Consider the following 54,360-nt stretch of genomic DNA (forward strand, 5'->3'; position numbering starts at 1 on the left):
CAATCGTGCCGATGTTGACGTGCGGTTTTGTACGCTCAAACTTTTCCTTTGCCATTCCTCAGGCGCCCTTTTGCGATTTGGGGGACCCTTGGTCCCGTGGTTACATCTGCGCGCGCGAGATATTTGGTTCGCAGGGGAAAATCAAGCACATCCTGCGTTAAAACCCGTTCATGATGCCGGATTTTGCGTCAGCTCGCCGGAATCGAGAGGTTGTATCAGGTCAGGGCGGCGCTGGAACCAGCCGTTCTCTTCATGTTCTTCGGCCAACCACTCTTCGACTCGGTCCGCAACCTTCAGGGCCAGACCGCTCATCTGTTCTTCTCTGGTGCGTGTATTTCCTGACCCGGTCAGGGCACTTTCACCGGTCGTATCTTCCAGAACCTGAAACTGTTTTCCCTTGGCCAGGAATTCCTTGTTCTTCACGTCGTAGACGTTGACCAAAACAATCGCCGTGCTTTTGGGGTTGTAGATGACCGGAATACCCGGCGGGGCCAGCATGTATCCTTCGAGACTGATACCGATGTCGTATTCCTGCGCGCCGTCATACCGGCCTAGGCGGACATCCACGGCGTTCTGAATCGCTGCTGTCCATTCATCCGGCGTGGCATCGCGGGAAACGGGACCCTGCACAGCCTTTTCAGCAAAGGCGTAGTTCACGCGAAGCTTGAATTCCCCCAGCGACTCGGGCTCTTCGTATAGCTGCGTTTGCGCACATGCGCCCAGCAGGGTCAATCCGATTATCAAGGTTAGAATGCGTAACATGATCTCGTCTCGATAGGCCTGTTTTTCTTTGACTTAGCGCATCAACCGGGCTTGTGCCAAGCTGCATCGACTGAATTTGACTGTCACGGCGGTGCGATCACGAGAATTTATAGTCCCTCGGGAAACCATATGGCGGCTTTTTCCCAACGCTGGCGCGTTTCGCAAGCCACTGGGACATATCGGCCTCATGCCGGGTTTTATCCCCTCCCATGGACCATTTGAGCCCCTCTGCCCAATCAAAGGTCGTGAGGTCCGACAGCCCCCCATCCAGTTCCAGCGTACCCTGCCGTCCGCGCGCCATATTGTATTTTTGCAAACGTACACCTTTGCCGCGCCCCATTTCGGGCAGCTCCTCGACGGGAAACACAAGAAACTTACCGTTCTGGGACACCACGGCCACATGGTCGCCCTCAACTGGCTTGCAGATCATCGCGGTTTCGTCTCCCTTGACGTTCAGCACCTGTTTGCCGTTGCGGGTCTGGGCCAAAACATCATCCTCTGGCACCATGAAACCGTTGCCAGCATCCGAGGCCACCAGCAGCTTGCGCCCCGGCTTATGGATCATGATGTCGATAATCTGCGCCTCGTTCGGCAGATCCACCATCAGGCGCAGCGGCTCGCCCATACCCCGCCCGCCGGGCAGGTTGGCCGCACTGACCGTGTAGAAACGCCCGTTCGACGCAAAAACCAGCAGACGGTCGGTGGTTTCGGCATGGAAGATAAAGCGCGGGCCGTCGCCATCCTTGAACTTGAGCTCACGCTTCAGGTCAATGTGACCCGTCATGGCGCGAATCCACCCCATCTGAGAGCACACAACCGTGATCGGTTCCTTGTCGATCATCGCCTCAAGCGGTACTTCTTCGACATTCCCGGCTTCGGCAAATTGGGTGCGGCGCGCACCACCTTCGTAGTCTTTGCCGAAGGTCTTCTTGGTCTCTTTCAACTGCTCGGCGATCTTGGCCCATTGCAGGGCGGGATCGGCCAGCAGGTCTTCGAGGTTGGCGCGTTCCAGCATCAGCTCATCGCGCTCGCGGACCAGCTCCATCTCTTCCAGACGGCGCAAGCTGCGCAAACGCATGTTGAGGATCGCGTCGACCTGAACCTCGGACAACTCGCCCTCGCCCGGTTTGGGCGAGACATAATCGGACTCATCGGTCGCGCGAACATGGTCGATGCCCCAATCCTCGCGCATCAGCGCGGCTTTGGGGTCGTCGTCGTAGCGGATGATGTCAATCACACGATCAAGGTTCAGGAAGGCAACGATAAAGCCCTCCAAGACCTCCAAACGGTGGTCGATCTTCGCCATGCGGTAACGCGAACGACGCAGCAGAACTTCTTGCCGGTGATCGAGGAAGGCGCGCAGCACCTCTTTCATCGAGCAGACCTTGGGCGTCACGCCGTCGATCAACACGTTCATGTTAAGGCTAAACCGCACCTCAAGGTCCGAATTGCGATAAAGCATTCCCATCAACACCTCGGGGTCCACGTTCTTGGAACGCGGCTCAAGGATCAGACGGATGTCATCGGCAGATTCGTCGCGTACATCGCCGAGGATCGGGATTTTCTTGGTCTGGATCAGTTCCGCGATCTTCTCGATCAGCTTGGATTTCTGAACCTGATAGGGAATCTCGGTGACAACGATCTGCCACTGGCCACGGCCCAGATCTTCAACCTCGAACTTACAGCGCAGGCGGAACGACCCGCGCCCGGTGCGATAGGCCTGCGCGATGTTCTCAGGTGGTTCGACGATCACGCCACCTGTCGGAAAGTCGGGGCCGGGCACGTAGTTCAACAATGTGTCGTCACGCGCATCCGGCGTTTTGATCAGATGCAGGCAGGCATCGCACAGCTCTGAGATATTGTGCGGAGGAATGTTCGTCGCCATCCCCACCGCAATACCGCTAGCGCCATTGGCCAGCAGGTTCGGGAACTGTGCGGGCAGCACGACGGGTTCAGTCAGCGTACCGTCATAGTTGTCGCGGAAATCGACAGCGTCTTCGTTCAGCCCCTCAAGCAGCGCCTCGGCCACGATAGTCATCCGCGCCTCGGTGTACCGCGAGGCGGCCGGGTTATCGCCGTCGATATTGCCGAAATTCCCCTGCCCGTCGACAAGTGGGTAGCGCACGTTGAAGTCCTGCGCCAGACGCGCCATCGCGTCATAAATCGCGGCATCGCCATGGGGGTGGTAGTTGCCCATCACGTCGCCGGAAATCTTGGCCGACTTACGGAATCCCCCCGTCGCGCTGAGTCGCAGCTCACGCATGGCATAAAGGATTCGCCGGTGAACCGGCTTCAGACCATCGCGCGCATCCGGTAAGGCCCGGTGCATGATGGTCGACAAAGCATAAGTCAGATAGCGTTCGCCAATCGCTCGGCGCAGCGGTTCAGCTACCTCGCCCCCGCCATCGGGGGCCTCCATGTTGGGGTCGTCGATCGTGTCGTTCATATATGATGTGATACGACGCAAGCGCGCCGCGGTAAAGCAACCAGCGCGCATTTTGCTGGGGACAAGTGGCGCTTTTTGCAACAGGGGGAGGCAAGCTTAGGATTTCCCCCAATCTTTCGACTCCGATCGTGAATTATGGTAGGCTCTCTTTAATTGAACTGCTGCCTATTTTACCTTTTTCGATTACCGGGGGATGCGCCATGTCGCGCCTTGTTCTTGTTACTTTTGCCGCGCTCGGATGGTGTTTTTACGTCATGAGCGGCGGCCCTGATTTTGAACCGCGCGGACTGCGCACCGCCCAACCCGAGCGCGTGGCCGTTGCGCCCGAACCTGTGCCATTGCAACACACCCGCGCCGAGCAATTGGTGACCAATGTCGCCCTGCGTACGCCAACCGTACGGGTGAAGCCGATCTTGGCGAAAGAAGAGATCGTGGAAATCCTGCCGGAACCTGCCAGCCTTGAGACATTCTCGGGCCTGTCGGCTTTTGCCGATCAAAGCGCCAACATCACCTTGGCGTCCCTCGAAGACGGCATAACCGGGTTGCGCCAGATCGCTGAAACCCAGCCCGAAGAGGTGTTGGAACCATCAGCTTACGAAGAACCACAAAAGGACATCCGCGAGATCTCGGGAACGCGGGTGAACATGCGCGACGGTCCGGGGACGATCTATCCTGTCATCGGCAAAGCATCCATCGGCCAAAAGGTTGAAGTCCTCAGCGATTCAGGCACCGGCTGGCTAAGGTTGCGCGTGTTGCCCGAGCAACAGGTCGGATGGATTTCCGCATCTCTGGTCAGAAAAACCGCAGATTGACGCGGCGCTGACATTGTCCTGCCCCCTGCCCCGCCATAGCTTTGGTGCAAGGCGAGAGGCAGGAAGACCATGCAGAAGACAATTCTTATCACCGGCTGCTCTTCGGGGATTGGGCTGGACGCGGCGCATGGTATGCGGGCGCGCGGCTGGCGTGTATTTGCCTCATGTCGGCAGCAACGTGACTGCGACCGTCTGAGGGCGCAGGGTTTCGAAAGCCCCCGTATCGACTATACCGACAGTGACAGCATCACGTCCGGCCTGCAGGATGTTCTGGATAAGACAGGCGGCACGCTCGACGCATTGTTCAATAATGGCGCGCATGGTCTTCCCGGTGCGGTGGAAGACCTGCCAACAGATGGCCTGCGCGCGATCTTTGAGGCCAATTTCTTTGGCTGGCACGACCTCACGCGGCAGGTCATCCCCGTCATGCGCGCGCAGGGGCACGGGCGAATCGTTCAAAACTCGTCTGTTCTCGGTCTGGTCGCATATCCTTGGCGGGGCGCTTATGTGGCAACCAAATATGCGGTCGAAGGATTGACCGACACATTGCGGTTGGAGCTAGCCGACACAGACATCAAGGTTATCCTGATCGAACCCGGCCCTATCACCTCCAAAATCCGCGAAAACTCGATCCCGGTTTTCGAGCGTTTCATCAATTGGCAAGACTCGGCCCTGCGCGACCGATACGAAGCCTCGTTGTTGAAAAGACTGTACGAATCCTCAGGGCCCGACCGGTTCGAGCTGCCGGCATCGGCGGTGACCGACAAGCTGGCACATGCCGTGGAATCCAAACGCCCGCGCGCCCGCTACTATGTCACCACGCCGACCTATATCGCCGGGTGGCTGCGACGGATCCTGCCCACGCGCACAATCGACCGCATCCTGTCGGACGTCTGAGGCGAAATTACCCGTTCGCTTTTTGCACGTCAGAGGCTAGATGATAGCCCAACGAAACAAGTAACGCGGACGGTGTACTCATGGACCTTCTGATGGTCGTTCTACTGTTGGCCATGGCTGCTGTTGTTGTGGTGCTGGCGATAGGCATCTCGAATTTCGGCAAAAGCGGCAAGGAAGCCGCAATGAAAAGCAACAAGATGATGCGACTTCGCATCCTGTTTCAATTCATTGCCGTGGTTTTGATCGTGCTCTACGTCTGGCTCCGTGGGCAGGGGGTTCAATAGATGGTCGTTCTCAACAAAATCTACACGCGCACCGGCGATGACGGAAAAACCGCGTTGGGTAATGGCGAACGCGTCGCGAAATATTCGGGCCGCGTGGCCGCCTATGGCACAGTGGATGAGCTGAATTCCTTTGTCGGCGTCGCCCGCACCGAGGCCGAAGGCGAAGTTGAGGCTGCGCTGTCGCGTATCCAGAACGACCTGTTCGATCTGGGCGCTGATTTCTGCCGCCCCGACATGGAAAAAGACGCCGAGGCGGATTATCCCCCCCTGCGAATCGTACCCGCTCAAATTGACCGCCTCGAGGCTGAAATTGACGTGATGAACGAAACACTTGAGCCGTTGCGCAGTTTCATCCTGCCGGGTGGCTCACGCCTGGCGGCTCATCTGCATGTCTGCCGCACCGTGTCCCGCAGGGCTGAACGACTGGCGGTTGAGCTGACGAATATGGAGCCCGTCAACGAGGTCGCAGTGAAATACCTCAACCGTCTCAGCGACTGGTTCTTCGTTGCTGCCCGCTGCGCCAATGAAAACGGCACGCGGGACGTGTTGTGGGTTCCGGGCGCGAACCGCTGAATGCGGCACAGTGTCTTGGTGACAATGGCCGGGCCAGAAGAGAGGGCCCAGCCACTGAACCCCTTAATGACGCAGCAATAATATTGCGCGCCGTAGCGTCAAAAAATACGAAACGCGACGTCCCAAGACCATGACGTGACGATTTTGCTCTGTTGCCATTCGAATTGAAACGCTATTCAGACCCCCGAGAGCATTGGTGGAGTCGCTTCGCGGCTTACCGGATTTGTAAGGAGAAAGCGCAAAATGAAGGTACTCGTGCCTGTCAAACGCGTGATTGACTATAATGTGAAGGTCCGCGTGAAAGCGGACGGTAGCGGTGTCGATCTCGCCAATGTCAAAATGTCGATGAACCCGTTCGACGAGATTGCCGTGGAAGAGGCGATCCGCCTGAAAGAAGCGGGCAAGGCCGACGAAGTCGTTGCCGTTTCGATCGGCGTCAAGCAGGCGCAGGAAACGCTGCGCACCGCTCTGGCCATGGGCGCTGACCGCGCCATTCTGGTTGTAGCAGCCGATGACGTTCATCAGGATATCGAGCCTCTGGCCGTTGCGAAAATCCTAGCCAAAGTGGTCGAGGAAGAGCAGCCCGGTCTGGTTCTGGCGGGCAAACAGTCGATCGACAACGACATGAACGCCACCGGTCAGATGCTGTCGGCCCTGCTGGGCTGGAGCCAAGGCACCTTCGCGTCCGAAGTAGACATCGAAGGCGACACCGCCAAGATCACCCGTGAGGTTGACGGCGGCCTGCAGACCATCAGCGTCAAGATGCCGACCATCGTGACCGTTGACCTGCGCCTGAACGAGCCGCGCTATGCGTCGCTGCCCAACATCATGAAGGCGAAGAAAAAGCCGCTGGACGAGAAAACTGCCGCCGATTACGGCGTCGACGTCTCGCCCCGTCTGGAAATCGTCAAAACCGAAGAGCCGCCGGCACGTGCCGCTGGTATCGTCGTAGGCTCGGTTGACGAGCTGGTTGCGAAACTCAAAGAAGCGGGGGCTGTGTAATGGCTGTTCTTCTTCTCGCCGAAGTCAACAATGGTGAACTGGCGCTGGACGCCACCGCCAAAGCCGTCAATGCCGCGAAGGCACTGGGCGACGTGACCGTTCTGGCCGCAGGTGGCTCTGCCGCTGCTGCAGGTGAAGCCGCTGCGAAGATCGACGGCGTTTCCAAGGTTCTGGTCGCTGAAGACGAGTCGCTGGGTCACCGCCTGGCGGAGTCGACTGCGGCCCTGATTGCTGGTCTGGCCGACGGATACGAGCATATCGTTGCCCCCGCCACCACCGATGCCAAGAACGTGATGCCGCGCATTGCGGCGCTGCTGGACGTGATGGTGATCTCGGATGCGTCCGGCGTGGTTGACGGCTCGACCTTCGAGCGTCCTATCTATGCGGGCAACGCGATCCAGACCGTCAAGTCGAACGACGCTAAGAAAGTCGTCACCTTCCGCACCGCGTCCTTTGACGCGGCGGGCGAAGGCGGTTCGGCTGCGGTTGAGACCATCTCGGTCGGTGCTGACGCTGGTCTGTCCTCGTGGGTTGAAGACAAGGTTGCCGAAAGCGATCGCCCCGAGCTGACCTCGGCTGGCGTTGTTGTTTCGGGCGGCCGTGGTGTCGGCTCGGAAGAAGACTTCAAACTGATCGAAACCCTGGCCGACAAGCTGGGCGCCGCTGTTGGCGCGTCGCGCGCCGCCGTGGACTCGGGCTATGCTCCGAACGACTGGCAGGTGGGTCAGACCGGTAAGGTTGTTGCACCGGACCTGTATGTCGCTGTCGGCATCTCGGGCGCGATCCAGCACTTGGCGGGCATGAAGGACTCAAAGGTCATCGTTGCGATCAACAAAGACGAAGAAGCGCCGATCTTCCAGGTTGCTGACTTTGGTCTGGTTGCCGACCTGTTCCAGGCGGTGCCGGAACTGACCGAGAAACTCGGCTAAGCCCACGCTTCGCTTTGAATAAAAGGCCCGCCAAACGGCGGGCCTTTTTTCATTGTAGGTCCCGAATACGACGCGAAAGGGTCTCGGCAATTTTCCTATGTGCAGCCGGGCCGATCATGTGCTCGGCCATCGGCTGCTGCAATGTTCCAAACAACATATCTTCCAATTCTTCAGATTGGCCAGAAACGTTAACGAACAGGTCCACAACATCAAGACAATAGGGGCGGACAGCCCCTAGCATTTCTGCAGAAACAGGAACCTGGGCATCTGTACCAAATTCACATTCATCGGACTGCCGCCGGACATCCAGGTTCAAGAGGATCACAGGTGCTTTCAGAGAGTTAAACAGTTCTCGCAGCAACCCGACCCAATTCTTACGCAAGTCTTCAGCAACCACCTCAAACCGCGCGTCCTGATGTCCCTTCAACAGCGACACAAGGTGATGCACGAAATGCACGTCCGTGAAGTCGATCTCAGGGTAAAGCGAAAACAAATCCTCGGTTGGTGCGAGGAACCGGTCATTTCGCCGGGGATGCACTTTGTAAAAACGGTTTGATTGCCCCAGAATGTCCGGAGCCTGCAGGACACACATCTCTGCACCGCTTAGCAAAGATCGCAGGCCAGTGTCCCGCAACAGCGCGTCCACGCCACAGAAAAGGCTGCCCAAGTTCAGGCACCTGCGGTCTAGTTTTCCCTCGAGAATCGAGGGAAAAGGACGTTCGACAAAGCGCCCAAAGGTTTCGGTCCCGCCGACACATGCCATGTAAGGCGTATCCAAAGATCGCTGCGGCCCACGAAACCATAACCGCGATCCATCATATTGGCACACGGCATCCTCGGGTCCCCCCGAGCCTGTTTGACGATAGCTCATACCACTCACCCATTTTTCACCCGGGTGCCATCATGCAGCCGGAAATCTTGAGAATTTCCTAATGTGCGCATTTGAAGCAAAATCCAGATGCTTGATCCTCTTGCCGCCTGCCCCAAACTGCCGATACTGTCGCCATAACCCGTGGCACAAAGGCACCTGAATATGGATGTAAAATCGGTCGGAGTGATTGGCGCAGGTCAGATGGGGAACGGCATTGCCCATGTTCTTGCCCTGGCCGATTACGACGTTTTGCTGAATGACGTCAGCGAAAACGCACTTAACAGCGCAATAACAACGATCGAAGGGAATATGGCGCGACAAGCATCGCGTGGAAAAATCTCGGACGACGCAATGCAGGCCGCGCTGAAGCGCATCAAGACCACGCTTGAATTGCCCGAGCTGGGCCAGACCGACCTTGTGATCGAGGCCGCCACAGAACGCGAGGCGATCAAACAGGCGATCTTCGAAGATCTTCAGCCGCATTTGCAGCCACATACGATCCTGACATCAAACACGTCGTCGATTTCCATTACGCGGCTGGCAAGCAGAACAGACCGACCCGAACGCTTTATGGGGTTCCACTTCATGAACCCGGTTCCGGTCATGCAGTTGGTTGAGTTGATTCGAGGAATTGCCACCGACGAAGAGACATTCAGCGCCTGCAAAACCGTCGTGGACCGGCTTGGTAAAACTGCAGCCAGCGCCGAGGACTTCCCGGCCTTTATCGTGAACCGCATTCTGATGCCGATGATAAACGAAGCTGTTTATACCCTGTATGAGGGCGTCGGGAATGTTCAATCCATCGACCAATCAATGAAACTGGGCGCAAACCATCCGATGGGTCCGCTTGAGCTGGCGGATTTCATCGGTTTGGACACGTGCCTGGCGATCATGAATGTCCTTCATGACGGATTGGCCGACACCAAATACCGCCCGTGCCCTTTGTTGACTAAATATGTCGAGGCCGGGTGGTTAGGACGCAAGACACAGCGCGGTTTTTATGACTATAGAGGCGAAGTGCCTGTCCCGACCCGGTAAAGGGGGCCAGCCCCCTCGCCCGGATTTCATCCGGCCTCACCCCCGGGATATTTTTGGCCAGATGAAGAGACGGATCAGGGTTTAAGCGACTCACCAAGTCCCAATGTGTGCTTGCGGAGCCAAGCCATGAAGCCGCGTGGGTCGCGCTCGAGCAGTTGCATGTCTTCTTCTGAGATCGGATCACCGATTACCGGTGACTGAGGTTTGTTGCAGGACCGAACGATCTCGTGCAGCAACAGGCCTTGGCGCAGAATCGCGGACATTTTGTTGGCGATCTGGTATGCCCGCGAGTTTCTGCCGGGAAAGAAGATAGGAACGACTTGCGCGCCCGATCGGCGAATCATCTTGGCCGTAAACACGTTCCACTCGCGCTCGATCGCGGGGCCGAACCAGTCATCAGACGACATCACCACGCCAGACGGAAACAAGGCGACCACTCCGCCATTTTTCAGGTGCTCCATCGCCTTGCCGCGCATTTCAAGCATTTTGGCCTGTGCTTCCGGATCATGTGGGAAGGGGACAGGGATCATGAACGACGTCGCGGCCTCGTCCAGACCAGTCAGAACAGAGCGGGTCAGGATACGATAGTCACTGCGCACCTGCCCGATCAGTTCGGCCAGAATCATGCCGTCGACCATTCCGTGGGGGTGATTGGCAACCACGACAACCGGGCCGGTTTTCGGGATGCGGGCAATCTGTTCCTGAGGCGTGGTCAGGTTGATACCCATAACCTCAAGCGCGCCGCCCCAGAACCGTTGGCCGCGATAGTATTCGTTCTTCTTCTCGAATTTGTTGACCATACGCAAAATGGTCAGCTTGCCCGTACACCATTCGATGGCGCGGATAGCTGTTGAAGTCCAGGCATCGTCGAAAGAGTTTGCGTAGGTCAGGGTTCTACGATCGTAGATTTCGCCCTGGTCCTCGGTCCCATCCACAACCGGGCCTGTCTTGGTCTCGTGCGTCGTTTCCGCCAATTCCTGGTCTTCCCGTTCTTGATGTCGCAGCAGGCGCCGTCAGAACCCTTCCCCGAACTTGTCGTTCACCAAGGTTTCCAGCGCATCAGCCAACGCCTCAGCATCCGGTCCGGACGTCTCGACGTCAATAGTCGTTCCGCGCGATGCTGCCAACATCAAAAGACCCATTATGCTGTCACCTGACGCAGAAAGCCCGTCTTTTGACACTTCGGCCTGGGCGTCGAAACCTTCGACCACCTCAACCAGCTTTGCCGAGGCACGGGCGTGCAAGCCCTTTTCATTGATTATTTTCAAGCTTCGGTTCGTCATTCTTAATCAATCCGGTCTTCGTCCAACGTCACATTTTGCGCATTGATATACTTGCGTCCAGCCTCCATCGCCTGCCGCACGGCGTCGCCGATTGGCAAGTGGCGGGATTTGGCCAGTTTAATCAACATAGGCAGATTTGCACCGTAAAGGATACGTCGATCCTGCGGGGCGCAGGCGCGCAAGCTTAGGTTCGATGGGCTGCCACCAAACAGATCGGTTACAACGACAACACCGTCACCCACATCTACACTGTCTGCGGCGACACAGATTTCATTCTGCTTGGCATCGCGATCGTGATCCGCTTCGATCGAGATCGCGGCCAAGCCGGGCTGTTTTCCGACCACATGCTGCATTGCGGCCAGGTACTCCTGAGCCAACCCACCATGTGCAACAAGTACGATCCCGATCAATCCGACCTCACATTCAACGATCGACGTTCCATTTCGCGGTGCCTAATTGCCACTTGCTGCCCCTGCTCTGCAAGGGCCTTTGCGACCGCCTCGGCGGTAGCAACGGATCTGTGCTGTCCTCCGGTGCACCCAAAGGCCACCGAAAGGTGCGCTTTGCCTTCGGCGCGATAGGCCGGCAACAGGAGTTCAAGCAAATCGACAACACGGTCAAAAAACGGTGCATAGTTCGCGTCAGACTGAACATAGCGCGCCACATCCGGGTTTCGACCATCTTCGGCGCGAAGTTCCGGGCGCCAGTACGGATTGGCGAGAAACCGGCAGTCAAACACCATATCCAATCCACGCGGCAAACCGCGCTTATACGAAAAGGACTCGATAGATACCGCCAGATGGCGTCCACCTTGCGGCGCGAACCAGCGCTCGACCTCTTCGCGCAACTGGTGAACGTTCAGCGGGCTGGTGTCGATCAACGTGTCCGCAATCTCACGGATCGGGGCGAGTAGTTCTTTTTCCTGCCTAACGCCGGTTTCGGGGCTTGAATCTGACGCGACAGGGTGGCGTCGTCGGGTTTCGGAAAAGCGGCGCACCAAGACTTCGTCGTCGCAGTCGAGATACAGGGTTGAAATGTCGACATGGTCCATGCGTTGAACTTTGGCGATCAGTTCAATGAACCCGATCGTCGAGAAATCGCGGTTCCGCGCGTCTATTCCCAACGCCATGGGACGGTCGGTTGCGGGTCCTTCAAGCAGGCGCAGCAAGAGCCCCATCGGAAGGTTGTCGATAGCCTCAAAACCAAGGTCTTCGAGAACGCGGATCGCCGTTGATCTGCCAGCGCCCGAAGGTCCCGTTACCAGAACGATGCGCCGCTGAGTTGTCATGTGCTGGGCCATTCAGGGTCTACACGCGCCATTTTAAGTAATTGCATCAAAGCTGATGCCAAATTGGGGACACCCGCGCCGCGTAGCAAGGGAACAGTTTGCCTCAGGGCACGGATTTCCGTTACGTCTGGCAAGCGGGCTGTCTCTGTTTGGTCCAGATCAACAACATAGCTCAGGTTTACTGGCCCGACCGATTGCGCACGCAACAAGCCGACGCCGCGCGCCTCAATCAATCCTTGGATCTCTGGGGGAGCATCGATCAGGACCTTTTCAGCTTCCATGGTCAAAACAACCCTGTCATCTGCAACCAACCCTGCCCCCAAAGCCATCATCTGCAGCGCAAGGGCCGATTTTCCTGCCCCAGCGGTACCAAGGATCAACAGACCCCGCCCGTCGAGGGCAACACATGTGGCATGTATAATGGCAGTGTTCTGATGCGCGACGTCTGCGAGGGCCCGACCGCTCATGACTACACGGGCAGACCCACGACAAAGCGCGCACCAAGTGGATCGGACGTGACGTCGGCCTCTGTCGGGCGAATGTTTTCGGCCCAGATCACACCGCCATGCGCCTCGACTATCTGTTTTGAGATCGCAAGCCCAAGGCCAGAGTTATTGCCGAAATGTTCCACCGGGCGCTGTGAATAGAAGCGTTTGAAAACCTTGGTCAGCGCCTGTTCCGGAATGCCGGGCCCGGTGTCTTCGACGACGATCAGAACGCGGTTTTCACGGCGACGCACCCAAACGCGAATGGCATCACCGCTTTCGCAGAACGAGATCGCATTTGTGATCAGGTTGACGAACACCTGCGCCAAGCGCGCCTCAAGCCCGTTTATTTCGATCGGCTGAGACGGCAGATCGGTGATGTAATCCACGCCTTTGCTCCGCGCCTCTTCTCCCAGATACTGGCTGATATTGCCTAGCAGTTTCAGCAGATCGAAGAGTTGTTCTTCTTCTTTGACCAGTTCCGCATCCAGGCGTGACGCGTTCGATATATCGCTGACCAGACGGTCCAACCGCCGGACATCATGTTCAATCACGCTCAACAGTTTTTCACGCTGATCTTCCCGTTTGACCATGCGCAGCGTACCAACGGCGGATTGCAGGCTGGCCAAGGGGTTCTTGATTTCATGCGAAACATCGGCGGCGAACTGTTCGTTCGAATCGATCCGGTTGTATAGCGCGTTCACCATGCCCCGCAGCGCCCGACTGAGGCGACCGATTTCATCGGGGCGTGCACTCAGGTCGGGAATGCGAATTCGTCCCGGATTTACCCCCGCGCCGCGGTCTTTGCCCGACTCGGCGGCGGCGGCCAAGTCCGCCAAAGGGTTCGCAATTGTCGACGCCAGAACAAGGCTCAGGCCGATTGAAACCAAAAGCGCAACCACGAACATCTGCAAAATGCGCTCTTGCTCGCGCCGGGCCAACGCGTCGATTTCACCGGCAGGTCCGGCCATCGCAACAGCGCCGACAGGCGACCCCTCTAATGAAATGGGCGAGGCGGCAACGATTACTGTTTCGCCTGCTGCATCTTTTACGGCCTGCACCTGCATCTGTCCTTGCAGCGCGGTCGGGATCAGGGACTGCACGCGCTGTGCAAGCGTCGGTGCCTCATCCGGGTTGGCGTTGGTGAATATCTTGGACAGGCCTTTCCAGACGGCGTTCAGCGCATCGCTGATCAGGGTGCTGCCGGTCTGAACTTCGGCTTCTGACCTTAGAAGAATGGGCATGGGAGCGCTTGTTGCCCCCCCCCGGGTCCAGCCGATCAGAGTTCCAGCCGCATCGTAAACAAAAACTTCGCCGCCGACCGGAAGGCTCAACCCGGCAAGAGTGTCCTTAACATCAAGCTCGGCCGTGCTAAGAGAATGAGCGGCAGAATTCTGGCGCAACTGCGCTTCGAACACGTTGCTGACCAACTGGGCGTCGCCCATCAGATTGCTCGCGGTCTGCTTTACCTGTTCGTCCCGTGAGTCATCCAGATAGAGCAGTCCGGTGACCAGAATAACCAGAGCAATCAGGTTAAAGGTGATGATTTTGCGGGCCAGCGGCGACCCGCGCAGCGAAAATAGGTTCCGACTGCGGCGCGATGCCCCCAGTTCGGCCGAGTCAGGATCCTGAGGGATGACCCAGTCATCGCCCAGAACCACATCGCCGTCCCGCAATTCGCTGGCTTGTTCCGTATCGCGCACGAGACCCAACTACCCTTTGTTAAGCGGTCAATCTTATTCTTCGTTGTACCGGTAGCCTATCCCGTACAGAGTTTCGATGGCCGAAAACTCTGAATCAGCGACGCGCATTTTCTTGCGCAGACGCTTGATATGGCTGTCAATCGTACGGTCGTCTACATACACCTGATCGTCGTAAGCGACGTCCATCAGTTGATCACGGCTTTTGACAAAACCGGGGCGTTGCGCAAGGGCTTGCAACAACAAGAATTCAGTCACCGTCAGGGATACGTCCGTACCTTTCCAACTGACCGCGTGACGCAGCGGGTCCATCCGCAGCTCACCCCGTTCCATGACCTTGGCATCGCCCGTGCTGGCCGTTGCAACATCACCCGAAGTCGCTTCCTGCCGCCGCAGCAGCGCGCGAATACGTTCGACCAACAGACGCTGCGAGAAGGGTTTCTTGACGTAGTCGTCAGCCCCCATGCGCAGGCCGAGCACTTCGTCGATTTCGTCATCTTTCGAGGTCAGAAAGATCACCGGCATCTGGGTTTTCTGCCGCAGGCGCTGCAACAAATCCATGCCGTCCATGCGCGGCATCTTGATATCCAGAACGGCCATGTCCGGCAGTTTCTTGTTAAATGCGTCCAACGCAGCCTGTCCGTCGTTGTACGTTTCGACCTCGAAGCCTTCGGCCTCAAGCGTCATGGACACGGACGTCAGAATGTTTCTGTCGTCGTCCACCAGTGCAATCTTTGACATCGGGTTTGCCCCTATTCCTGCTCACTCATGCTTTATATCGTTATTAGTAAGGCATTTCTGGCGTTTTTAAGGCCGCGAATCAATCCGTATCTGCGAATCGTGCGTTTGTTGTCACACAGTTGCGGCAAAAAAGCCGTTAATGTTGCCGGAAAAGCGCCATGATTTCCGACAGGAAATTTGTGATGGCGCTAAACCTGACCTTGGTTGCGCTAACTGCGCCAAACCGTCCTGTTCATGCCCCAAATGACCGTGATAAGACGCGCCTGTCCGCCGGAACGATCCGGCAATTTGCCCCAAGAGCGCACCCGGCCCAAAGCCTTCGCGCCGCCACAGGAGAAGACACACATGACATCTGGACGGGTTAACCCGCAATTCCGCCTCGAAGATCAGGGCATCGAGGGTCTGGGCAATGTCTATTATAACTTCATGGAACCGGCGCTGATCGAAGAGGCTCTGAAGCGTGAAGAAGGCACTTTGGGCAATGGCGGGGCCTTTCTGGTCACCACCGGCAAGTTCACCGGCCGGTCGCCCAAGGACAAGCATGTCGTCAAGACCGACAGCGTTGCCGATTCAATCTGGTGGGAAAACAACGCGGAAATGAGCCCCGAAGGGTTCGACGCACTGTACGAAGACATGCTGGCCCACATGAAAGGCCGCGACTATTTCGTGCAGGACCTCGTCGGCGGGGCAGACCCGGCCTATTCGATCAATGTGCGCATGGTCACCGAGTTGGCCTGGCACAACCTGTTCATCCGTCACCTGCTGCGCCGTCCCGATCGTGAGGATCTGGACGAGTTCACCGCAGATTTCACTGTCATCAACTGCCCCAGCTTCCAAGCCGACCCGACCAAGCATGGCTGCCGGTCCGAGACCGTGATCGCGATGAACTTCGACCGCAAGCTGATCCTGATCGGCGGCACTGAATATGCGGGCGAGAACAAGAAGTCTGTCTTTACCCTGTTGAACTATATGCTGCCGGAAAAAGGCGTCATGCCGATGCATTGCTCGGCCAACCATGCTGTTGGTAACCCGGTCGACACCGCGGTTTTCTTTGGCCTGTCGGGCACCGGTAAGACCACCCTGTCCGCTGACCCGGCCCGCACCCTGATCGGGGATGACGAACATGGCTGGTCGGATCGCGGCACCTTTAACTTCGAAGGTGGCTGCTATGCTAAGACGATCAGCCTGAACCCCGAGGCCGAGCCGGAAATCTACGCGACCACCAGCAAGTTCGGTACCGTGATCGAGAACATGGTATTCGACCCCGAAACCAAGGAACTGGACTTCGAGGATGACTCGCTGACCGCAAACATGCGCTGCGCCTATCCGTTGGAGTACATCTCGAACGCATCCAGCAGCGCGCTGGGTGGCCATCCCAAGAACATCATCATGCTGACCTGTGATGCGTTTGGCGTGCTGCCTCCGATTGCGCGGCTGACCCCGGCGCAGGCGATGTATCACTTCCTGTCTGGCTTCACGTCAAAGGTTGCCGGGACAGAGCGCGGCATCACCGAGCCTCAGCCGACCTTCTCGACCTGTTTCGGCGCACCGTTCATGCCGCGCCGCCCGGAAGAGTACGGCAACCTGTTGCGGGACAAGATCGCCCAGCACGGCGCGACCTGCTGGCTGGTCAACACCGGTTGGACCGGAGGCGCCTATGGCGTTGGCAGCCGGATGCCCATCCGTGCCACCCGTGCCTTGCTGACCGCTGCTCTGGACGGGTCGCTGCGCGATGCCGAGTTCCGTAAGGACGCCAATTTCGGCTTTGATGTGCCAGTTTCCGTTCCCGGTGTGGCCGAGGTTCTGCTGGATCCGCGCCGCACCTGGGACGATCAGGCCGCCTTTGACAAACAGGCCGAGAAACTGGTGCAAATGTTCGCCGAGAATTTTGAACAGTACTTACCGTTCATCGACGAGGACATAAAAGCTGTCGCAATCGGATAATCAGACAGGGGGCGATTTTCGCCCCCTTTTCTTATTGCGCGACTCACTAAATCGTCATCTCTTCAGGGTTGAATAACGCCAAAAGCGCATACAAATTCGTTGCCCGGATTCGAGGATTACGGTAACGCTAAGTGTCATTGTGACGAAAAAGCCCGGCGCTTTGGCACCGGGCGGAAAGTGAAAAAACCTAGCGGTGGCTTAAGCGTGCACTCACAACACGCGAACTGAGCAACCCAATCGAAAGTAAGTTTAGAAATTAGGGGATGAGTGTCAATACGAGACTTGCTGAATAATCGGCACGTTTCCACCCGCTGAAATTGCACGGCGGATGACACAGGCAAGGAACAGGTAAGACCATGACGGAAATCTCGAAACTGACCGAACTACGTAAGCTGATGCAAAGCATGGAGCGCACGCTGGGGCTTGAACAACTGTCTCCGGTGGAACGCGATATCTATTACGCTGCGGAAGAACTTTCGAAGGCCGATCAGGAAGTTCGCACATTTGGTCTGATCGAACATACACTGGTTCAAAGTGTTTCACGCCCCACATTTTTCCGCGCGCTGAAATCGCTGGTGCAGAAGGGCTATCTTTCGCAAAGTGGCAGCGCGAACCGGGGTCGGTATATCGTTCATGCACCCAGATGATGGCTTCTGCCTGCACGATGGTGGTTGATCGCCGTGCACAAATGGGCCTCTGACACTTTCTACGCTTCGCTGGCTTATGTGGTGGCATCTTTCCTTACGTTTGAGGTTCTGATGCCGCTGCAGAATGTTTTCTTTCCGGAATACCCCAGCCGCGCCAGCCTTTTGTTTCTGCCGCACGGTGTGCGCGTTCTGGCAGCGTGGTTGCTTGGCTGGCGTTCGATCTACGCCTTACTTCCGGGCGTCTTTATTGTGTTCGCGTTTCTTGGTGGCTCTGACGTATTCCTGCCCAGCCGCCTCATGGCTATCGCAATTGCCGTAACCACTGTTCCGGCAGTATTCTACCTTTTGAAATGGGTGGGCTGGGATTTGTTCCCGCGCGCCGACCGCAAACCCTGCTGGTCCTGCATCATGGGGGTCGGTGTCATTACCTCATTCCTTGTCGCCGGGCTGACCAACTTGGCCTTCGGCAGCACGCGCGTTGAATACGTCGCTTATCTTATCGGTGATATCTCGGGCCTGTTCTTCCTTATGCTGGGACTGTATTTCGCATTCCGCATTGCGGATAGCCGCCCCTAACCCAGAATGCCGCGCCGCAGCAGATTCAGTCCGGCAATCAGCAAGACCAGCAACGTGACCTTTCGGAACCGCGCCTGATCAATACGTGATTGCAACTGCAGCCCAACCCACATGCCGATCAGCGCAGGCAAAATCAAAACTGCCGAGAACGGAGCCGTCTGGGCATTGAAGATGCCCGAACCCAGATGCGCCACCAACAAAGCCACGGCACCCAGGCTATAGATCACGCCTTGAACCCGCATCTGTACAGCCTTCGGCGTGTTCAGCGCAGTCAGGTAGAGAACGGTGGGCGGCCCCCAGACCCCTGACAAACCGCCGACAAACCCGGCGATTGATCCGATACTGGCCTCGATCCGGGCTGAGGATTTTTCAAGCGTCAGCTTCAAGCCCAACATCTGAATCAAAGCGAAGAATGTCACCGGAATGCCGATAATCAACACAAACGTCTTTTCCGGGACAATGCTGACCAGTTGCGCGCCCAGAAGCAGGAACACCAATCCGACGCTTAGAAAAACCCGAAATTTCCGGATGGCGTCAATGGCTGCGGGTACCCCCTCTCGAAGCGCCTGAAAGCCATTCGTCACAATTGTCGGCAATATCAGACCGGCAATGGCAAGATTAGGCGACAGGATCATACTTAGCCCGGATACCAACACCATTGGCATCGCAAACCCAACCATGCCTTTGATCCAACCGGCCAAGAAAGCGACGCCGAAGGCAAGCAGCAACTCCTGCGAAGTGAAAGCGGAAAACAACGTCATGGCACTGTGATAGCATCCCTGAAATTCTCTGCATTGCAAAAATGATCAAGCAATTTTTGAACTTTTTCGCAGCGTAATTCGTATTTTTGTTGCGCTGCATGTGCAGCATGGTAAGACCATACGACCCAGAAAAGGACGTGATTCATGGCCCATGACGGACAGGATATGACCCAGATGACAACATCCGCGATTTTGCCCGACCTTCTGACTTTGACCCGCTTTGCGGTGCCCGCTGTCGAAGCAGTGTTTGAACGCGCGCGCGAGTCGGTCCGGGCAATGGTAACCAAGGACGGTCGTGTATCTGGTGCGTTGATCGAAGCCAACCAAACCGCAGCACATGGGCTGGCATGGCTTGCGACGTATCAGCAATCCCTGCAACAAATGCAACGCTGGGCCGAGGCGTTGGACGCCGATGGCAAATTTGGCGAAATCGAACAATTGCTGCACCAGATCGCCTTTGGCGAATATCTGCATCAGGTCGCCGGCGGCATTCCGATGAACCAGGGTGAGGTCGTGCGCCTGCAGGATATGGGCCTTGGCTGGGACGCGCTGTCGGGCTTCCAAAGCTCCGAAGTGCAGACGCTGATGGCGCAGGCGAACTCTCAGGCCGCCCGCACACGTCTGGTGGCCCTGATGGAAGATCAGGCCGGTGCGACCATGTTTGGCGCTTCGGGTTTGGAAGAAGAACTGGAAATGATCCGCGACCAGTTCCGCCGCTACGCACAGGAAAAAGTCGAACCGAACGCTCATGACTGGCATCTCAAGGATGAACTGATCCCGATCGAGATCATCGAGGAACTGGCCGAGATGGGCGTCTTTGGCCTGACCATCCCCGAAGAATTCGGCGGATTTGGCCTGTCCAAAGCCTCGATGTGCGTTGTGTCCGAGGAACTGTCGCGCGGTTATATTGGCGTCGGTTCACTGGGCACGCGGTCCGAGATTGCGGCTGAGTTGATCATCGCAGGCGGCACGGACGAGCAAAAGGCCCAATGGCTTCCCAAAATCGCCAGCGCCGAGATCCTGCCCACGGCTGTTTTCACCGAACCCAACACCGGCTCGGACCTTGGTAGCCTGCGCACACGGGCGACCAAGACCGGGGATGGCGATTACGAAGTCACCGGAAACAAGACATGGATCACCCATGCCGCACGCACCCATGTGATGACCCTGCTGGCCCGCACCAACCCTGACACCACCGACCACCGTGGCCTGTCGATGTTCCTGGCGGAAAAAACGCCGGGCACGGATGAGAACCCCTTCCCCACCGAAGGCATGACCGGCGGTGAGATCGAGGTTCTGGGTTATCGCGGCATGAAAGAATACGAGCTGGGTTTTGACGGCTTCAAAGTCAAAGGTGAAAACCTGCTTGGCGGCGAAGAGGGTAAAGGCTTCAAACAACTGATGGAGACTTTCGAATCCGCCCGCATCCAAACCGCCGCACGGGCCATTGGCGTGGCGCAAAGCGCGCTGGATATCGCCATGCAATACGCGCAGGAACGCAAGCAATTCGGCAAATCGCTGATCAATTTCCCGCGTGTCTCGGGCAAGCTGGCGATGATGGCGGTCGAAATCATGATCGCGCGTCAGTTGACCTATTTCAGCGCATGGGAAAAAGACCACGGCCAGCGCTGCGACCTTGAGGCTGGCATGGCCAAGCTGTTGGGGGCTCGTGTTGCTTGGGCCGCCGCTGATAACGGTTTGCAGATTCATGGCGGCAACGGTTTTGCACTGGAATACAAGATCAGTCGCGTTCTGTGTGACGCACGCATTCTAAACATTTTTGAGGGGGCTGCCGAAATTCAGGCACAAGTGATCGCTCGGCGTCTGCTGGGCTAACCTGATTACGGCAACCCCGTTTCCCCAACTTGACCCGGCGTTCGCGCCGGGTCTTTTTTGTCAGCAGGTGCGTGCGCTTTTGGCTGATCTGTCAGTTCGTTCTATGAATTCACTCAAAACGACGATAGAGCAGCCAAAACGTACAAACAGTTCCAAATGCGAAAATCAGAATGATCCGATCTTTATTGGTACTTTGCGCGACCGTCCTGACCCTTGCGCTTGGCGGCTGCACGACCACGCAACCCAGCGCTGGTCAAGACGACATTGACGCGCTTGCCGCGGCTATCACGGACCTCGACCCGCGTGTCGACCCTGCCGAGGCGCAAAGGGCTGCCCGCATTTCATACACATATTCGCAGCAATTAGCGCGGGACTGGAATGTTACGGACCCGGCGATCATTCACAATGCAAAAGTCATTAACGGGTTTCGGGAACGAGGGTTGTGCAATGACTGGGCCGAAGCCATGTCCACACGCCTGCGGCAGGAAGATTTTCGGACACTGGACGTGCATTGGGCCACGTCACCACCAACATCGTTTCGCATCATCCATCACTCGGCCCTGATCAGCGCTAAAGGTGCCTCGATGTATGACGGTGTCATTCTCGACCCTTGGCGGAACAGTGGGGCGCTTTTCTGGGCCCCTGTGCGCGAAGACACTCGGTATAACTGGCGGCCTCGTAGCGAGGTTCGGGAAGAACTGCTGAACGGCGCGATACCGTATTGATAAGGATACCAGCATGATACGCCTCGTCTTTGCTTTTCCTCTGCTGGCGCTACTGCAATGCGACAAGGACGAAACCGTGGCCGCCTATGGCGCGGCGGATCAGACCTGGGTACTGCAGGAAATCGATGGTGAACGCTTTCCGGCAAGCGCCCTGCTGAGTTTCCCCGAAGAAGGCAAGATCGCAGGCAATGCCCCCTGCAACAGCTACAGCGGTACGCTGAACGCGCCCTACCCTTGGTTCGAAATCGCCGACCTGACGGCCACACGCGCGGCCTGCGCCGGTCTTGAAGCCGAAGGGTTCTACTTTGCGGCGCTACTGGCCATGACCCAGTCCGAAGTATCCGGCGATGTCCTGATCCTGCGCAATGACGACGGGCATGAAATGCTGTTCAAAGCCGCCGAGTGAACTGATCAATGAAACGGGCTCGGGCCTCGGGCAGTGGGTTGTGACCAAGCGATGGGGCCAGATGATGCTCCAGAAAGTAGCCAGTGGTCCGCAGACCCTGCGCGATTTCTGAATCCGGGGCTGTGCCTTCGCCCTTCAGGCAGAGGGGCAAAGGCAACAGCCTGTCCGCCCATTCCCCCGCGCCCTGCTTGCTGACCGCTCGTCCGGTTTTCGGCGAGACAAAAACCAACCCCTCGGTCGCGCCGGTCACAGCACAGGCTGAAAAGTCGAGGCCAAAGCCCAATTCCTCAAGCAACGCCAGTTCCCAACGCAGATAAGCCAGTGGCCAAATCTCATCTTGGCCCAGCAGGTCCATCAACTGTTCGGTTTGCTTGTAAACCCCCGGATGCGGTTCACGCTCGGGCAGGCTGAAGGACAACAACGCCACCACAGCGTTCAGCCCGGACAGCGCCAACCGACCGGAAAACGCCGCCGCTGCGCGGGACCGCAACGGTTCAACCTGAAACGTGCCAAGATGCTCTTCCAGCCGAGCCCGCCAAAGCACATCCAACTGCGCACCCGGTTGCAGGATCGGAGAAATCTTGCGGCTGGCCCCACCCCGAACAACCCCTGCGTGACGGCCGTGGGCTTCGGTAAAGACCTCGATGATCGCCGAGGTCTCACCATGTCTGCGGGAGGTCAGAAGGATGCCATGATCGCGCCAGTCCAAGTTTTGATCCCGTGACAGATTGTACCGAGCGCAGCAAATCCCAAGCCAGCGCAGTGTGCAAGGGTATCAAATGCGAGGCGCCACAAAGTCTTGGCGTTTTGCGCCATGGTTTGGGCTCAAGTTGTTACGCGCCGAGCCGGACCATCACTCCAGCCCGTCCTCACCCAAAAGGTGCCGCCCTTGCCGGTCTTCAACCTCGATCACCCAAAGATCAGGGTCAAAACTGCGTTGGCGTTGAATGGCTTGGTCCACGTCTGCCTCCGCGCCACCGGACAGCTCCACCCATTTACGCTCACCGCTCATCAAGTCAAAGCTGCGTTGGTATGCCACCGCCTGACCATCCAGCGTGTTCATTTTGACCAAGACGGCACCGGCCGTATCGTCGCCATGCGACACGACAAATGCAGGGATATCCTGAAGCCGCAACCGCGCGATATAGGCGTGAACCCAGAAATCTGCGGTCAGACGGGTCATGCGTTTCCGTCTTTGAAATCCAGCCCCATTTCCGAATAGCGCTCGGACTCTTCCAGCCAGTTAGGTCGGACCTTTACCTGCAGGAACAGGTGGATTTTACGGTCCAGAAACTCTTCCAGTTCGGCGCGGGCCGCTTGGCTGACGGCTTTGATTGTTTCGCCGCGCTTGCCCAAAACGATCCCTTTGTGGCCATCGCGCATGACATAGATGACCTGATCTATCTTGGCCGAGCCATCCTTGCGCTCTTCCCAATTCTCGGTCTCGACCGTGAGCTGATAGGGCAATTCCTGATGCAGCCGTAGGGTCAGTTTCTCGCGCGTCATTTCGGCTGCGATCATCCGCAGCGGCAGATCGGCAATTTGGTCTTCGGGATAGAGCCACGGGCCCTCGGGCAATTCAACCGCCAACCATTTGCGAAGGTCATCGACACCGTGGCCTTTCTCGGCCGAAATCATGAAGGTATCAGCAAATGGATAGCGCGCGTTCAGGTCGCTGGTCAGCGCCAGCAGCTTTTCACTGGGCACCTTGTCGATCTTGTTGATCGCCAATGCGATGGTACGGCCCTGCCCGATCTCTTCCAGCCCTTCCAGGATACGTTCAACCCCTTCGGTGATGCCGCGATGCGCCTCGACCATCAGAACAACGACATCAGCATCCGCCGCCCCGCCCCACGCTGCGGCAACCATCGCGCGATCCAGTCGGCGACGTGGTTTGAACAGGCCGGGTGTGTCCACAAACACAAGCTGCGCATCCCCTTCCATCGCGACGCCACGAATACGGGCGCGCGTGGTCTGAACCTTATGCGTCACAATCGAAACCTTGGCCCCGACCATCCGGTTCAGAAGGGTGGATTTGCCTGCGTTAGGCTCTCCGATCAGAGCGATAAATCCGGCGCGTGTGGTCATGTGTGCTGCGATCCTGTTTGCAAGTGCGCACCCCTATATCAGAAAGAGCCGATGGGCCAGAGGCATTTGTTGCAAGACAGCCATGCGCAACCGTCCCGCAATCCCTTGCGATCTACATTCCCCGAAAAAAGGCCAGCGGCGTGTAAAATTCTCTGCTAGCCTAAAGTTGCATATTACAGGTGGACTACGTGTTTTCAGCTTTCGTCGGCATCAGGCATTGGACGGGCAGCATGTTTGCCGGAATGATCACTGTTCTGGTTTGCTCAGTATCTACGGCCGTTAGACCGGCACATGCCGAGACCGTGAAGTTTCGCATCGCCGAAACCGTGCAGGTCAAAGGCAAGGACCTTCCTTATACTCTTTTCGTGTCCCTCAAAGACGCTGGCGAAACCCGGTTGGGTATGGACGCGTTTTTAGATCTTCGTTCACTGCAGGACCTCGCGCCGTGGCTGTTTTCAAGCGTTCTGAAAGAAACCTGCCAGCAAAAATTCGCTTTGGCTGTGTCACAAGTGTCAGCCCAGGCAGATGCCTTGGTGGCGGATGGACAGGTTCAGGCCAAATTCTATGCCTGCGACACCGATGATCCCAAAACGCACTACCGAGGTGTTTTGCTGTTCGGGCAGAATGTGGATGTCATGATCAAAGCCTCTGCCGCAGCTGAACGGAACTGTCTTCACTTACGTCTGGAAGATGTGGAACTGGACTTGCAGGGGTTTCTCGGAACTGTCTCTGACATGATCGGGCTGACGGAAAAAGCCCGCCTCTTGATCCTTGAAAAAGGCGCCGAAGTATTGGCGGAAAACCCCGTTTGCCCAGAGCTTCCAAGTGAATTGAAAGGGTTGGAGCCGCGCTTTACCTCTGGCGGGATCAGAGAAATCGGCAGCGGCGGCGTGGGTGCCGCGCTTAGCGGTTCGGTTGATACCAGTGCAGGAACGCTGTTGGACCTAATCGCGGCGCTACAGAAAAAGCAAGGGTTCGGGGTGGTGGAATGAAGCGGTACTTTGCCCTTGCTGTTGGCTTCTGTCTGGGCTTCCAGCCAGCGGATGCCCGTGACGTGCAGCTCGAGTTTGAGCGGACCCTGGGATCGGATGGCACTGAAATTCCGTACCAGTTGAACCTGACGTTAAAAGAGGTTTCACCAACCCGTATCTCGGTGGATGCCATTCTGGATTTGCGGGATATCCAAGCCGCGTTGATACAGGGCCTAAGAAACACTGAATTGTCCGACTTGTGTAATGCCGACGTAACATTGGACAACCTTGATCTGTCTGCCCTCGGGCGCGATGTGAATGTAGAAGGCCGCGTCAAGATGGAGGCCTTCCGCTGCGATCATCAACTCGGGCAGCCTCCCAAACGGCAGGGCAGCATAGCGGCGAATACGATCACATTTACCGGAACCGCGTCTGCTCAGGTGCAAAACCAGTGCGTGTATTTTGATTTGACCGGTTTGGAATTGACCCTTGAAACCCCGATCCTTGATCCCAACACAAAGCAGGGGTTTTTGAACGATGCCCGCAGCATCATCGAAAAGGCCGCTGACGCCCTGCTAAAGCGCAACCCAATCTGTCCAACGCTTCCGCCAGAACTTTCATCCATTGACGCGCGCTATGACGCCGGTGGCACGGTGGAAATTGGCGACGGGGGGATTGGCGTTGCGCTGGATGGGTCTTTCGATGTCAGCCCAGATACAATCCTAAGCATATTGAAGGTGCTGCAAGAGCAGGGGAAACTGCCGCCCGCACCTTAGCAATCAGGTCAGCCTGTCCAACAGCGCTTTTGCGGCTGCCTGCTCTGCCTGACGCTTTGATCCAGCCGTTGACTGCGCCTCGGTTCCGTCCTGAAGGCGGGCTGCGATGGTGAAAACCGGCGCATGATCCGGGCCGCTGCGCTTGATTTCGACATAGGACGGGGGTTTCTGGCCCCGCGCCTGCGCCCATTCCTGCAAAGAGGTTTTCGCGTCGCGCGCATCCTCTTCGACATTGTGAATCCGGTCACCCCACAGCCTGAGGATAACCTCGGCCGCTGTTTCAAATCCGGCATCGCGGTAGACCGCGGCAATAACCGCTTCCATCGCATCCCCCAGCAGGGCCTGTTTGCGACGACCGCCGGACAGCATCTCGGACCGGCCAAGTTTCAACACCGCGCCCAGATCAATCTGCCGCGCCACGTCCGCACAGGCCTCTTTTCGGACAAGGGCGTTGAACCGCGGGGCAAGCTGCCCTTCGGACGCTTTCTTGTCGCTTTCCAGAAGCGCCGTTGCCATCACCAGACCCAAAACCCGGTCGCCCAGAAACTCCAACCGCTGATTATCTGGTCGTGTCGGCGACGAGACTGATCCATGGGTCAGCGCGCGTACCAGCAGTTCGGGGTTCGAGAACTCGTACCCCAACCGCTTTTGAAAAGCTTTTATTTCAGCCGATAGCTTCAATTGACCGCCTTGAAGAACCGGTCGCCCCGCCAAGTCCAGAAGAACAGCATAGACCGGCCAGCGGACGAGAACATGATACGGTCGGCCCGACCGATCAGGTCTTCGTAGGGGACATACCCAACACCCCCGGCCGATACCGGCAGGCGGCTGTCGCTGGAGTTGTCACGGTTGTCGCCCATAAAGAAATATTCACCCTCGGGCACGGTATAGATGCCGGTATTGTCCGATCCCTGATTGCCGATATTAAGCACATCGTAAGACACGCCATTGGGCAATGTCTCGATCACTCGGGATTTTTCGCAAAGACCGCCAAAGCCAACCGGACCGTTTTCGCAACGTGGTCTCAATCCCTGCGATCCCTGAGGTTCAGAGATTTCGGTGAATACCCCGTCGGGCTTCTGCGGGACCGGGGTGCCGTTCAGAATGATCTGCCCTTCACGGATTTGAATACGATCGCCCGGCAAACCGATCAGGCGCTTGATATAGTCGCGCCCGTTGACCGGATGGCGGAACACGATCACATCGCCGCGCTCTGGCTCAGTGCCCCAAATACGCGTGTTATCCTCGCCCTGCATCCATCCACAGATTTCTTCGGCGTCGATATTCAGGCCAACGCTGGGAATAATCAGGCTGGGGCAGGACGCATAAGAATACCCATAGGCCATCTTGTTGACGAACAGGAAGTCCCCGATCAACAGGGTCTGTTTCATCGAGCCGGACGGAATCCAGAAGGGCTGAAAGAACAGCGTGCGGAAAACACCTGCGATCAACAGCGCGTAGACGATGGTTTTGATCGTCTCCCACACGGGATTTCCGGTTTTGACGTCCTCGGCCATACTGCTCTCCGGTCCTTGGTTTGTTGGGGTGCTACATGCGTGGCGCGGCAAGGTTAGTCAAGGCTGAGCGCTGCGTTATTGAAGCGGGCGCGCCTCGATCACTACGAAGGCCTGGGCCCAGGGGTGATCATCGGTCAGCGTGACGTGGACGATTGCCTCATGGCCCTCGGGGGTCATCTCACGCAGCCGTTCTGCCGCCCAACCCGTCACATGCATGACCGGTTGACCGGTTTTCAGATTGGTGACTGACATATCCTTCCACGCGATCCCCATACGCAGACCGGTGCCCAGCGCCTTGGAGCACGCTTCTTTCGCTGCCCAGCGTTTGGCATAGGTTCCAGCTGTGTCGGCACGGTTCTCGGCCTTGCGCTGTTCAATCTCAGTGAAGACGCGGTTGCGGAACCGATCGCCGAACCGGTCAAGCGTGCCCTGGATACGTTCGATATTCGCGAGGTCTGTGCCGATGCCGAGGATCATTGGTTTCTCAATTTAGCAATGGCGACAATCAACGGTAATTTGACTGGCTTGGCAAGCAGATGGTGGGTCAGCGCTATTTTGTGATAAGCATTGACCAAATTGTCCCAGCAGAGGGCTTTGGAGATGTTCAACAGACTATTCTGGGGAATTGTGGCGACCATCTTACCGTTGGCCAGCATCGCCACGGCGCAAAATCAGGACTGCGGTGAAGAGGATAATCCATGTCAGGTTGGGCAGCTTACCTACAGGGTCGTCTTGCCAGAGGTACCGCAAAATGCCCCAAGCGTAATCTACCTGCACGGATATGCCGCCACCGCCGACTCGGCAGTCAAACGATCCAACCTCACAACCCCCTTTATTGAAAGGGGAATTGCGGTCATCGTTCCAAATGGACAAGCAGATGTCGGAAACCCCAAAGTTCTGGACTGGGGTGTTCACGATGGCCATCGCTGGCCCAGAGATGATTTGAAGGCACTGGAAGACATAAAAGCAGACGCCGTAAATCGTTTTGGCCTGGACGCTAATAGAATTTTACTTGCCGGGTATTCCCGTGGCGGTTCAATGGTCTGGGACAAGGCCTGTTATTCGCACGACTTTGCATCTGCCTACGCATCTGCATCCGGCGCGTTTTGGGAACCGATGTGGCGACGGTGCAGCGGCCCGGTGCACATGCATCACTCACATGGATTTGCGGATCGCACTGTACCGCTGGAAGGCAGGTTCGTGGTTTTCGGCGGGTATGAATTTGAACAAGGAAGTGTTCTCAAGTCTGTCGAACTGCTGACCCGCACCAACGAATGCGGCCAAATGGCAAATGCGGTGGATACAAATTCATCAACTTGGGAAAAAAGATGGACCAAGTGTAAAGGGGGGTCGGTCACGTTGGCGTTAGGGCCACACGGCCATGGTCGACAGACCGATTGGGCGGACCAAGTGGCGCAATGGTTCATCGAACTTCCCGCCACTCGGTAGAGGCACCGTTTCAGCTTGCCCTCCGCGCCTCATCCATCAACCTGCGCATCTCGGCTATGGCGGGGGTGAGGCCGCGAAAGATGGCTTCGCCGATCAGGAAATGACCGATGTTCAGCTCGCGCACCTCGGGGAAGGCGGCAATAGGTTGAACTGTGTCATAGGTCAGGCCGTGGCCTGCGTGGACCTCAAGGCCCAGCGAATGGGCGAAAGCCGACATCTCGCACAGGCCTTCCAGTTCACGGTTGGCCTCGCCCATGTGACCCTCGGCAAAGGCGTCGCAATATGCACCGGTGTGCAGTTCGATCACTTCGGCACCGATGCGATGGGCGGCCTCGATCTGGCGTTGGTCGGCGGCGATAAAGATGGACACACGGCAGCCGACGTCCCGTAGCGGAGCGATGAAATGCGCCAGCTTGTTTTCCTCGCGCGCAACCTCAAGTCCGCCCTCGGTGGTGCGTTCCTCTCGCTTTTCGGGGACGATACAAACAGCGTGCGGTTTGTGGCGCAGGGCGATCTTCTGCATCTCGGGCGTGGCGGCCATCTCAAAATTCAGCGGAACGGTCAGCGCATCCATCAACGCTTCAATATCGGCATCAACGATGTGCCGGCGATCCTCGCGCAGATGAGCGGTGATACCGTCTGCGCCAGCCTCTTCTGCCAGTTTTGCGGCGCGCATTGGATCGGGATAGGCCCCGCCCCGCGCATTTCTAATGGTCGCCACGTGGTCGATGTTCACGCCCAGACGCAAATGATTGTCAGACATCGCCTGATTCCTTTTCCGAACTTTTGGCCGAGCCTAGTGCGTTTGAAACTGGAACGGCAGTCTTGGTTTCGGCCAGCCGTTTGATTTCATCAAACTTTGCCTTGATCTTGTCGCGGCGGCGCTGCTGATAGGTGCGGATCAAAGGCAGGCTGAGGTAGTAACAAATCGCAGCGGCCAAAAGACCCGGAAGAATTCCGCCAATCAGATAGGGGTAGAACACCTCACGATAGAAGATGCCAAGCCCGTGCCAATCCGCGACCCGGTCGGTGAACATGGCGATCAGGTTGTCTTTCAGATCGCGCAGGGCATTAGCGAATTTTCCCATCAGCCCCTGCGTGTCGCCTTCCTGAAACTCGGTCCCGAGCAGGAAATGGCCCGTCTGCAGGCAAACCACTCCGATAGGTACATAAGTCAACGGGTTGCCAAAGAATGTCCCGCTGAGCGCAGCCAGAATGTTGCCGTTGATCAAACGCGCGCACACCGCGGCTACGACGAAGTGCAATCCATAAAAGGGGGTGAACGCTGCAAAGACCCCTGCCCCGATCCCACGCGCAATACGTTCAGGCGAATCCGGTAGGCGGCGGACCCGATGTTTGACGTAGTGAAAAGCGCGCGTCCATCCGCCTCGGGGATAGACGAATTCGGATGCGATCTGGACAGGCGAGCGTCGATCTCGGCGCTTGAAAACCACTCCTGATCACCCCTTCCTAGCCAGCCGCCACGGCGGTTTTGGTCCTGTCCCGGTAGCGTTCGACCGCGGCAACGTCGCTTTCGGCCTCCAGCATCAGCATCAGCGAATGCAATTGCTCCAGATCCCGAAGTTCGACATTGATCAACAAACGGTAAAAATCCGGTTTGCGGTCGACAAATTCCAAGTTTGAAATATTGGCCTTTTTCTCGCCGATCAATGTGCAAATACGCCCCAGCACCCCGGCGTCATTGCCAATGGTCAGGTCCAGGGTTGCACCATAAACAGCCGGGTGCGTTCCGGTATGCCAGTGCAGATCGACCCAACGGTCGGGCTCGCCCTCAAACTCGGTCAGGCGATCGCAATCAATGGCGTGGACCACAACGCCTTTCCCGCGATAGGTAATGCCCACGATCCGCTCACCCGGCAGAGGCTGACAGCAAGGCGCGCGGTCGAATTTCTGCCCCGGCTCCAGACCGATCACAGCACGGCGCAACGGGATCGCGTCGCCGTCATCCTGTGTCAGTTCCGGATAAACCGCACTGACCACATCATGGGCGGTCAGTTCCGCGCTGCCAAGCCGCGCCAGCAATTCGTGGCGGTCTTTCAAACGAAGATGCTTGGCGGCCGTATCCAAGGCTTTGTCGGTCGCTTTGCGTCCGACGTGATCAAAGCCGGACCGCGCCAACTCTTTGCCCAGCTTGATGAACCGTTCACGGTCCACTTCGCGCAGCGCACGGCGAATGGCGGTTCTCGCCTTCCCGGTCACCGCAATCTCAAGCCATGTGACCTGCGGGGTTTGCCCGTCGGCGGTGATAATATCCACCGATTGCCCATTCTTGATCCGTGTCCACAACGGAACCCTGATGCCGTCCACTTTGGCGCCAACACAGGCGGACCCGATCCGGGTGTGGATCGCATACGCAAAGTCAATCGGCGTGGCCCCGCGCGGCAGCTTGACCACGTCGCCCTTGGGCGTGAAGCAGAACACCTGGTCGGAATACATCTCCAACTTGACCGCTTCGAGGAAATCTTCGTGATCCTCTTCGCTGTCAAACTGTTCGGTCAGGTTGGCGATCCATTTCGCCGGATCGACCGCAAACGGGTTTTCCGAGCGGACACCATCGCGATAAGACCAATGCGCGGCCACACCTGTTTCGGCAACGTCATGCATCTGACGGGTACGAATCTGAACCTCGACCCGTTTACCGTCGCGTCCCGACACGGTTGTATGGATCGAGCGGTACCCGTTCGATTTCGGCTGGCTGATGTAGTCCTTGAACCGCCCCGGCACCGCACGCCAGCGTTGGTGGATTGCGCCCAGCGTCCGGTAACAATCTTCTTCGGTCTGAGTGATGATGCGGAATCCATAGATGTCAGACAGGCGCGAAAAGCCTTGATCCTTTTCCTGCATCTTGCGCCAAATCGAATAAGGTTTCTTGGCGCGGCCAAACACCTCAGCTTCGATCCCGGCCTTTTCCAACTCGCGCCGCATATCGCCCGTGATGCGATGAATCACATCACCGGTTTCACGCTGCAATGTGATGAAACGGCGAATGATCGACTGGCGGCCTTCGGGGTTCAGAACGCGAAAGGCGAGGTCTTCCAGCTCCTCGCGCATCCATTGCATCCCCATGCGGCCTGCAAGCGGCGCGTAGATATCCATCGTCTCGCGCGCCTTTTGCACCTGCTTTTCGGGGCGCATCGCCTTGATCGTGCGCATGTTGTGCAGGCGGTCGGCCAGCTTAACCAGAATAACCCGCAAGTCCTTGGACATCGCCATGAATAGTTTGCGAAAGTTCTCGGCCTGTTTGGTTTCACGACTGGAAAGCTGCAGGTTCGTCAGCTTGGTGACCCCATCAACCAGCTTAGCGACCTCATCCCCGAACAGATCGGACACTTTGCCGTAATTGGCCTTGGTGTCTTCGATCGTGTCATGCAAAAGGGCGGTGATGATCGTTGCATCATCCAGACGCTGTTCGGTCAGGATAGCGGCAACGGCAACGGGGTGGGTAAAATAAGGCTCTCCCGAGTGGCGGAACTGGCCTTCATGCATCTGCTTTCCGAACTCATAAGCCCGGGCGATGCGATCTGCATTTGTCTTAGGGTTGTAGTTGCGGACCAGCGCAATCAGATCGTCTGCAGAAATCATCCGGTCCGCACCTTCGTTCGAGGGGATTACCCCTGGCCTTGAGCCTCCATCAGAGCGCGCAGAAGCTTTTCTTCGGACATATCGTCGTCCGCAGGCTTATCGGTTTCCGCACCCATCAGCAGAGCCATCTGGTCTTCTTCCGGCTCGTCAACTTCAATCTGGGTCTGGTTGGCTTCGATCAGGCGCTCGCGCAGCTCATCCGCGCTTTGGGTTTCGTCCGCGATCTCGCGCAGCGAAACGACAGGGTTTTTGTCGTTGTCGCGGTCCACGGTGATCGGGCCACCAGCGGAAATCTCGCGCGCACGATGGGCGGCAAGCATCACAAGCTCGAACCGGTTTGGCACTTTGTCTACGCAGTCTTCAACCGTCACGCGGGCCATAGGGCGCTCTCCGTTACTGAATCCATGTCAGGAAGAGGTTTATCTAAGCGCGAATCCCCGCCTTGACAAGCAGGAAATGCTGCAAATGCACCGTTCACATTGGGGTGACTGCCGCGACATCGTCCGCAGGAAGGTCTGCCAGCATTTCCTGCACGGTTCGGCCCAGCACCGGATGACGCCAATCCGGGGCGATATCTGCCATGGGCACCAATACAAAAGGCCGATCCTGAAGACGGGGATGCGGCAGGATCAACTGATCCGGCGCCTGTTGTTTTTGGTCTTCCGCAGACAAGGTTCTCCACCGCTCATACCCATCGCGATCGGGCAGCACCTGATCGTCATAGCAAACCAGATCCAAATCCAGTGTGCGCATTCCCCAGCGCTGAACCCGTTGGCGGCCGTGGTCATGCTCGACCTCATGCAGCAGATGCAAAAGTTCTGCCGGGGTCTTGTCAGTCTCGATCAGCGCGGCCGCGTTGACATAATCCGGCCCCGCTCCGGCTGGGAAACACGGCGTCTCGAAAAACCGGCTGACCGCGCGAATCAGCACCCCCTGACGCGGTATCGCGTCAAGCGCCTTTTCCAGTGTCACCTTGGGTCCTTGATCCCTCAAATTGAGATTTGCACCTAGTGCGATCACCACTTTTGACAAAAAATTGCGCATTCTACTCCCTATATTCGGTGAATTGCATACTTGCGATACACATTAAATGCCCTAATTATAGGCGTATCAGCGCGCCGCCTATTTCCTAGACTCACTCACGTAACACCCGGCGTTCTGGTTTGTACCGGAAGGAACTATTTATGTTTTATAAAGACGAACGGCTAGCGCTGTTCATCGACGGCTCGAATCTTTATGCGGCCGCCAAAGCGCTTGGGTTTGATATCGACTACAAGCTGCTGCGTCAGGAATTCATGCGTCGCGGTAAGATGCTCAGAGCTTTCTACTACACAGCGCTCTTGGAAAACGACGAGTATTCGCCGATCCGTCCTTTGGTTGACTGGCTGCATTACAACGGCTTCACCATGGTGACAAAACCGGCAAAGGAATACACCGACAGCATGGGGCGTCGGAAAGTCAAAGGAAACATGGACATTGAACTGACCGTCGATGCCATGGAACTGGCACCACGCGTGGATCATATCGTGCTGTTTTCGGGCGATGGGGATTTCCGCCCGCTGATTGCCAGCCTGCAACGTCAGGGCGTGCGTGTATCGGTCGTCTCGACCATTCGCAGCCAGCCGCCGATGATCTCGGACGAACTGCGCCGCCAGGCGGACAACTTCATCGAGTTGGAGGACCTGCGCGACGTGATCGGCCGCCCTCCGCGTGAGATGCCCATGGAACCGCGCAGCGTTGCGGCCGGTGGGCAGTAACACCCGGTCACTCACAACCGAGTTGAAAACGGCGCGGTCAGGCTTAACACCTGACCGCGCTTCTTTAACTAAAGACAGGTGCTAAAACACCTCTTGGCTAGCACTGATTCATGTCAGATCAATGACGCAGTCCTGTCTGGACCAAGGCCGGGAAAAGACTTACCTGTGGCCTTAAGGAGACCGTGACATGAACAAGCCCCCGCTGACTTTGTACCTTGCCGCGCCGCGCGGGTTCTGCGCCGGTGTCGACCGGGCCATCAAGATCGTTGAAATGGCCCTGCAAAAATGGGGCGCACCGGTCTATGTGCGCCACGAGATCGTGCATAACAAATTTGTCGTCGACGGGCTGCGCGACAAAGGAGCGGTGTTTGTCGAGGAACTGGACGAATGCCCTGATGACCGGCCAGTGATCTTTTCCGCCCATGGCGTGCCGAAATCGGTCCCGGAAACGGCGACACGGCGCGAAATGATCTATGTGGACGCGACCTGTCCTTTGGTCTCCAAGGTCCATGTCGAAGCCCAGCGCCACTCGGACGCGGGTCTTCAGATGATCATGATCGGGCACAAGGGGCACCCGGAAACGGTTGGGACCATGGGCCAGCTGCCAGCGGGCGAAGTGCTGTTGGTCGAAACGGTCGAAGATGTTGCTACGGTTCAGGTTCGCAACCCCGAAAAGCTGGCCTTTGTGACCCAGACCACCCTGTCTGTCGACGACACAAAAGACATTATCGCGGCGCTTCAGGCCCGGTTCCCGGCGATTGTCGGACCGCATAAGGAAGACATCTGCTATGCGACGACCAACCGGCAGGAAGCGGTCAAGGCCGTTGCGCCAAAGTCCGACGCCCTGTTGGTGGTGGGGGCACCCAATTCGTCCAATTCACGGCGTCTGGTCGAAGTCGCCTCGCGCGCTGGGTGTGACTATGCCCAGCTCGTGCAGCGCGCGACCGATATCGACTGGCGCGCGCTGGAAGGGATCTCCAGCATTGCAATCACGGCGGGTGCATCGGCCCCCGAAGTGTTGGTGAACGAGGTGATAGATGCCTTCCGCGATCACTATGACGTGACGGTCGAGATGGTGGAAACGGCCGTCGAAAACGTTGAATTCAAAGTCCCGCGCGTGCTGCGGGAACCCGCATGAGCGGAATACCAAAAGCCCCCCTGCTCCTTGGACTAACCGGCCTTATCCCGTTCATCTGGGGTGCTCTGACCTACCTGAACGGTGATCTGAACGACTGGGGGAAACAGGCGCTGGGGCCTCGGTTTGTTGGGCCGTATATCCAGCTATTCTACGGTTCGGTCATCCTGAGCTTCATGTCAGGCGTTTTGTGGGGCTTCGCGACCAAAACGTCGGGCAGCAAAGCAGCAACCTGCTACACGCTCTCGGTCCTGCCTGCGCTATGGGCGTTCTTCAAGACAGGCGGCGGCCCAGTCAGTGCCGGAACAAACCTGATGTACGGATTTGCCGGGTTGCTTTTATTGGACGCCATGTTTTCATACTGGCGACTGACCCCGGTCTGGTGGATGCGGTTGCGCATGTTGCTGACGGCCGTTGTCTTGGCCTGCCTTGCCGTCGGAGTATACCTGTGACCGATAAAAGAACGATCGATGCTTACACAACCCGCGTTGCAGAATACCTGAGTATCCCCCTGCCCCCCGAACAGATCGAAGCGCGCATGGCCTTTGCCGAAGCCGTCGTGAATGGTGGCTATGTTCTGGACCTCGGCTCTGGTCCCGGTTCAGACAGTGCGTTCTTGCAGCGCGAAGGCTTGCGGGTTCGCGCGCTGGACGCAACACAGGCCTTTGTCGATCACGCCTTGGAAAATGGCATAGATGCGCATCTCGGCACGTTCGATGACGTGACCGAGGTTTCTAAGTATGATGGCATCTATGCCAGCTTTTCACTTTTGCACGCCCCGCGCGAAGATTTCCCACGTCATTTGACGGCGATCCACCGCGCTTTGAAACCTCAGGGCGTTTTCTTCCTTGGCCTGAAACTCGGCACGGGGGAACATCGCGACGACCTGGATCGGTTCTATACCTATTTCTCGCAGACCGAGATCGAAGAGGCCCTTGCAACCACCGGATTTACCATCGACCAGATCACCACTGGCGTCGGCGCGGGGCTGGCCGGGTCATACGACGGCTTCATTCTGGTGCTCGCCCATGCCTGAACTGTTCGCCTATACAGACGGGGCCTGTTCCGGCAATCCCGGCCCCGGCGGATGGGGTGTGTTGCTGCGCGCGATGGATGGCGACACCGTTCTGAAAGAACGCGAGCTGAACGGCGGAGAGGCCGAAACTACCAATAACCGCATGGAATTGCTGGCCGCGATCAGCGCGTTGGAAACACTGGAGCGGGCCTCGAAGATCACGGTCGTTACAGACAGCGCCTATGTAAAGAACGGAGTGACCGGCTGGATTTTCGGCTGGAAACGCAATGGCTGGAAGACCTCGAACAAAAAGCCCGTCAAGAATGTCGATCTGTGGCAACGACTGGACGAAGCGCAGACCCGCCACGACGTGACGTGGGAGTGGGTCAAAGGACATGCCGGACACCCCGAGAACGAAAAGGCCGACGAACTGGCCCGTGCGGGCATGGCTCCGTTCAAGCCAAAAAAGGAAAAGGCGTGAGCGGTCTGGCACTGCTGGACTATGCCTCGGTCTTTGTGTTCGCGTTGACGGGCGCCTTGGTCGCAAGCCGGGCGCAGTTGGATTTGGTGGGCTTTGCGTTCGTTGCCTGCCTGACTGCGGTTGGCGGCGGAACAGTGCGTGATCTCCTGCTGGACCGGCACCCTGTTTTCTGGGTTGGCCAGCCAAATTACATCCTGATCGCAACGGGTGCTGCAGCGCTGGTGTTTTTCACCGCACACCTGATGGAAAGCCGGTATAATTGGCTGGTTTGGCTGGACAGTTTTGCCCTGTCCATCGCCGTTGCCGCAGGAACGGCGGCTGCGTTGTCACTGGGTCATTCCGGCGTCATCGTTGTTCTGATGGGGATCATTACAGGTTGCCTCGGTGGACTGATGCGCGACGTGGTCTGCAATGAGGTCCCGCTGGTTCTGAAACAGGGCGAGCTTTATGTGTCTTGCGCCTTTGCTGGTGCTCTGACGGCCGTATTAGCAACCCGTTTAGGGCTGGACACCTTTGCCGCTCTTTCCGCCTGTGCCCTTGTCTGCTGGGCCCTCAGGGCTGGATCGCTGCTGTTTGGCTGGCGATTGCCAGTCTACAAAAGCAGACCACCGCGTCGTTAGCAACGAGGCTTGGGCCACATATTGTAGGTTAAGCGAACAGAGGACACGCAGATCAGCGGCGCAGATATTTTTGCCAGATCCAGATCACCAGCAATGCGCCCAAAACAGCTCCGACAAAACCGGACAGCCACCCTGCAACCGTTATCAATGCGCGCAGCAGAAACCCTCCGACCAGCGCGCCGACTATGCCAATGAGCATCGTTGTCGGAATGTCAGCCTCGATCCGCATCAGACGCGTGGCCAGAAACCCTGCGGCCGCGCCGATCACGATCAGAGCGATTACGGGCATGTCATTTCCTCCAATGCGTCGGCACGATGATCAGCGCGCCAATGGATGAGATCACGGCATTCAGACCGGGCGCGCCAAAGCTGATGCCGAACATGATACGGACAAAATAAAACAGAAACGCTCCACCAATGCATATGATGATCGAAGGCACATATCCGTTATGCGTGAAACCGGTCTTTTCGGACAGGTATCCAACGATCCCGGCGATCACAATTGTGCCCATCAGGATCATGAACATGCGGTGTTACTCCGATTGAAACAGCGTACCGGCCGGGATTGGCCAACCGCGCAGGAACGTTTCTGTATCCTGCGCGCCTTTGCCCGCCCTTTGCAAGCGCAGGAGCTTCACGGCCCCCTCTCCGCAAGCGACACACAACGCGTCGTCCAGAACCTGACCGGGGGTGCCCTGTCCCACAGTCAGACAGCAGGCCAGAAGTTTGATCCGCTCGCCTTCAACCAGGGTCCATGCACCGGGGAAGGGTGACAATCCGCGTATCTGGCGATCGACCTCAACCGCCGGGCGTGTCCAGTCGATGCGCGCTTCGGATTTGTCGATCTTGGCGGCGTAGGTCACACCGTCGTTGGGCTGGTTCACCGGCGTCAGGTCAGGCAAGGTGGCCAGCGCCTGAACGATCAGACCCGCGCCCATCTCAGAAAGCCGATCATGCAGTTGGTCGGTCGTTTCCTGATCTCGAATATCGGTGGCCTGCCGCAGCAGGACAGGGCCGGTGTCCAGCCCCGCCTCCATCTGCATGATGCAGATACCGGTCTGTGCATCACCCGCCATGATTGCACGGTGAATCGGCGCGGCCCCTCGCCAGCGGGGCAATAGGCTGGCATGGATGTTCAGGCAGCCAAGGTGCGGCGCATCCAGAATAGGCTGAGGCAACAGCAAGCCATATGCCACAACGACGGCGACGTCAGCTTGCAGCGCAGCGAAAGCGGATTGTTCTTCTTCGGACTTCAAAGAAACCGGATGGCGTACAGTCAGGCCCAACGCCTCGGCTCGCGCATGCACCGGGGTCGGGCGGTCTTTCTTACCTCGCCCCGCCGGGCGCGGTGGCTGGCAATACACGGCGGCAATCTCATGCCCGTCCTCAACCAGCGCATCCAGCACCGGCACCGAGAATTCGGGCGTTCCCATGAAGATGATGCGCATGACAGGGCTCCGAGGCTTGGGCGGTGCCGGGCTGAAGCCCGGCCTACGCGAGTTTCTTGGCTTTGCGCAGCAGCATGTCGCGTTTGACCTTGCTGAGCCGGTCGAAATACATGCGGCCGTTCAGATGGTCGATCTGGTGCTGCACACTTGTCGCCTCGATCCCGACAAAATCACGGCGGTCGATCATGCCTTGTTCATTCAGAAACTTGACGGTCACCGCACGAGGTCGTTTCACTTTGGCCGACACGCCGGGCAGGTTTGGGCTGGCCTCATCATGTTCACGCATCTCGATCGAGCTGTGCAGAATCTCGGGATTCGCCAGTCGCACGGCCCGGCCCCGCTCGGTCGAACCATCCACGACCGCCAACTGCAGCATCACACCGATCTGAGGCGCAGCAAGGCCCACGCCGGGCATCGCCTCCATCGTGTCGACCATGTCATCCCAGATCGCGCGGATATCGTCGGTGATTTCGCTCACAACCTCTGCCTTGGTACGCAGGCGCTTGTCGGGCCATGGCAGACAGGTACGAACGGTCATGCGCGCGCCTTTTCACGTTTCAGCTTTTGCATCTTGCGCGTGATCATCTGGCGTTTCAGCGGTTTTAGATAGTCGATGAACAGCTTGCCGTTCAGATGGTCAATCTCGTGCTGCACGCAGGTCGCCCAAAGGTCATCGAATGTTTCCTGCTGCGCATTGCCGTCGCGGTCAATCCACGCCACCTCGACGACTTTGGGTCGGGTCACCTCTGCAAATTGCTCGGGGATCGACAGGCAACCTTCCTCATAGACGTTGGTTTCGTCCGACGATGCGATGATCTCGGGGTTGAACATGATCAGCGGGCGCGGTTCCTCGCCCTCTTCCTTGACGCAGTCCATCACGATCAGCCGATCCAGCACGCCAATCTGCGGCGCGGCCAGCCCAATGCCGGGGGCGTCATACATGGTTTCCAGCATGTCATCGGCCAGTTGACGCAGCTCGTCCGACAGGTCGGTCACCGGGGCGCAGACCTTTTTCAGTCGGGGGTCGGGATGAATAAGAATTGAGCGTTTCATGGGGTTGATTTAGGCCATCACACGCCCCGCCGCAACGCCCCCCTTGCACCTGCCAAAATTGTAGCTAGCTTTCCAGCCGACAGATGGAGAAGACATGACGTTCAACGACCTGATCGACCGCCGGGGCACTTATAGCTCAAAATGGGACAAGCTGGAGAAGCTCTACGGTATTTCACCGCAGGACGGGCTGGCGATGTGGACGGCAGATTCCGATTATCCCAGCGCACCCTGCGTTATCGAAGCCGTTCGAAAGGCCGCGGATCACGGTGTTTTCGGGTATTCGTGGGCGCACCCTGACTATCTGACCTCGGTCCAGTGGTGGATGAAAAACCGTCATGCATGGGACATTGACACAGACTGGGTCCTGACTTCGCAAGGGCTGGGCAACGCGATCGCGTTGTGTCTGGATGTGTGGACCGAGCCCGGGGACGGCGTGGTCATATTCACGCCCGTCTATCATGAGTTCGCCCACAAGGTGAACAAATCCGGCCGCCGCGTGGTGGAATGCCCGCTGGCACGACAGGGCGACAGTTACACGATTGATCTGGACGACGCGCAGTCGCGCTTGGACGGGACAGAAAAGATGCTTCTGTGGTGTTCACCCCAGAACCCCTCCGGTCGGGTTTGGACTGCGGATGAGTTGCGCGCTGTGGCAGCCTTTGCTGAACGCAATGGCCTTGTGTTGGTCTCTGATGAGATTCACCATGACCTGGTCTACCCCGGCAGCACCTTTGTCCCCATGGACGTGGCCGCGCCCGATGCACGACCGTGGACGGTGACCCTGACGGCGGCCTCCAAGACGTTCAACATTGCGGGTCAACGCACCGGCAACATGATCATTCCCGACCCAAAACTGCGCGCGGCGATGGTCCATCGCCTCGGCACCCTTGACTATGCGCCCAGCGCTTTGGGCGTGGCGATGATCATGGCGGCCTATTCGCCCGAAGGCGCCGCATGGGTCGACGAACAGGTTGCGCATCTTGACGGTAACCGAAAGCTTTTTGACGCAGCCATCGCAGATATCCCCGGCCTGTGGTCCATGCCACTTCAGGCGACTTTTCTGGCTTGGGTCGATTTTTCAGGAACCGGAATGGATCACCCTGAATTTATCCGCCGCCTGCGTGAGGACGCCAAGATCGCGACCTCGCCCGGCCCCGGATTTGGTCCGGGCGGCGAGACGTTCGAGCGGTTCAATCTGGCAACCCAGCGCAGCCGCGTGGAAGAAGCTTGCAACAGGCTGAAACAGGCCTTTTCTGACTTGCAGTGAATCCAAGCCCAACGATTGATCCGTTGGGCTAAGGCTTAGTCCTTATGCCCCAGCAAGGCTATCGGAGCATCGGGATCGCGGTAGAAATCCAGCGGAGCCTTGTCCGAGGCAGCAGTGCTGCGCTTGAATTCATACCGCATTTCACCGGCTTCGTCCTGATCCGCGATGATCAGGCACTGGTAGAGGTGATTTGCGCCATCATAAATATCGACCAGACCACGAAGCTGAGGTGTCGTTTCAGCTTCGACGGTAAAGCCATCCTTCCACAATCGCAGGATTTTGAACGTATTGTCGCCAAATTGAACACGAAGTCGGCTTGTCTTTTTCAATCCTGCGATTCGTGCCGCATCCAATTCGGCACTCATTTCCTTTGAAACATAGGTCGTCATTGCAAATTTCCCCCGCAGCAGAGTCCTATTGTGAGGGTCGGAATGTAAAAATCCAGTAAAGCTGGTCACCAAGAGCGTTTGGATTTCAACCTGTTGCACGGAAATCCCAACCGGACTTGTGCGCAGGCGCAGGCAATATGCGCGTCGCCTCGCATAGGAACCTTTAAGGCGACCGCCTATGTTCTTTGACATCTCAATTCGGAGGATCAGAGCATGGGCCTGTTGGTCGACGGCAAGTGGCACGACACATGGTATGACACCAAGTCCACAGGCGGGGCGTTCAAACGCAGTGCAGCGCAGTTTCGCAATTGGATAACGGCAGACGGCAGCGCAGGTCCGTCCGGCAAGGGGGGCTTCAAGGCCGAACCGGATCGCTATCACCTCTATGTCAGCCTCGCCTGCCCGTGGGCACACCGCACGTTGATCTTTCGCGAATTGAAGGGGCTGACTGACCTTATCTCGGTTTCAGTGGTACATCCTGACATGATGGAAAAAGGCTGGACGTTTGAAACAGACGACCATGGCGCCACAGGGGACGGGCTCTTTGGGTTGGAGTTCGCCCATCAAGTCTATACCAAGGCCGATCCCGCCTATTCGGGCCGCGTTACGGTGCCAATTCTATGGGACAATACCCAGGAAACCATTGTTTCGAATGAAAGTTCCGAGATCATCCGCATGTTCAACTCGGCCTTCGACGGGATCACAGGAAACACCGACGATTACTGGCCCGAGGCTATGCGTGACGATATCGAAGAGGTCAACGCGCGTATCTATTCTGACGTCAACAACGGCGTGTACAAGTCAGGGTTCGCAACCAGTCAGCAAGCGTATGACGCGGCTGTTGGGCCGCTATTTGAAACACTGGGCTGGCTGGAAAACCGCCTGAGCACCCATCGCTATCTTATGGGAGATCGCGTTACAGAAGCTGATTGGAGGCTGTTCACAACCTTGATCAGGTTCGACCCCGTCTATCACCTGCATTTCAAGTGCAACCGAAACCGTCTGGTCGATTACCCGAACCTGTGGGCCTATACCCGCGAGCTTTATCAATGGCCCGGTGTCGCTAAGACCGTGAACATGAACCATATCGTGCGGCACTACCACTATAGTCACGACAGTATAAATCCGCACCGGATTATCCCGGTGAACCCCGTGCTGGACTACATGGAACCACACGGTCGCGGTCAGCGACCCGCCGCGTGATGTTCAACCATCGCCGCCAGATCCTCTGGCGGCGTTTCACTTTGGACATAGGCGCAGGCATTTGGGCTATGCGCGAAAATCGACCCATCCGAGAAAAACGTGGTGTTGGTGACAAATATCACCCGCGCTTCGGGGCGGCGATAGCTGGCGAAGTCGGCAACAGCCAGAGCGCTGCCGGTTTCCAGCACAAGGTCCAACACAATGATGTCAAACTCTGCGCCATAAAGCGCAAGGATCGCGGCCTCTTGCCCGGCCACAAGCGTGACCTCAGCGCCCTGACGCTCCAGATGCCTTTTCCAGACCCGACCAAGATCGGGGTTACTCTCTACAATCAAAACATTCATCAGCGACAACCTCGGGGCAAGGTAGAACAAACAGTGCTGGCCCCTGTAATTTGTGATCACGCGATTTCCTTAACAAACTGTTAACGGTATCTGCAGGGCTTCCGGATCGCGTGGATTTGCTTGTGCCGACGGCGAAAATCCGCTTGAAACGGACCGAAATCAAGGATTCCAACGAGCTTCACGATGACAACCCATAACGATATCTTGAACCCCCGTTCCAAACGGGATCATGGCGGCGGGCTAGACGGGGCAATCGAATCCTATGGTGGGGCACGCGGCGATTGGATGGATCTTTCGACCGGGATCAATCCGCATCCTTATGATGTCACGGGTTTGACGCCCTCGGATTGGAGCGCGCTTCCCGACCACGGCGCGTTTGAACGCCTGACCAGTGCCGCGCGGCGTTTTTGGTCCGTTCCTGACGAGGCTGATATTTTACCCGCACCTGGCGCTTCCGCCCTGATTGCACGCATACCCGATCTTGCACCGCGCGGGCGGGTTCACATCACTCCGCCCACCTACAATGAACACGCAGCCGCTTTTTCAGCGCATGGATGGTCAATTCAGCCCGACGGCCCGGCCGAAGCCCGCGTTATCGTGCATCCTAACAACCCTGATGGGCGGATATGGACCGAAGCCGACGCAAATGCCCCACTAACCGTGATTGACGAAAGCTTTTGCGATGTCAGCCCCGAAGCGTCTCTGATCCATTTGGCGACAAAACCGGGTGTGATCGTACTGAAAAGCTTTGGCAAGTTCTGGGGGTTGGCGGGATTACGCCTTGGCTTCGCAATCGGCGACCCGAACCTGATTGCCCGCCTGAACGACCTGACCGGACCTTGGGCCGTTTCCGGTCCCGCCCTGCGGATCGGAGAACGAGCCCTGAGCGATACAGCTTGGGCAGACGCCACACGCCAACGCCTGACCGAGGAAACAATCAGGCTGGATACCCTTCTGACGCGGAAGGGTGCGCGGCTTGTGGGGGGAACCACGCTGTTCCGTCTTTATGCGGTCGACAAGGCCGCCGATTGGCAAGACCGTCTGGCCCATGCGCATATCTGGAGCCGCATCTTCCCCTATTCGCAAACCTACCTGCGGCTGGGGCTTCCACCTGCAAATGGCTGGGCACGGCTGGAGGCCGCGCTGTGAGCACCGCTTTTCTGCTGGTCTGCGCCATGTGCCTGGACGCGGCACTGGGGGAGCCAGATTGGGTGTGGTCCCGGGTAAGGCACCCCGCGGTGATGATCGGTAACCTTATCGGCCTGCTGGACAAACGATTGAATAGTGGCGGGCACCGGCGCCTGAAAGGGGTCGCCGTGGTCGTCCTACTGGTCATCGGCGCAATGATACTCGGAGGCGCACTGGCCATGCTTGGCCCCCTGGTTGAGCTTGTGATCTGCGCCATTCTCTTGGCGCAGAAATCCCTTGTGACGCATGTGCGAGATGTGGCCGAGGGGCTGAACGCCTCGCTTGACCAAGGGCGCGCGAAAGTGGCCATGATTGTCTCACGGGACACACGCGACATGACCGAGGCACAGGTCGCGCGGTCAGCGATCGAAAGTGCCGCCGAAAACCTGAGCGACGGTGTCATTGCGCCCGCCTTCTGGTTTCTGGTTGCCGGGCTGCCGGGTCTGCTGATCTACAAGGCGGTCAACACGGCCGACAGCATGATCGGCTACCGCTCAGAAAAATATCTTGAGTTTGGTTGGGCCGCCGCCCGTCTGGATGATGTTCTGAACCTGATCCCTGCCCGCCTGACCAGCGTCATGATCGTCGTGCAATCTGGTCAATGGGCGCAGTGGCAAGGAATCACCTCAGACGCGCGGCGCCATATCTCGCCAAACGCAGGCTGGCCCGAGGCCGCCATGGCCCGTGCCCTGAACGTCGCACTTGCCGGGCCGCGCAGCTATGATGGAAAGCTTCGGGATTTGGCATGGGTCAACGGCGACGCCCCGCGTGAGATCGGTGCACCGGAGGTTTTCCGCGCATGTAACATGCTGTGGACCGTTTGGGGGCTTGCGCTGGGCCTCGTGTCGGTGTGGGCTGGGCTTAGTTTTATTCTCTGACGGTGCCACCCATGCGTTTTCTTTCTGGTCTTGTTGCAACCACCCTATTCATCACACCCGCCTTTGCCCAATGTGGTGGCGGGTTCAATTCCTTTGTGAATGGGCTAAAGACCGAGGCGGTCGACAACGGGTTTGATAAATCTACTATCGACGCTTTCTTTCAAGGTGTTCAGCAGGATGGCGCCGTTCTCAGAGCTGACCGCGCGCAAGGCGTCTTTCAGAAACCATTCATTGATTTCTCTCGCCGCCTGATCTCGCAAAACCGAATAGATCGCGGGCAGGCCATGTCACACAAATACGACGCTGTTTTTGACCGGATTGAGCGGGAATATGGGGTATCACGCGGCGTGTTGCTGGCATTCTGGGCGTTTGAAACCGACTACGGAGCGGTTCAGGGGGATTTCAACACCCGCAACGCACTGGTGACATTGGCCCATGATTGCCGCCGGCCCGAACTGTTCCGCCCTCAGATATTTGCGGCGCTGGAATTGTACAGTCAGGGCAATTTCGACCCCGCCCGAACGACCGGCGCGTGGGCGGGTGAGATCGGCATGGTTCAAATGCTACCGCAGGATATTCTGGACAATGGCGTGGACGGCGACGGAGACGGGACGGTTTCGCTGAAAACCTCGGCCCCGGATGCGCTAATGTCCGGCGCAAAAATGCTGTCGCATCTTGGGTGGCAACCAGGTCAGCCGTGGCTGCAGGAGGTCGCGGTTCCGGACCAAATGGATTGGTCCCTGTCCGGCCCGGGCAAGCCGCGCCCGGTCTCGGACTGGCAGGCGATGGGAGTACAGGCCCGAAACGGTTCGCTGGCCAATCTGCCTGCGTCACTGATCCTGCCGCAGGGACACAAGGGACCGGCGTTTCTGGCCTATCCCAATTTCGACGTCTATTTCGAATGGAACCAGAGCTTTGTCTACGTCCTGACCGCCGCCTATTTCGGCACCCGTCTGGAAGGTGCCCAAATCTATGACGCCGGGAATCCAACACAGGGTTTGACAGGCGCACAGATGAAGCAGCTACAAACCAAACTTCAGGCACGCGGCCATGATGTAGGCAAGATCGACGGCATTCTGGGGGCCGGGACACGGGCGGCCGTTCAGGCCGAGCAACAACGGCTGGGTCTGCCTGCGGATGCGTGGCCGACGGCAGAGTTGTTGGGGCGGTTGTGACGCGGTGTCTGGCTTGTGCCCTGATAAGACAAGGTCGTTACAAAATGATATGGTCCTAGAAGCTGAGGCGCTCGTGCATGCAGGAACCAAACTTTTCGGAGGATGGAAGAATGATCATGCGCATTTTTCAGGTCGTGACTCGGCCGGGCAAAGAAGAAGAGTTCAGCAAATTCTTCCATGAAACAGCGATCCCCTTGATGCGAAGCACCAAGGGCATGGTTCAAGTATTTCCTGGGGCTGCGCGCACCGACACACCCCGAGAATTCAGCTTTGTTATGGTGTGGGAAAATCTAGAGTCACTTAAGGCGTTTGTCGGCGAAGACTACCAGAGTCCGCACATCGATCCCGCAGAGACAGAGTTGGTCGAGTCGCGTTCGATCAAACACTATGAACTGGTCGAATAAAGACGATGGCACGAATGCAAACGACAACTTGGGGGAAACAATGATCAAGGGAAAATGCGGCTGCGGAGCCGTAACGTATCAGATGACGACACCACCTATGTTCGCCCATTGCTGTCACTGTAACGAATGCCAGCGACAAACCGGAGCGGCTTATGTCTTGAACGCCATTATTGAGGCTGACCGCGTGCAGCTTGAGGGGCCGATCACTGAACACGAACTTTCCACGCCAAGCGGTAAAGGCCAGATTATTACGCGTTGCAAGAATTGTGGCGTCGCCGTGTTCAGCAGCTACATGATCCGTCTTGGCAAGTTAAAGTACGTGCGTGTTGGGACATTGGACAACCCGGATCAATGTCCTCCGGATGCGCAGATTTTCACGAACAGCAAACAAGCTTGGGTACCACTCAGCGAGGAGATTCCCGCCTTCAAAGAATTTTACACATTCGATGAAGTGTGGCCTCAAAGTTCGCTAAAACGATTGGAGACAGCTTTTTCCTGATGGATCAGTCACTCCGGCCTAACCGGATACCGATCGCCTTTCTCATCAATCAGGATCAAGCGTTCTCCACTGCGCACGTACAGATCACAGCGACTGAATCCGTTTCGATAGGCGATGCAGACGCTGCCGTCTTCGGCGATGGAATAGGTGCCAAAGGCCGCGTCGCCGCTAGCGTATGTATAGGAGTAGGCACCCCCGGCCGAGAATGCAGCCTGACCGTCATCGTAGAAGGTGAACGTCTGACCCGCCAACGCGTTCAGTTCTTCGGGCGACAGGGGGGTGTCTCCGGGTTTGGTCGGCCAATCGGCGGAAAAAGCCGGGCTGGCGGCCAGCAAGGCAACGATCAGGAATCGGGTCATAACGCGACCCTATCGTGAAAGACCCGCAACAGGCGTCACGATGCAGTGAGCGGTCAGGCGACCATCTGTTCGGCCTTCTTCAGGTCGACCGAGACCAGTTGGCTGACACCTTGTTCCTGCATGGTCACGCCGAACAGCCGGTCCATCCTTGCCATCGTCACCGCGTGGTGGGTGATGATCAGGAACCGCGTGTCGGTCTGGCGGCACATCTCGTCCAGCAGGTCGCAGAAGCGTGTCACGTTGGCGTCGTCCAGCGGCGCGTCGACCTCATCCAACACGCAGATCGGGGCCGGATTGGCGAGGAATACGCCAAAGATCAGCGCGGTCGCCGTCAGAGTTTGCTCCCCACCCGACAACAGGCTGAGGGTCGAGAGCTTCTTGCCCGGCGGCTGGCACATGATCTCAAGCCCGGCATCCAGCGGATCATCGCTTTCGACCATGACCAGATTGGCCTCGCCGCCTCCAAACAGGTGCTTGAATAGCATGGCGAAGTTCGAATTCACCTGTTCAAACGCCGTCAGCAGACGCTCGCGCCCTTCGCGGTTGAGGCTGGCAATACCGCTGCGCAGCGCCTTGATCGCCTCTTCCAGATCAGCCTTTTCACCGTTCAGCGTGTCGAATTCCTCCTGAACCTCTTTGCTGTCTTCTTCGGCGCGCAGGTTCACCGCGCCCATCGCGTCGCGCTGACGTTTGTGGCGGTTGACCTCGGCCTCAAGCGCGTCGGCGGCGGGCATCTGGTCGGGGTTCACGTCCAACTGATTCAACAACTGGTTCGGGGTCAGTTGCTGATCTTCGGCAATGCGTTCAGCCGCCGCGGTCACCCCTTCTTTGGCGGCATCACACCGTGCCTCGGCAGCCGCTCGGGTCTCGCGGGCTTCGGACGCGACGCGCTCTGCATCCCGCTCGGCCATGACAACTTCGCGCTGCTGGGTTTCGGCCAGAGCCAGCTTATCCAAAGCCTCGGCCCGACGCGCTTCGGCCGTTTCAATCAACTCGTTGAGTTCTTCGCGCGCCTCGGCAATTTCACCGGGGGCGGCCATGGCTTCGGACAGCTCGTCTTCCGAGCTTTCCTTGCGCTCTGCCAGTTCCGAAATTCGCTTCTCGGCACTGTCCAGGCGGTGCCGCCACCCGCTCAGGTCTTTGGTCACCTCTTGCGTGCGCCGGGTTCGGGCCTCTCCTTCGCGGCGCAGCTCATCATGGGTCGAACGGTGGGTCAGCATCGTGATCCGCGCGGCCTCGACTGTCTGTTTGATGTCCTCAACCTGCGCGCGGGCGCTGTCCAGATCACCCAAACCGGTCAGCGCACCCTCGGCCTCGCGCAGTTGGGCGCGGGCAGACATGGCGTCTTCCTTGTGGCGGTCGACGGCAAGGGTCAAAGTCTCAAGCTTGCCCTGTGCCAGATTGCGGTCGGCCTCGGCCCGGCTGAGTTGCCGAGCAGTTTCCGCCATACGCTGATCAGCAGCACGGCGGGCTTCACGCGCTCGGCGGTCCGCTTCGGTGACATCGGCCAGTTGCTGCGACAGGGCCTCATGCGCCGCGCGTGCACCGTCGGCTTGCGCTTCGGTCCGGGCCAATTCCTGTTTCAGCGCTTCCAGCTTGTTCAGTTGCTCCAAACGAAGGGCAGCCGCGCTTGGCGCGTCCTCGGCCCAGGCCCGGAACCCGTCCCAGCGCCACAAATCGCCCGAGCGCGACACCAGACGTTGCCCTGGTTGCAGCGAGGCCTGCAACCGCGCACCTTGTTCTGCGTCGACCAACCCGATCTGAGCAATCCGGCGGCTCAGACGATCCGGCCCTGAGACATGCAGCGCCAGCGGCTCTGCGCCGTCTGGCAGGGGCTGATCGGCATCGTACCCGGCAACCTGAACCCAGCCGGACGGTCCGTCACCTTCGACCAGAGGCGCGCGCAGATCATCGGCCAGCGCCGCACCCAGCGCCTTTTCGTAACCCGGCGCCACGCGCAGCAGGTCAAGCACCTGCCCGCCTTCGGCCGTGTCACGTTCGACCAGTTTCGCAAGGGCCGCGGTTTCGGCGCGAATGGCGCCAAGCTCACCTTCAGCTTCGGACCGTTGGGCACGGGCCTCGGCCTCTCGGGCCTGTGTTTCGGTGCGCAACTCATCCGCAGCGGCCAGGGCTTCTTCGGCGGCCTCAGCAGATTCTCGGGCTTCTTCCTCACCCTCCTGAGCGGCCTCGAACGCGTCGGTTGCGCGGCTTAGTGCGTCACGGGCTTCGTCCACCGCAACACGGGCTTTTTCTTCTTCACCCTCAGACCGGGCCAGCGTCTTGCGGCTGTCCTCAACCAAACGCTGCGCCGACTGGTGCCGGGCGACAAGACGGGCCATATCCTCGGTTTCCTGCGAGAGGTGATCCTCGCGGTCCTGCAGGACAGACGCTGCCTCGCGCGCAATCTCGGCGGCTTCGGCGACTTTCTCGTCATGTCCTTCGGTGGCCTTGGCAAGCTCTCTCGCCTCCCATTCCAACCGTTCGATCATCTGACCTGCGTCGCGGTTCAGACCGGCCTCACGCTCAATATCGTTACCCAACTGCTGAATGCGGTTGGTCAAGGTTTCGATCGTCTGCCGCGCGCGTGTTTCCTGGTCGGCCAGTTGATCGCGCTGCACCTGCTGGCGTTGCAACACGGCAGCGGCAATCGCCTCTTCCTCGCGTAGAGGGGGCAGAGTTTCCTCGATCTCGGCGCGTTTGGCCGCCGCTTCACGCGCTTCGGCCTCGGCGCGGGACGCCTCGGTAATGCGTTCGCGCAGCTTTTCTTCGGCCTGCTGGCGGGCCATGTCGGCCTCTTTCCAGCGGCGATACAGCAGCATCCCCTCGGCCTGCCGCAATTGCTCGCCAATCTCGCGATAACGCGCGGCCTGACGTGCTTGTCGGGCCAACTGCGCAAGCTGCGTTCCAAGCTGTTCCAGCACGTCATCGACGCGCGTCAGGTTGGATTCAGTACCTTTCAGCTTCAACTCGGCCTCGTGCCGACGCTGGTACAGACCGGAGATCCCCGCAGCCTCTTCCAGGATACGCCGACGCGCGCGAGGTTTGGCGTTGATCAATTCGGCGATGCGGTTCTGACCCACAAGCGCGGGTGAATGCGCCCCCGTGGACGCATCGGCAAACAGCATCTGCACATCGCGCGCCCGCACGTCCTTGCCATTGGTCTTATAGGCGCTGCCCACATCGCGGGTGATACGGCGTACGATCTCAAGCTGATCGGTGTCATTGAACCCTGACGGGGCCAGCCGTTCCGAGTTGTCCATGGTCAAAACAACTTCGGCAAAGTTGCGAGCGGGACGTGTGGCCGCTCCCGCAAAAATCACATCCTCCATCGCGCCACCGCGCATGGATTTGGGGCGGTTTTCCCCCATCACCCAACGCAACGCTTCCAGGAGATTGGACTTGCCGCAGCCATTTGGACCCACAACTCCGGTCAACCCGTCCGCGATGATCAGGTCGGTCGGATCAACAAAGCTTTTGAAGCCGGTGAGTTTGAGTTTGCTAAAGCGCAAAGGCGACGGGTCCCATGATTCCTATATCTGGAAGTCTGCGCAACAGATTGGGGCTGAGTCAACGAGGTTGCGCAGGATATGGGATATCGGCATGAGTTATCCACAATATCTTGCTGATTTCCGCCGGTCTCAGTCTGTATCAATAGGGCGTACACTCAAAAACCTGATAACCGCCGTCACCTGAACTTTCATAGGTGCCAAAATCAATACATTCGTAGTTTGGCACCGAAATCGCGGTCAATAACAAGCGTTCACCAGCCTGACGGTCACACCCCAAAACGCCGACCGTGACGGCCGCATCACCCAGAACATCAAGAATCGGGCAGCCAGGTACCTGTGCCATCGCAAGGGCTGCGCGATCGCGGATTGGGCCCAAGCGCGGGGCATATTGCGTGTCGATCCGCACCGCCTCGGCCAACTCTCCTCTCACGCGTACGTCAAAAACGCTGCCGTTGACAGCAATACGAGTGGCCGGAACATCGCGGAATTGCGGTGTGCCAGCCGAACAAGCGGCCAACATCAGCAGCAAAGTCAGAAGCCGTTTCATACCCCGATCAATGGCCGGAATTGGTTAACAGACCCTTATTGCGCATTCAGGCCTGCAAGACCTCACCCAAGCGACGTATGCCTTCACGAATTGTCGCCTCGTCCGAATTTGAAAAGCTCAAACGGATCGTGTTTGCACCCGAGCCATCTGGGAAAAATGCCTGACCCGGAACAAAGGCCACTTTGACCGTTTCCAAAGCGCGGGACAGCAATGCGGCTCCATCAGTACCAACAGGCAGCGTCAGCCAGACAAACATCCCCCCTTCGGGCTTCGTCCATTCCACCCCATCCGGCATGTATTCTTCCAACGCATCCAGCATCGCTCCCCGACGCGCGCCATAAGTCTGTCGCAGCATTGGGATGTGCGTGTCGAAACACGCCCGAGCCGCTTGGTCGATCGCCATCTGGTTAATGGTCGCCGAGTGAAGATCAGCAGCCTGCTTCATCAGCACCAGTTGGGAGATCACGGGTTTGGCCGCAACAACCCACCCGACCCTAAGGCCCGGGGACAGCGTCTTGGAGAAACTACCGCAATAGATTGTGCGACAGTCTTCGATCGACCCTTTCCGCGCCAGTTCCAGTGCCAAAATAGGAGGGATCGCTTTCCCTTCGTATCGCAGCGCCTGATACGCCCCGTCCTCGATCACGGCGCAAGTCAAGTCCTCAGCAAGATCCAGCAAAGCCTCGCGGCCCCGCAAATCCATGGTCTCGCCCGTTGGGTTGGCGAAATCCGGAGACAGGTAGGCAAACTTGACCCTGCCGGCCCCGGCAGCGGCGGCGTATTCGTCAACACCCCGGTTGCCATTGACGTTTAGCCGGTCGAACCGTGGCTCATAGGCGTTGAACGCAGCCAGCGCGCCCAGATATGTTGGCCAACCAACAAGCGCCGTATCGCCGGGCGACAGGTAAAGCTTACCCAAATAGTCCAACGCTTGCTGTGACCCGGATGTGATCAGGATGTTGTCGATGTCGCAGACAACGCCAATCTCGCGCATGTGGCCGACAAGCCATTCGCGCAACGGGGCATAGCCTTCGCTGACCGAATACTGCAGGGCCTGCGCCTGTTTTTCTGGACCAAGCGCAACCTGAAAAGCCTGCGAGAATGCGTCTGCGGGAAACAAGGCCGGGTCCGGAATTCCGCCTGCAAAGGAAATGATTCCGGGCTGATCCAGCAGCTTCAGCAATTCGCGAATTTCCGACGCCTTCATGCGCGACGCCCGCGTTGCAAACAACTCGTGGTTGGTCATGAGCCTCCTCCGCTCTTGAATGGGTGAACACTAGTGACTCCCACATTAATGTCAATATTGCTGACCTAATGTTTTGAACCCTGTGATCTGCTCTTCTTGAACCGCCCCGCAAACCGTGGTCATATGATTTGACCAATTCTCAAAACGACATCCTCATGCCCTTTCAAAAAGTTCAGACCGAAAAGCTCTCAATAGCGGTGGTGCGGCAAATCGAATTGCTGATCCTGCGAGGCATCCTACGCCCCGGCGAGCGCCTTCCGGCCGAGCGTGAACTGGCCGAACGACTGGGCGTGTCCCGTCCATCCCTTCGCGAAGCAATATCCGAACTGCAGGACCAAGGTCTGCTGACCGCAAAAGCCGGATCCGGCATCTATGTGGCCGAGGTTTTGGGATCGGCCTTTTCCCCCGCCCTGATCCGACTGTTCAGCAGCCATGATGAGGCGGTTTCGGACTATCTGTCTTTCCGCCGGGATATGGAGGGGTTGGCAGCCGAGCGCGCGGCGCGACTGGGGTCGGAAAGTGATTTGAAGGTCATTCAGACGATCTTTGACAAAATGGAAGCCGCCCACACGCGCAATGCCCCGGAAGACGAAGCGCATCTGGACGCCCAGTTTCATATGGCCATCATCGACGCAAGCCATAACGTCGTGATGCTGCACATGATGCGATCCATGTTTGACTTGCTGCGGCAAGGTGTTTTCTACAATCGCCAAATGATGTTCAACCAGCGCACCACGCGCGAGGCTATTCTAGACCAGCACCGCGACATCAACGCCGCGCTTCAGGCCCGCGATCCGGAAGGTGCCAGAGAAGCAGTACATCGTCACCTGAGCTTTGTGCGGCAATGTATGGAAGACCACCAGAAGGCCCTCCGTAACGAGGCGATCGCGCAGCAAAGGCTGGATCACGAAACCGGACAGGCTTAAGGGCGCTTTGGTGCGTTTCCGAGCAGCTTTAAAGTCACACGCGGACTGACAGGCCTGCACGAGACTTCGGCTAATCGCTGGACCTTTTGCCGAAAGTTAGACATCTAGTGCCGGTAGACCCCGAACCCGTGTGGGAACCCTGATTATCAACATGTCCAAACTTACTTTCGGCCTGAACAGCAAAGATGACCCCTGCATAATTGTGGCCAGCAATGGCAGATCGGGCAGTACGCTAATGTTTGACGCGCTTTGGGTGGCCTGCAAGCGTCGCCGCTGGTTCCGAAAACCAAAGGCAGGGTTTGAACCGGAATTGGCAACGGCTGAATTGCCTGCGGGATCTCTGATCAAGACCCATGATTTTCCGGCTGGCCTGAAGGGCCGCGAAAACGTCAAGGTTCTGTTCTGTTTTGGCCCCACGAAAGACTCTGCCCTTTCCGTCTATTCCGCGTTGGAGAGATTTGGGCGTGATTGGGTAGACCAGCACTTTGAACACCTTCACGCCGAGGG

The 54,360-nt window shown here is 57.8% G+C and carries 65 protein-coding genes (1 of these 65 only partly in view); 32 read left to right on the forward strand and 33 right to left on the reverse strand.

All coding sequences use genetic code 11. The features are described 5' to 3' along the window. Nucleotides 1–168: 168 nt before the first annotated feature. Together GOX75_RS17440 and parC are read right to left on the reverse strand one after the other, a co-directional pair. Complete coding sequence (locus tag GOX75_RS17440; RefSeq protein ID WP_171125218.1) at nucleotides 169–762, reverse strand: hypothetical protein; 594 nt, start codon at nucleotides 760–762, stop codon at nucleotides 169–171. Nucleotides 763–859: 97 nt separating this feature from the next. Next, nucleotides 860–3,208: a DNA topoisomerase IV subunit A gene (gene parC, locus GOX75_RS17445; protein WP_171125220.1), complete on the reverse strand. Its 2,349-nt coding sequence runs from the start codon at nucleotides 3,206–3,208 to the stop codon at nucleotides 860–862. Nucleotides 3,209–3,408: 200 nt separating this feature from the next. Between parC and GOX75_RS17450 the strand changes: the two genes are divergently transcribed. From GOX75_RS17450 to GOX75_RS17475, 6 genes are all read left to right on the forward strand, one after another. Beyond that, entirely contained in the window at nucleotides 3,409–4,020 is a 612-nt protein-coding gene (locus GOX75_RS17450; RefSeq protein WP_254428696.1) for an SH3 domain-containing protein, read from the forward strand. A gap of 69 nt (nucleotides 4,021–4,089) precedes the next feature. After that, on the forward strand, nucleotides 4,090–4,917 hold the full coding sequence (locus GOX75_RS17455) for an SDR family NAD(P)-dependent oxidoreductase (RefSeq protein ID WP_171125222.1): 828 nt from the start codon (nucleotides 4,090–4,092) through the stop codon (nucleotides 4,915–4,917). Nucleotides 4,918–4,997: 80 nt separating this feature from the next. After that, nucleotides 4,998–5,201, forward strand: coding sequence for a twin transmembrane helix small protein (locus GOX75_RS17460; protein WP_171125224.1), 204 nt, complete (start codon nucleotides 4,998–5,000; stop codon nucleotides 5,199–5,201). Continuing rightward, nucleotides 5,202–5,774, forward strand: coding sequence for a cob(I)yrinic acid a,c-diamide adenosyltransferase (locus GOX75_RS17465; protein WP_171125226.1), 573 nt, complete (start codon nucleotides 5,202–5,204; stop codon nucleotides 5,772–5,774). Nucleotides 5,775–6,017: 243 nt separating this feature from the next. Next, complete coding sequence (locus tag GOX75_RS17470; protein WP_170388298.1) at nucleotides 6,018–6,776, forward strand: electron transfer flavoprotein subunit beta/FixA family protein; 759 nt, start codon at nucleotides 6,018–6,020, stop codon at nucleotides 6,774–6,776. Continuing rightward, the gene (locus GOX75_RS17475) at nucleotides 6,776–7,705 is read left to right on the forward strand and encodes an electron transfer flavoprotein subunit alpha/FixB family protein (RefSeq protein ID WP_171125228.1); all 930 of its coding nucleotides are present in this window, start codon (nucleotides 6,776–6,778) and stop codon (nucleotides 7,703–7,705) included. Before GOX75_RS17470 ends, GOX75_RS17475 begins: the two co-directional genes overlap by 1 nt. 49 nt (nucleotides 7,706–7,754) lie before the next feature. Here GOX75_RS17475 and GOX75_RS17480 read toward each other — a convergent pair whose 3' ends face one another. After that, complete coding sequence (locus GOX75_RS17480) at nucleotides 7,755–8,576, reverse strand: DUF6473 family protein (protein WP_254428695.1); 822 nt, start codon at nucleotides 8,574–8,576, stop codon at nucleotides 7,755–7,757. A gap of 162 nt (nucleotides 8,577–8,738) precedes the next feature. On the opposite strand from GOX75_RS17480, the gene GOX75_RS17485 reads away from it, so the two are divergent. After that, entirely contained in the window at nucleotides 8,739–9,614 is an 876-nt protein-coding gene (locus tag GOX75_RS17485) for a 3-hydroxybutyryl-CoA dehydrogenase (protein ID WP_171125230.1), read from the forward strand. A gap of 74 nt (nucleotides 9,615–9,688) precedes the next feature. On the opposite strand, the gene GOX75_RS17490 is transcribed toward GOX75_RS17485, so the two are convergent. The 7 genes from GOX75_RS17490 to GOX75_RS17520 are packed head-to-tail and all read right to left on the reverse strand — an operon-like array spanning nucleotide 9,689 to nucleotide 15,111. Beyond that, nucleotides 9,689–10,588, reverse strand: a complete 900-nt coding sequence (locus GOX75_RS17490) for a lysophospholipid acyltransferase family protein (RefSeq protein ID WP_171125232.1) — start codon at nucleotides 10,586–10,588, stop codon at nucleotides 9,689–9,691. A gap of 39 nt (nucleotides 10,589–10,627) precedes the next feature. Next, nucleotides 10,628–10,897: an HPr family phosphocarrier protein gene (locus GOX75_RS17495; protein ID WP_170428736.1), complete on the reverse strand. Its 270-nt coding sequence runs from the start codon at nucleotides 10,895–10,897 to the stop codon at nucleotides 10,628–10,630. A gap of 2 nt (nucleotides 10,898–10,899) precedes the next feature. Beyond that, a complete protein-coding gene (locus GOX75_RS17500) occupies nucleotides 10,900–11,307 on the reverse strand; it encodes a PTS sugar transporter subunit IIA (protein WP_171125234.1) in 408 nt (135 codons plus the stop codon). Beyond that, nucleotides 11,304–12,185 carry an RNase adapter RapZ gene (gene rapZ, locus GOX75_RS17505; protein WP_171125236.1) on the reverse strand — a complete coding sequence of 294 codons (882 nt, stop codon included), beginning with the start codon at nucleotides 12,183–12,185 and terminating at the stop codon, nucleotides 11,304–11,306. Before rapZ ends, GOX75_RS17500 begins: the two co-directional genes overlap by 4 nt. Beyond that, entirely contained in the window at nucleotides 12,182–12,652 is a 471-nt protein-coding gene (locus tag GOX75_RS17510; protein ID WP_171125238.1) for an HPr kinase/phosphorylase, read from the reverse strand. The genes rapZ and GOX75_RS17510 overlap by 4 nt, the downstream gene beginning before the upstream one ends. Before the next feature lie 2 nt (nucleotides 12,653–12,654). Next, complete coding sequence (locus GOX75_RS17515; RefSeq protein ID WP_171125240.1) at nucleotides 12,655–14,373, reverse strand: sensor histidine kinase; 1,719 nt, start codon at nucleotides 14,371–14,373, stop codon at nucleotides 12,655–12,657. 33 nt (nucleotides 14,374–14,406) lie between these two features. Beyond that, a complete protein-coding gene (locus tag GOX75_RS17520; RefSeq protein WP_171125242.1) occupies nucleotides 14,407–15,111 on the reverse strand; it encodes a response regulator transcription factor in 705 nt (234 codons plus the stop codon). Nucleotides 15,112–15,293: 182 nt separating this feature from the next. Between GOX75_RS17520 and GOX75_RS17525 the strand changes: the two genes are divergently transcribed. The 4 genes from GOX75_RS17525 to GOX75_RS17540 all read left to right on the forward strand — a co-directional run bounded on the left by GOX75_RS17525 (nucleotide 15,294) and on the right by GOX75_RS17540 (nucleotide 18,278). Continuing rightward, nucleotides 15,294–15,476, forward strand: coding sequence for a hypothetical protein (locus GOX75_RS17525; RefSeq protein WP_171125244.1), 183 nt, complete (start codon nucleotides 15,294–15,296; stop codon nucleotides 15,474–15,476). Beyond that, nucleotides 15,457–17,055: a phosphoenolpyruvate carboxykinase gene (locus tag GOX75_RS17530; RefSeq protein WP_171125246.1), complete on the forward strand. Its 1,599-nt coding sequence runs from the start codon at nucleotides 15,457–15,459 to the stop codon at nucleotides 17,053–17,055. The genes GOX75_RS17525 and GOX75_RS17530 overlap by 20 nt, the downstream gene beginning before the upstream one ends. A 356-nt stretch (nucleotides 17,056–17,411) precedes the next feature. Then, the gene (locus tag GOX75_RS17535; RefSeq protein ID WP_171125248.1) at nucleotides 17,412–17,702 is read left to right on the forward strand and encodes a hypothetical protein; all 291 of its coding nucleotides are present in this window, start codon (nucleotides 17,412–17,414) and stop codon (nucleotides 17,700–17,702) included. A gap of 33 nt (nucleotides 17,703–17,735) precedes the next feature. Further along, a complete protein-coding gene (locus GOX75_RS17540; RefSeq protein WP_371808139.1) occupies nucleotides 17,736–18,278 on the forward strand; it encodes a hypothetical protein in 543 nt (180 codons plus the stop codon). Here GOX75_RS17540 and GOX75_RS17545 read toward each other — a convergent pair. Further along, nucleotides 18,275–19,039 carry a sulfite exporter TauE/SafE family protein gene (locus GOX75_RS17545; protein ID WP_171125250.1) on the reverse strand — a complete coding sequence of 255 codons (765 nt, stop codon included), beginning with the start codon at nucleotides 19,037–19,039 and terminating at the stop codon, nucleotides 18,275–18,277. The two genes, GOX75_RS17540 and GOX75_RS17545, sit on opposite strands and share 4 nt — an antisense overlap. Before the next feature lie 144 nt (nucleotides 19,040–19,183). Between GOX75_RS17545 and GOX75_RS17550 the strand changes: the two genes are divergently transcribed. From GOX75_RS17550 to GOX75_RS17560, 3 genes are all read left to right on the forward strand, one after another. Next, a complete protein-coding gene (locus GOX75_RS17550) occupies nucleotides 19,184–20,875 on the forward strand; it encodes an acyl-CoA dehydrogenase family protein (protein WP_171125252.1) in 1,692 nt (563 codons plus the stop codon). Nucleotides 20,876–21,045: 170 nt separating this feature from the next. Continuing rightward, complete coding sequence (locus GOX75_RS17555; RefSeq protein WP_171125254.1) at nucleotides 21,046–21,600, forward strand: hypothetical protein; 555 nt, start codon at nucleotides 21,046–21,048, stop codon at nucleotides 21,598–21,600. A 13-nt stretch (nucleotides 21,601–21,613) separates the two neighbouring features. Next, the gene (locus GOX75_RS17560; RefSeq protein WP_171125255.1) at nucleotides 21,614–22,006 is read left to right on the forward strand and encodes an META domain-containing protein; all 393 of its coding nucleotides are present in this window, start codon (nucleotides 21,614–21,616) and stop codon (nucleotides 22,004–22,006) included. On the opposite strand, the gene recO is transcribed toward GOX75_RS17560, so the two are convergent. The 3 genes from recO to era all read right to left on the reverse strand — a co-directional run bounded on the left by recO (nucleotide 21,990) and on the right by era (nucleotide 24,094). Further along, the gene (gene recO, locus GOX75_RS17565) at nucleotides 21,990–22,715 is read right to left on the reverse strand and encodes a DNA repair protein RecO (RefSeq protein WP_171125257.1); all 726 of its coding nucleotides are present in this window, start codon (nucleotides 22,713–22,715) and stop codon (nucleotides 21,990–21,992) included. The two genes, GOX75_RS17560 and recO, sit on opposite strands and share 17 nt — an antisense overlap. 144 nt (nucleotides 22,716–22,859) lie before the next feature. Beyond that, nucleotides 22,860–23,189, reverse strand: coding sequence for a DUF1491 family protein (locus GOX75_RS17570; protein WP_171125259.1), 330 nt, complete (start codon nucleotides 23,187–23,189; stop codon nucleotides 22,860–22,862). Then, the gene (gene era, locus GOX75_RS17575) at nucleotides 23,186–24,094 is read right to left on the reverse strand and encodes a GTPase Era (RefSeq protein WP_171125261.1); all 909 of its coding nucleotides are present in this window, start codon (nucleotides 24,092–24,094) and stop codon (nucleotides 23,186–23,188) included. The genes GOX75_RS17570 and era overlap by 4 nt, the downstream gene beginning before the upstream one ends. Before the next feature lie 188 nt (nucleotides 24,095–24,282). Here era and GOX75_RS17580 point away from each other — a divergent pair, with 188 nt between their 5' ends. Both GOX75_RS17580 and GOX75_RS17585 read left to right on the forward strand, forming a co-directional pair. After that, nucleotides 24,283–25,086 (forward strand): hypothetical protein, encoded by an 804-nt coding sequence (locus GOX75_RS17580; protein ID WP_171125263.1) that lies wholly within the window; start codon nucleotides 24,283–24,285, stop codon nucleotides 25,084–25,086. Next, the gene (locus GOX75_RS17585; RefSeq protein ID WP_171125265.1) at nucleotides 25,083–25,841 is read left to right on the forward strand and encodes a hypothetical protein; all 759 of its coding nucleotides are present in this window, start codon (nucleotides 25,083–25,085) and stop codon (nucleotides 25,839–25,841) included. Before GOX75_RS17580 ends, GOX75_RS17585 begins: the two co-directional genes overlap by 4 nt. Nucleotides 25,842–25,844: 3 nt before the next feature. Here GOX75_RS17585 and rnc read toward each other — a convergent pair whose 3' ends face one another. The 3 genes from rnc to acpS form a co-directional block, all read right to left on the reverse strand. Continuing rightward, nucleotides 25,845–26,522 (reverse strand): ribonuclease III, encoded by a 678-nt coding sequence (rnc, locus tag GOX75_RS17590; protein WP_171125267.1) that lies wholly within the window; start codon nucleotides 26,520–26,522, stop codon nucleotides 25,845–25,847. Continuing rightward, complete coding sequence (gene lepB / locus GOX75_RS17595; RefSeq protein WP_171125269.1) at nucleotides 26,519–27,358, reverse strand: signal peptidase I; 840 nt, start codon at nucleotides 27,356–27,358, stop codon at nucleotides 26,519–26,521. Before lepB ends, rnc begins: the two co-directional genes overlap by 4 nt. 75 nt (nucleotides 27,359–27,433) lie before the next feature. Further along, nucleotides 27,434–27,835, reverse strand: coding sequence for a holo-ACP synthase (acpS, locus tag GOX75_RS17600; RefSeq protein ID WP_171125271.1), 402 nt, complete (start codon nucleotides 27,833–27,835; stop codon nucleotides 27,434–27,436). A gap of 123 nt (nucleotides 27,836–27,958) precedes the next feature. On the opposite strand from acpS, the gene GOX75_RS17605 reads away from it, so the two are divergent. Beyond that, nucleotides 27,959–28,807, forward strand: a complete 849-nt coding sequence (locus GOX75_RS17605) for a PHB depolymerase family esterase (RefSeq protein WP_171125273.1) — start codon at nucleotides 27,959–27,961, stop codon at nucleotides 28,805–28,807. Between the two features lie 10 nt (nucleotides 28,808–28,817). On the opposite strand, the gene GOX75_RS17610 is transcribed toward GOX75_RS17605, so the two are convergent. The 5 genes from GOX75_RS17610 to folK form a co-directional block, all read right to left on the reverse strand. Next, the gene (locus GOX75_RS17610) at nucleotides 28,818–29,570 is read right to left on the reverse strand and encodes a pyridoxine 5'-phosphate synthase (protein WP_171125275.1); all 753 of its coding nucleotides are present in this window, start codon (nucleotides 29,568–29,570) and stop codon (nucleotides 28,818–28,820) included. Next, the gene (locus tag GOX75_RS17615) at nucleotides 29,563–30,261 is read right to left on the reverse strand and encodes a DUF2062 domain-containing protein (RefSeq protein WP_171125277.1); all 699 of its coding nucleotides are present in this window, start codon (nucleotides 30,259–30,261) and stop codon (nucleotides 29,563–29,565) included. Before GOX75_RS17615 ends, GOX75_RS17610 begins: the two co-directional genes overlap by 8 nt. 16 nt (nucleotides 30,262–30,277) lie before the next feature. After that, the gene (locus GOX75_RS17620) at nucleotides 30,278–32,410 is read right to left on the reverse strand and encodes a bifunctional (p)ppGpp synthetase/guanosine-3',5'-bis(diphosphate) 3'-pyrophosphohydrolase (protein WP_171125279.1); all 2,133 of its coding nucleotides are present in this window, start codon (nucleotides 32,408–32,410) and stop codon (nucleotides 30,278–30,280) included. Between the two features lie 26 nt (nucleotides 32,411–32,436). After that, on the reverse strand, nucleotides 32,437–32,790 hold the full coding sequence (gene rpoZ / locus GOX75_RS17625) for a DNA-directed RNA polymerase subunit omega (protein ID WP_142639234.1): 354 nt from the start codon (nucleotides 32,788–32,790) through the stop codon (nucleotides 32,437–32,439). Between the two features lie 94 nt (nucleotides 32,791–32,884). Continuing rightward, nucleotides 32,885–33,454: a 2-amino-4-hydroxy-6-hydroxymethyldihydropteridine diphosphokinase gene (gene folK / locus GOX75_RS17630; protein ID WP_171125281.1), complete on the reverse strand. Its 570-nt coding sequence runs from the start codon at nucleotides 33,452–33,454 to the stop codon at nucleotides 32,885–32,887. 140 nt (nucleotides 33,455–33,594) lie between these two features. On the opposite strand from folK, the gene GOX75_RS17635 reads away from it, so the two are divergent. The 6 genes from GOX75_RS17635 (at nucleotide 33,595) to GOX75_RS17660 (ending at nucleotide 37,418) form a co-directional block, all read left to right on the forward strand. Next, nucleotides 33,595–34,167 carry an NYN domain-containing protein gene (locus tag GOX75_RS17635; protein ID WP_058278950.1) on the forward strand — a complete coding sequence of 191 codons (573 nt, stop codon included), beginning with the start codon at nucleotides 33,595–33,597 and terminating at the stop codon, nucleotides 34,165–34,167. Between the two features lie 187 nt (nucleotides 34,168–34,354). Next, nucleotides 34,355–35,305 carry a 4-hydroxy-3-methylbut-2-enyl diphosphate reductase gene (gene ispH, locus GOX75_RS17640; protein WP_171125283.1) on the forward strand — a complete coding sequence of 317 codons (951 nt, stop codon included), beginning with the start codon at nucleotides 34,355–34,357 and terminating at the stop codon, nucleotides 35,303–35,305. Beyond that, nucleotides 35,302–35,754 (forward strand): DUF3429 domain-containing protein, encoded by a 453-nt coding sequence (locus GOX75_RS17645; protein ID WP_171125285.1) that lies wholly within the window; start codon nucleotides 35,302–35,304, stop codon nucleotides 35,752–35,754. Before ispH ends, GOX75_RS17645 begins: the two co-directional genes overlap by 4 nt. Then, entirely contained in the window at nucleotides 35,751–36,338 is a 588-nt protein-coding gene (locus GOX75_RS17650; RefSeq protein ID WP_371808138.1) for a class I SAM-dependent methyltransferase, read from the forward strand. Before GOX75_RS17645 ends, GOX75_RS17650 begins: the two co-directional genes overlap by 4 nt. Continuing rightward, entirely contained in the window at nucleotides 36,331–36,798 is a 468-nt protein-coding gene (rnhA, locus tag GOX75_RS17655; RefSeq protein ID WP_171125287.1) for a ribonuclease HI, read from the forward strand. The genes GOX75_RS17650 and rnhA overlap by 8 nt, the downstream gene beginning before the upstream one ends. Further along, a complete protein-coding gene (locus GOX75_RS17660; RefSeq protein WP_171125289.1) occupies nucleotides 36,795–37,418 on the forward strand; it encodes a trimeric intracellular cation channel family protein in 624 nt (207 codons plus the stop codon). Before rnhA ends, GOX75_RS17660 begins: the two co-directional genes overlap by 4 nt. A gap of 52 nt (nucleotides 37,419–37,470) precedes the next feature. Here the strand turns inward: GOX75_RS17660 and GOX75_RS17665 are convergent, their stop codons facing one another. The 5 genes from GOX75_RS17665 to def (GOX75_RS17685) are packed head-to-tail and all read right to left on the reverse strand — an operon-like array spanning nucleotide 37,471 to nucleotide 39,919. After that, nucleotides 37,471–37,707 carry a GlsB/YeaQ/YmgE family stress response membrane protein gene (locus GOX75_RS17665; RefSeq protein ID WP_170413888.1) on the reverse strand — a complete coding sequence of 79 codons (237 nt, stop codon included), beginning with the start codon at nucleotides 37,705–37,707 and terminating at the stop codon, nucleotides 37,471–37,473. 1 nt (nucleotide 37,708) lies between these two features. Continuing rightward, a complete protein-coding gene (locus GOX75_RS17670; RefSeq protein ID WP_171125291.1) occupies nucleotides 37,709–37,945 on the reverse strand; it encodes a hypothetical protein in 237 nt (78 codons plus the stop codon). A gap of 6 nt (nucleotides 37,946–37,951) precedes the next feature. Continuing rightward, the gene (gene fmt / locus GOX75_RS17675) at nucleotides 37,952–38,866 is read right to left on the reverse strand and encodes a methionyl-tRNA formyltransferase (RefSeq protein ID WP_171125293.1); all 915 of its coding nucleotides are present in this window, start codon (nucleotides 38,864–38,866) and stop codon (nucleotides 37,952–37,954) included. A gap of 43 nt (nucleotides 38,867–38,909) precedes the next feature. Beyond that, nucleotides 38,910–39,404 carry a peptide deformylase gene (def, locus tag GOX75_RS17680; RefSeq protein WP_171125295.1) on the reverse strand — a complete coding sequence of 165 codons (495 nt, stop codon included), beginning with the start codon at nucleotides 39,402–39,404 and terminating at the stop codon, nucleotides 38,910–38,912. Then, the gene (def, locus tag GOX75_RS17685) at nucleotides 39,401–39,919 is read right to left on the reverse strand and encodes a peptide deformylase (RefSeq protein WP_171125297.1); all 519 of its coding nucleotides are present in this window, start codon (nucleotides 39,917–39,919) and stop codon (nucleotides 39,401–39,403) included. The genes def (GOX75_RS17680) and def (GOX75_RS17685) overlap by 4 nt, the downstream gene beginning before the upstream one ends. Nucleotides 39,920–40,013: 94 nt before the next feature. On the opposite strand from def (GOX75_RS17685), the gene GOX75_RS17690 reads away from it, so the two are divergent. Beyond that, nucleotides 40,014–41,186 (forward strand): MalY/PatB family protein, encoded by a 1,173-nt coding sequence (locus GOX75_RS17690; RefSeq protein WP_171125299.1) that lies wholly within the window; start codon nucleotides 40,014–40,016, stop codon nucleotides 41,184–41,186. Nucleotides 41,187–41,221: 35 nt separating this feature from the next. Here the strand turns inward: GOX75_RS17690 and GOX75_RS17695 are convergent, their stop codons facing one another. Next, nucleotides 41,222–41,575 (reverse strand): hypothetical protein, encoded by a 354-nt coding sequence (locus GOX75_RS17695; protein ID WP_171125300.1) that lies wholly within the window; start codon nucleotides 41,573–41,575, stop codon nucleotides 41,222–41,224. 213 nt (nucleotides 41,576–41,788) lie between these two features. Between GOX75_RS17695 and GOX75_RS17700 the strand changes: the two genes are divergently transcribed. After that, nucleotides 41,789–42,778, forward strand: coding sequence for a glutathione S-transferase family protein (locus tag GOX75_RS17700; RefSeq protein WP_171125301.1), 990 nt, complete (start codon nucleotides 41,789–41,791; stop codon nucleotides 42,776–42,778). Here the strand turns inward: GOX75_RS17700 and GOX75_RS17705 are convergent. Continuing rightward, complete coding sequence (locus GOX75_RS17705; protein ID WP_171125303.1) at nucleotides 42,760–43,122, reverse strand: response regulator transcription factor; 363 nt, start codon at nucleotides 43,120–43,122, stop codon at nucleotides 42,760–42,762. The two genes, GOX75_RS17700 and GOX75_RS17705, sit on opposite strands and share 19 nt — an antisense overlap. A 183-nt stretch (nucleotides 43,123–43,305) precedes the next feature. Here GOX75_RS17705 and GOX75_RS17710 point away from each other — a divergent pair, with 183 nt between their 5' ends. From GOX75_RS17710 to GOX75_RS17730, 5 genes are all read left to right on the forward strand, one after another. Next, nucleotides 43,306–44,271 (forward strand): threonine-phosphate decarboxylase, encoded by a 966-nt coding sequence (locus tag GOX75_RS17710; protein ID WP_171125305.1) that lies wholly within the window; start codon nucleotides 43,306–43,308, stop codon nucleotides 44,269–44,271. Next, nucleotides 44,268–45,188 (forward strand): adenosylcobinamide-phosphate synthase CbiB, encoded by a 921-nt coding sequence (gene cbiB / locus GOX75_RS17715; protein WP_171125306.1) that lies wholly within the window; start codon nucleotides 44,268–44,270, stop codon nucleotides 45,186–45,188. The genes GOX75_RS17710 and cbiB overlap by 4 nt, the downstream gene beginning before the upstream one ends. An 11-nt stretch (nucleotides 45,189–45,199) precedes the next feature. Next, nucleotides 45,200–46,363 (forward strand): lytic murein transglycosylase, encoded by a 1,164-nt coding sequence (locus GOX75_RS17720; protein ID WP_171125308.1) that lies wholly within the window; start codon nucleotides 45,200–45,202, stop codon nucleotides 46,361–46,363. Between the two features lie 110 nt (nucleotides 46,364–46,473). Next, a complete protein-coding gene (locus GOX75_RS17725; protein ID WP_171125310.1) occupies nucleotides 46,474–46,767 on the forward strand; it encodes an antibiotic biosynthesis monooxygenase in 294 nt (97 codons plus the stop codon). Further along, complete coding sequence (locus GOX75_RS17730; RefSeq protein WP_171125312.1) at nucleotides 46,751–47,266, forward strand: GFA family protein; 516 nt, start codon at nucleotides 46,751–46,753, stop codon at nucleotides 47,264–47,266. The genes GOX75_RS17725 and GOX75_RS17730 overlap by 17 nt, the downstream gene beginning before the upstream one ends. A gap of 8 nt (nucleotides 47,267–47,274) precedes the next feature. Here the strand turns inward: GOX75_RS17730 and GOX75_RS17735 are convergent, their stop codons facing one another. From GOX75_RS17735 to GOX75_RS17750, 4 genes are all read right to left on the reverse strand, one after another. Continuing rightward, complete coding sequence (locus tag GOX75_RS17735) at nucleotides 47,275–47,625, reverse strand: hypothetical protein (protein WP_171125314.1); 351 nt, start codon at nucleotides 47,623–47,625, stop codon at nucleotides 47,275–47,277. A 53-nt stretch (nucleotides 47,626–47,678) separates the two neighbouring features. After that, nucleotides 47,679–51,134 (reverse strand): chromosome segregation SMC family protein, encoded by a 3,456-nt coding sequence (locus tag GOX75_RS17740; RefSeq protein WP_171125316.1) that lies wholly within the window; start codon nucleotides 51,132–51,134, stop codon nucleotides 47,679–47,681. A gap of 139 nt (nucleotides 51,135–51,273) precedes the next feature. Beyond that, complete coding sequence (locus GOX75_RS17745) at nucleotides 51,274–51,681, reverse strand: hypothetical protein (protein ID WP_171125318.1); 408 nt, start codon at nucleotides 51,679–51,681, stop codon at nucleotides 51,274–51,276. A gap of 46 nt (nucleotides 51,682–51,727) precedes the next feature. Beyond that, on the reverse strand, nucleotides 51,728–52,927 hold the full coding sequence (locus GOX75_RS17750) for a PLP-dependent aminotransferase family protein (protein WP_171125320.1): 1,200 nt from the start codon (nucleotides 52,925–52,927) through the stop codon (nucleotides 51,728–51,730). 155 nt (nucleotides 52,928–53,082) lie between these two features. Here GOX75_RS17750 and GOX75_RS17755 point away from each other — a divergent pair, with 155 nt between their 5' ends. Further along, the gene (locus tag GOX75_RS17755; protein WP_171125322.1) at nucleotides 53,083–53,853 is read left to right on the forward strand and encodes an FCD domain-containing protein; all 771 of its coding nucleotides are present in this window, start codon (nucleotides 53,083–53,085) and stop codon (nucleotides 53,851–53,853) included. 151 nt (nucleotides 53,854–54,004) lie between these two features. Further along, nucleotides 54,005–54,360, forward strand: partial view of a hypothetical protein gene (locus GOX75_RS17760; RefSeq protein WP_171125324.1) — the 5' portion only. It continues 319 nt past the right edge of the window; only the first 356 of its 675 coding nucleotides appear in the window; it begins with the start codon at nucleotides 54,005–54,007; the stop codon falls past the right edge of the window.

The organism is Ruegeria sp. HKCCD7251 (assembly GCF_013031165.1).
Lineage (GTDB): Bacteria > Pseudomonadota > Alphaproteobacteria > Rhodobacterales > Rhodobacteraceae > Ruegeria.

Coding starts and splice junctions, on each gene's coding strand:
- GOX75_RS17440 (WP_171125218.1), bottom strand. CDS start 762: ATGTTACGCATTCTAACCTTGATAATCGGATTGACCCTGCTGGGCGCA.
- parC (WP_171125220.1), bottom strand. CDS start 3,208: ATGAACGACACGATCGACGACCCCAACATGGAGGCCCCCGATGGCGGG.
- GOX75_RS17450 (WP_254428696.1), top strand. CDS start 3,409: ATGTCGCGCCTTGTTCTTGTTACTTTTGCCGCGCTCGGATGGTGTTTT.
- GOX75_RS17455 (WP_171125222.1), top strand. CDS start 4,090: ATGCAGAAGACAATTCTTATCACCGGCTGCTCTTCGGGGATTGGGCTG.
- GOX75_RS17460 (WP_171125224.1), top strand. CDS start 4,998: ATGGACCTTCTGATGGTCGTTCTACTGTTGGCCATGGCTGCTGTTGTT.
- GOX75_RS17465 (WP_171125226.1), top strand. CDS start 5,202: ATGGTCGTTCTCAACAAAATCTACACGCGCACCGGCGATGACGGAAAA.
- GOX75_RS17470 (WP_170388298.1), top strand. CDS start 6,018: ATGAAGGTACTCGTGCCTGTCAAACGCGTGATTGACTATAATGTGAAG.
- GOX75_RS17475 (WP_171125228.1), top strand. CDS start 6,776: ATGGCTGTTCTTCTTCTCGCCGAAGTCAACAATGGTGAACTGGCGCTG.
- GOX75_RS17480 (WP_254428695.1), bottom strand. CDS start 8,576: ATGAGCTATCGTCAAACAGGCTCGGGGGGACCCGAGGATGCCGTGTGC.
- GOX75_RS17485 (WP_171125230.1), top strand. CDS start 8,739: ATGGATGTAAAATCGGTCGGAGTGATTGGCGCAGGTCAGATGGGGAAC.
- GOX75_RS17495 (WP_170428736.1), bottom strand. CDS start 10,897: ATGACGAACCGAAGCTTGAAAATAATCAATGAAAAGGGCTTGCACGCC.
- rapZ (WP_171125236.1), bottom strand. CDS start 12,185: ATGACAACTCAGCGGCGCATCGTTCTGGTAACGGGACCTTCGGGCGCT.
- GOX75_RS17510 (WP_171125238.1), bottom strand. CDS start 12,652: ATGAGCGGTCGGGCCCTCGCAGACGTCGCGCATCAGAACACTGCCATT.
- GOX75_RS17520 (WP_171125242.1), bottom strand. CDS start 15,111: ATGTCAAAGATTGCACTGGTGGACGACGACAGAAACATTCTGACGTCC.
- GOX75_RS17525 (WP_171125244.1), top strand. CDS start 15,294: ATGGCGCTAAACCTGACCTTGGTTGCGCTAACTGCGCCAAACCGTCCT.
- GOX75_RS17530 (WP_171125246.1), top strand. CDS start 15,457: ATGACATCTGGACGGGTTAACCCGCAATTCCGCCTCGAAGATCAGGGC.
- GOX75_RS17535 (WP_171125248.1), top strand. CDS start 17,412: ATGACGGAAATCTCGAAACTGACCGAACTACGTAAGCTGATGCAAAGC.
- GOX75_RS17545 (WP_171125250.1), bottom strand. CDS start 19,039: ATGACGTTGTTTTCCGCTTTCACTTCGCAGGAGTTGCTGCTTGCCTTC.
- GOX75_RS17550 (WP_171125252.1), top strand. CDS start 19,184: ATGGCCCATGACGGACAGGATATGACCCAGATGACAACATCCGCGATT.
- GOX75_RS17555 (WP_171125254.1), top strand. CDS start 21,046: ATGATCCGATCTTTATTGGTACTTTGCGCGACCGTCCTGACCCTTGCG.
- GOX75_RS17560 (WP_171125255.1), top strand. CDS start 21,614: ATGATACGCCTCGTCTTTGCTTTTCCTCTGCTGGCGCTACTGCAATGC.
- GOX75_RS17570 (WP_171125259.1), bottom strand. CDS start 23,189: ATGACCCGTCTGACCGCAGATTTCTGGGTTCACGCCTATATCGCGCGG.
- era (WP_171125261.1), bottom strand. CDS start 24,094: ATGACCACACGCGCCGGATTTATCGCTCTGATCGGAGAGCCTAACGCA.
- GOX75_RS17585 (WP_171125265.1), top strand. CDS start 25,083: ATGAAGCGGTACTTTGCCCTTGCTGTTGGCTTCTGTCTGGGCTTCCAG.
- lepB (WP_171125269.1), bottom strand. CDS start 27,358: ATGGCCGAGGACGTCAAAACCGGAAATCCCGTGTGGGAGACGATCAAA.
- acpS (WP_171125271.1), bottom strand. CDS start 27,835: ATGATCCTCGGCATCGGCACAGACCTCGCGAATATCGAACGTATCCAG.
- GOX75_RS17605 (WP_171125273.1), top strand. CDS start 27,959: ATGTTCAACAGACTATTCTGGGGAATTGTGGCGACCATCTTACCGTTG.
- GOX75_RS17610 (WP_171125275.1), bottom strand. CDS start 29,570: ATGTCTGACAATCATTTGCGTCTGGGCGTGAACATCGACCACGTGGCG.
- GOX75_RS17620 (WP_171125279.1), bottom strand. CDS start 32,410: ATGATTTCTGCAGACGATCTGATTGCGCTGGTCCGCAACTACAACCCT.
- rpoZ (WP_142639234.1), bottom strand. CDS start 32,790: ATGGCCCGCGTGACGGTTGAAGACTGCGTAGACAAAGTGCCAAACCGG.
- folK (WP_171125281.1), bottom strand. CDS start 33,454: ATGCGCAATTTTTTGTCAAAAGTGGTGATCGCACTAGGTGCAAATCTC.
- GOX75_RS17635 (WP_058278950.1), top strand. CDS start 33,595: ATGTTTTATAAAGACGAACGGCTAGCGCTGTTCATCGACGGCTCGAAT.
- ispH (WP_171125283.1), top strand. CDS start 34,355: ATGAACAAGCCCCCGCTGACTTTGTACCTTGCCGCGCCGCGCGGGTTC.
- GOX75_RS17645 (WP_171125285.1), top strand. CDS start 35,302: ATGAGCGGAATACCAAAAGCCCCCCTGCTCCTTGGACTAACCGGCCTT.
- rnhA (WP_171125287.1), top strand. CDS start 36,331: ATGCCTGAACTGTTCGCCTATACAGACGGGGCCTGTTCCGGCAATCCC.
- GOX75_RS17665 (WP_170413888.1), bottom strand. CDS start 37,707: ATGCCCGTAATCGCTCTGATCGTGATCGGCGCGGCCGCAGGGTTTCTG.
- GOX75_RS17670 (WP_171125291.1), bottom strand. CDS start 37,945: ATGTTCATGATCCTGATGGGCACAATTGTGATCGCCGGGATCGTTGGA.
- fmt (WP_171125293.1), bottom strand. CDS start 38,866: ATGCGCATCATCTTCATGGGAACGCCCGAATTCTCGGTGCCGGTGCTG.
- def (WP_171125295.1), bottom strand. CDS start 39,404: ATGACCGTTCGTACCTGTCTGCCATGGCCCGACAAGCGCCTGCGTACC.
- def (WP_171125297.1), bottom strand. CDS start 39,919: ATGAAACGCTCAATTCTTATTCATCCCGACCCCCGACTGAAAAAGGTC.
- GOX75_RS17690 (WP_171125299.1), top strand. CDS start 40,014: ATGACGTTCAACGACCTGATCGACCGCCGGGGCACTTATAGCTCAAAA.
- GOX75_RS17695 (WP_171125300.1), bottom strand. CDS start 41,575: ATGACGACCTATGTTTCAAAGGAAATGAGTGCCGAATTGGATGCGGCA.
- GOX75_RS17700 (WP_171125301.1), top strand. CDS start 41,789: ATGGGCCTGTTGGTCGACGGCAAGTGGCACGACACATGGTATGACACC.
- GOX75_RS17705 (WP_171125303.1), bottom strand. CDS start 43,122: ATGAATGTTTTGATTGTAGAGAGTAACCCCGATCTTGGTCGGGTCTGG.
- GOX75_RS17710 (WP_171125305.1), top strand. CDS start 43,306: ATGACAACCCATAACGATATCTTGAACCCCCGTTCCAAACGGGATCAT.
- GOX75_RS17720 (WP_171125308.1), top strand. CDS start 45,200: ATGCGTTTTCTTTCTGGTCTTGTTGCAACCACCCTATTCATCACACCC.
- GOX75_RS17725 (WP_171125310.1), top strand. CDS start 46,474: ATGATCATGCGCATTTTTCAGGTCGTGACTCGGCCGGGCAAAGAAGAA.
- GOX75_RS17730 (WP_171125312.1), top strand. CDS start 46,751: ATGAACTGGTCGAATAAAGACGATGGCACGAATGCAAACGACAACTTG.
- GOX75_RS17735 (WP_171125314.1), bottom strand. CDS start 47,625: ATGACCCGATTCCTGATCGTTGCCTTGCTGGCCGCCAGCCCGGCTTTT.
- GOX75_RS17745 (WP_171125318.1), bottom strand. CDS start 51,681: ATGAAACGGCTTCTGACTTTGCTGCTGATGTTGGCCGCTTGTTCGGCT.
- GOX75_RS17750 (WP_171125320.1), bottom strand. CDS start 52,927: ATGACCAACCACGAGTTGTTTGCAACGCGGGCGTCGCGCATGAAGGCG.
- GOX75_RS17755 (WP_171125322.1), top strand. CDS start 53,083: ATGCCCTTTCAAAAAGTTCAGACCGAAAAGCTCTCAATAGCGGTGGTG.